This is a genomic window from Erwinia sp. BNK-24-b (assembly GCF_047456155.1).
In the GTDB taxonomy this organism is placed as follows: Bacteria; Pseudomonadota; Gammaproteobacteria; order Enterobacterales; family Enterobacteriaceae; genus Erwinia; species Erwinia phyllosphaerae.
The window spans coordinates 2,979,877-3,037,547 of the sequence record NZ_CP179901.1; the positions used below are offsets into that span (position 1 = coordinate 2,979,877).

Genomic DNA, 57,671 nt, shown 5'->3' on the forward strand with positions numbered 1-57,671 from the left:
ACCTCGTTTCTAAAGGCATCCCTTCTAACAAGATCTCTGCACGTGGCATGGGTGAATCTAACCCAGTTACCGGCAACACCTGTGACAGCGTGAAAGGCCGTAAAGCCCTGATCGAATGTCTGGGTCCAGACCGTCGTGTAGAAATTCAGGTTAAAGGCATCAAAGACGTTGTAACTCAGCCTCAGGGTTAAGTTTGACGCTTTGATAAAAAACCCCGCTTCGGCGGGGTTTTTTGTATGCGATCTTCAGCAATTTGCTCTCTGATGCTGAATGATAAAAACGAGAAGGCTGACGCCTGATGTTGTTTATCCCTTCAACTGGCCGTTAATTTTCCTGAAAACCTGCTTAGTCCGCCTTGCCCAGAATAGCCTGTAAGTCCTGTTTTAATGAGGACATCTGGCTGGCATACTTCTCTTTATGTTCAGCGTCTTCAATCAGCTGCACAATGGTTTCCGACAGCGTACTGTGACGCCGCTGCGCCAGCGCGGCCAGCCTCTGCCAGACCAGATATTCCAGATCGATAGATTTCTTGCGCGTATGCTGATGCTCGGCGTTAAAATGCCGCTTGCGGCGTGCACGAATACTTTGCTTCATGCGGTTTTCAAGCGCCGGATTAATATGTCGGCTAATCCACGTCAGCACTTCTGTCGGTCGATTTTCCATCGCGAGTAGCTCACCAACAGCAACCTGCGCCGCGCTTCGTTCCAGATAACGCGTGATCGCTTCGCCTTCCCGATGTTTTTTCACCAGATAGGCCCACTTCCATCCGCTTTCAAGGTTTTCCAGTTGCTGATATTTCATCGCAATCTCATGCTAAGTCTGTATCTTATTCAGGATAACAGTTTTTTTCACCGAGCCGCACGGAAAACCAGAGCCAACTCGCAAATGCTGTTTATCAGTGCCTGAAATGGATCTGCGCAATGCTTAACAGGCTGAAATCTTGTATAATGCCGCATTACTCATTTCAAAAAAATACGATAACTTTGACCAACAACCAACTTGAATGGCGTGCCCTGCAGCCCGATACCGACAGCGTTCAGCCGCTTTTTTCTGAGCTTCCCGATGACTCCTGTTATTTTGCCGTCGTGCAGTCTCGCCTGTTCAGCACCCTTAGCCTGCTGCTGGAAAGCCCGGCAAAGCTGCCGCTCATGCTGGTGAAAACACCTGAGCACGTGCAGTATCAGTCGCTGCTGCAGGATGTCGTTGCGGGTTTTACCGAAGAAAGCCCCGCGCTTTACGGCGGTCATTATCATATTGAAGGCGCGAAAATCAGCTGGCGTCCCGCCGAGTCAGAGCAGGACAATTTTGCGAGTACGGGCGGCGTTCACTTTGCCGACTGGACAGAAGCAGAGCAGCTGTTCGGTTGTTTTCGTCAGTATCATAATGCGTTCACGCTGGAGCCGGGTCTGGTACATCAGGCCAACGGCGGCACGCTGATCCTTTCACTCCGTGCTCTGCTTGCTCAACCGCTGCTGTGGCTGCGCCTGAAGCAGATTCTGACGACCGGCCAGTTCAGCTGGCATTCGCCTGACGAAGCGCGGCCGCTGCCAGTTTCCGTGCCGCCGATGCCCATGCATTTCCGGCTCATTCTGACCGGCGAGCGCGATGCGCTGGCGGATTTTCAGGAGATGGAACCGGAGCTGGTCTCGCTGGCCTTCTATTCTGAATTTGAAGAAAACATTCAGATTGTCGATGAAGAAGCTTTTAGCCTGTGGATCAAGTGGGCGCGTTCGGTAGCCGCCGATGAAGACATCGTTATCGCGGACAATCTCTGGCCGGTGCTGATGCGCGAAGCGGTACGCTATACCGGCGATCAGGATACGCTGCCGCTTTGCCCCGTCTGGCTTTCTCGCCAGTTCCAGGACGCACTGGCCCACAGCGATGATAACGTTATCTCTGGCGAACATCTTCAGGCCGCGCTGGAAAGTCGGGAATGGCGTGAAGGCTTCCTTGCCGAGCGTATTCGCGATGAAATTCTGCTGGAGCAAATCCTGATTGAAACCGAAGGCGAAATGATTGGTCAGATCAACGCCCTCTCGGTTATTGAGTTTCCGGGACATCCACGCGCCTTTGGTGAACCTTCACGTATCAGCTGCGTCGTACACGTTGGCGACGGCGAGTTCCATGACGTAGAGCGCAAAGCCGAGCTGGGCGGTAATATTCATGCTAAAGGCATGATGATTATGCAGGCCTGGCTGATAGCTGAGCTGGAGCTGGAGCAGCAGCTCCCCTTCTCCGCCTCGGTGGTTTTTGAGCAATCCTATTCCGAAGTGGATGGCGACAGCGCCTCTCTGGCTGAACTTTGCGCCCTGATCAGCGCACTGGCTAATCAGCCGATTACGCAGCAAATAGCGGTAACCGGCTCCGTCGACCAGTTTGGTCGGGTGCAGCCTGTAGGCGGCCTTAACGAGAAAATCGAAGGCTTTTTCCATATTTGTCATCAGCGTACGCTTAACGGTAGCCAGGGCGTGATTATTCCGGCCGCCAACGTTCGCCATCTTTCTCTGCAGCAGGAAGTGGTGGATGCGGTAAAAGAAGGGAAATTCCATATCTGGGCAGTGGAAAGCGTAGAAGAAGCGCTGCCTTTGCTGACAGCAGTCGAGTGGGATAAAGAAGACGCGCCTTGCCTGTTAAGAACGATACAGGAACGCATAGCGCAGATAAACCAGCACGAAGGACGACAACGCCCGTGGCCGCTGCGCTGGCTAAACTGGTTTAACCAGAGCTAATCGGGCTTGCTCAGCTTACAGCTGTAAGCTAACCTTCGTGCTTCATTAAAATAAGGCTTATTGAAAACATGGTAGATAAACGCAAATCCTACACCAAAGAAGATCTGATTGCCTCTGGCCGCAGTGAACTGTTCGGTGCCGAAGGCCCGCCGTTACCGTCAGGAAACATGCTGATGATGGATCGCGTGGTTGAGATGAATGAGGATGGCGGCAAATACGGCAAAGGCTTTGTCGAGGCCGAGCTGGATATCAATCCGGATCTGTGGTTCTTTGGCTGCCACTTTATCGGCGATCCTGTGATGCCTGGCTGTCTGGGTCTGGACGCGATGTGGCAGCTGGTTGGTTTTTACCTGGGCTGGCTGGGCGCGGAAGGCAAAGGCCGTGCGCTGGGCGTGGGCGAGGTTAAATTTACCGGTCAGGTTCTGCCAACGGCGAAAAAAGTTTCTTACCGCATTCACTTTAAGCGCGTGATCAACCGTAAGCTGGTGATGGGCGTGGCTGATGGTGAAGTGCTGGTTGACGGTAACGTTATCTATACGGCTACCGATCTGAAAGTAGGTCTGTTTAAAGACACTACCGCTTTCTAAACATTGAAAACAGAAACCTCCGCCCGGGCGGAGGTTTTTTCCTTTTCTAAAACAGTCCGGATTAAGCGGTAACCGTCCTGTCCTCCATGGCTTGTCGCCAGCCTCCCAACCAGTGAGATTTCGCATCAATCATCTGATAGGGACACATCTCTTTGGGACGCCCGGAAATACCGGCCTGATAACCCCTGGAATGTGCCCGTTCTAGCCGATCTCGTTTCTGTCTCTTCATCATGCCTGCAATCCCCTCTTCAGGTCAGGTGGAATCTGGTGGAAAGAAATCAGTGAGTGCGTACGCAATCACAATTCAGTTCTAACGCCATTCAAAACAGAAATCAATGCGCAAAATTCACGCCAATGTCATAAATTTGTGCGAGCATAGCGGCAACGTATTGCCTGAATTAGCCTTAAAAACGGAATAACCAGCTGTAATTGGTAAAAAAAGCCCCGACCGTACAACATTCTGAATTGCTGTATGCCGGGGCTTAATAAGATTATTAAATTTTCTTAATTACTGCTGATAGCCCGCGCTATCTCCTGCGCTTCCTGTTGCCAGCCTGCCGCCAGCGTCCGGACCAGCGCGTCATAGCCATCTTCTTTTTGCGGCAGCGTGAGCGTAAAGGCGCGCCTGATGACCTTTTCCTGATGCTCAAGCACCCAGTCGCCACTAATGACCGCCTGGCCATCGTAACGTCCCTGGAAACCGGTTACGTTAACGGTCAGCTTGTCCTGCTGCTCGCCCAGCGCCGATGAGGAAACCAGCCAGCCAGGTAGCGCCTCGCTCAGGTTGGCAACCAGCGTTTGCTGAAGCTGCTGGTCAAGCGGACTGGCCCAGAGGTTGTTGGCGGCGATGACGTATTTTACATCGCTGCTCTGGTAAACCAGGCCGTTTCCGGCCAGATAATCCGGCACGGAAACGTGTTGCACAAAAACCGTTGGGCGCATCGCGTCAGCGCTGGTACTGGCCAGCGTGCTTTTCGTCGCCGAAGGCAGCTGGTAGTAGGTCGTTTCCGGCGTGCTGCTACAGGCAGCCAGCGTCAAAGCAAACGCCACGGGTATCCATTTTTTCATTATTTCGCCCTCTTCGGCTGCGGGTCGTGGCCAGGTTTGGCTTCAAACACCAGCGCATTACTCTTGCTGTTCAACGTTTTTAATACCGGCTGAAGCTCGCGCAATACCTGGTTAAGCTGCTGCATATCACCGGTCAGCTTGCTATAGGCCGGTGCGCCAGGCTGGAAGCCTTTCATACTGTTGTTCAGCTCGCGCAGCGTTTTCTGCATATCCGCAGGCAACTCTTTCATCGACTTACTGCCGGTGATTTGGTTGATGTTGTCCAGCGTTTTCTGCAGCTCGCGAATGGTACGCTGGCTCTCTTTCAGCGTGCCGGTCGCCTGATTGATCATCGGGTTCAGCGGTAGCGCGTTGATTTTATCCAGCGTAGCCATCAGCTTCTGCTGGATTTGCGCCAGGCCGCCGCTGGTGGTCGGGATCAGCTCGTAGCCAGCAAAGGAGTCCGGGCCGGTCACCGGTTTGGCATTGCTGTCAAAGTCCAGATCGATATAGAGCGAACCGGTCAACAGGTTAGCCGATTTCAGCGAGGCTCGCAGGCCAGCCTTGATGCCCTCTTTCAGGTGCTGTTCGATATCGAAATCCTTGCCCAGCATGCTGTCAAAGCGATCCGGCTCAATGCGGATCAGCACCGGAATGCGATAGTCATTCCCCAGCTGCTGTGCGATCTTCGTCGATTTGAACGGCACTTCGGCTACCGTACCCAGGCGGATGCCACGGAACTCTACCGGTGCGCCCGGCTGCAGGCCGCGGATGGAATCGCTGAAGAACATCAGGAAATCTTTATGCACGGTATAGAGCGAATCCTGAATGCTGCGCTGATCGTCAAACAGTTTGTATTCCGCTTTGTTAGCCGCTGCCTGTCCCAGATCCCAGCCGTCCGGCACGTCAAAGCTAACGCCGCCGCTGAACAGCGTGGTCAGTGAGCCCATTTCGACGCGCATGCCCGAAGCAGACATATCTACCGCAATGCCGCTGTCTTTCCAGAAACGGACATTAGTAGTGACGAGACGGTCATAAGGCGCCGCGACAAAGAGCTGATAGGTCATCATGCGCTTGTCGGCATCAAAGTGGCTGGTCTCTACCGAACCAACGCGATAGCCGCGAAACAGTACGGGATCGCCGGCATTAAGCTGCCCCGCTTTCGCGCTGTCCAGCGTGACGTGAATGCCTTTGGCATCCGGCGGCGCCAGCGGCGGCGCATCCAGCAGCTTATACTCTTCAGGCTGTTCGCCCTTGCTGCCGGGCTGGAGTTCAATATAGGAACCGGAGAGTAGCGTGCCCAGGCCGGTGACGCCTTCCCGACCGATAGTAGGTTTGACTACCCAGAAAGCGCTGTCGCCTTTCAGCAATTTTTCCATGCCGGTGTTAAGGCGCGCGGTAATTTTTACATGCAGTAAGTCGTCGGTTAATACGGCGCTTTCAACCGTGCCGACATCTACGCTGCGGCTTTTGATGGCCGTTTTCCCGCCTTCAATACCTTCGGCATTGGTGGTAATCAGCGTGACCAGCGGCCCCTGATGGGTAAAGTGATAAACAAGGATCCACGCCCCGATTAGAACGGTAACGATGGGGATTATCCAGACCGGTGACCAACGTTTGATTTTATCAACCGTTGCCACACCATGATTATTTTCCTGCAATGTCTGGCTCCTCTTGAGTTTTGTTACTTACACGATCCCATGTCAAACGCGGGTCGAAAGTCATGGCGGAAAACATAGTTAAAATGACGACCAGCGCAAACAACAGCGCGCCCGTCGCGGGATAGATGTTCATTATCTGCCCCATGCGTACCAGTGCCGAGAGCACGGCGATCACAAAGACGTCAATCATTGACCAGCGCCCGACAAACTCCACCACCTCATAAATTTTATGCATCCGTTCGCTGTCCTGGTGCGGCTTGCTTTTGCCGTTAGCGTCCCAGCACAACCAGCCGATAGCCAACATTTTCAGCGAGGGCACCATGATGCTGGCGACAAAAATAACCATGGCCACCGGATAAGAGCCTTCACTCCACAGCAGAACCACGCCCGCCATTATCGTAGAGGTGATCTTACTTCCCAACGAATCGGTGATCATGATGGGCATCAGATTAGCGGGAATATATAAAAGCAGCGAGGTCAGCAGCAGCGCCATCGTCCATTGCAGGCTATGCCTGCGGCGAACGTGCCCCACCGTGCCGCAGCGCGGACATACCTGTTGCTCAGCCGCCAGCACTGCCGTGCAGCAGCCGCAGGAACGTAAATTTTGCTGCAAACCGCTAACGCCGGCGATCGGTTTTGCCGGTAGCGCGGGTAAAGGCGCGATACGCTCCCACATCCAGCGGCGATCGACGCACTGAAAAGCCCGCAGCTGTAGCAGGCAAAACAGGCACCACGGAATAAAGCTGGTGCCGATACCAATGTCGCCATAGGCCATCAGCTTGACGAAGCTGACCAGTACGCCAGCGAGAAAGATCTCCGCCATGCCCCAGGCTTTAATCTGGAACAGCACGCGCGCCAGCAGCCTTTTTAGCGGTACGGACAGTCTGACAGAGTTGACCAATAACAGAATGATAACCATGCAGAGCGCGGGAACGGTCTGCACAAACAGCATAAACAGCGTCGCCAGGCTGCTGTAATCAACCGACACCATGACCTGCGGAATGCGCATCAGCGTGATTTCGCTGCTCATCCCGGCCACGTGCATATTGACGAACGGGAACAGGTTGGCCAACACCAGCATAAACAGCGCCGCCAGCGCATAGCCGGTTGGCCGCTTGCGCGGCTCGTCCCAGTTCATCACCAGCGTGGTGTTGCAACGCGGGCAGTTAGCTTTACTGCCCGGCGTCAGCGACGGCAACTGTGTCATCAGGTCGCACTGCGGGCAAAGCATCCACTGGTCGGCCTGGTGCGATGAACACATAAATTACCTCGGTATTATTGGTTTTTCAGCGATTCCAGATATTCCCAGCGCTCAAAGGCCACTTCCAGCTCCTGCTCCGCGCTGGCTAAGGCATCCAGAACCGGCTGCGTGACGTCATGAGGCTGGTTAAAGAAGCTGGCATCGGCCACTTTGGCCTGTAGCGAAGCGAGCTGCGCCTCCAGCTGCTCCATCTTTTGCGGCAGCTGTTCCAGCTCACGCTGAAGGTTATAGCTCATTTTAGCGACCGGGCGCTTTGCCGCTTCGTTTTTTACGGTTTCCTGACGTTGTGGCGCGCTCGACGTTTTCGCCGCGCTGCGGGTTTGCTTATAGGCACTCCGCTGCTGCTGCGCATCGTGATAGCCGCCCACAAAGGTGCCGATTTCGCCGTTGCCTTCATAAATCCAGCATTCGGTTACCGTATTGTCGACAAACTGACGATCGTGGCTGACCAGCAGCACGGTGCCCTGGTAGCCATCAATCAGCTCTTCCAGCAGCTCCAGCGTTTCAACATCCAGGTCGTTGGTCGGTTCATCGAGGATCAGCAGGTTGCTTGGCTTCAGGAACAGACGTGCCAGCAGCAGACGGTTGCGCTCGCCGCCGGACAAAGCGCGTACCGGCGTCATCGCGCGTTTAGGATGGAACAGGAAGTCCTGCAGATAGCCCAGCACGTGCCGCGGCTTGCCGTTAACCATGACCTCCTGCTTGCCTTCCGCCAGGTTGTCCATCACCGTGCGATCGGGATCGAGTTCGGTACGGTGCTGGTCAAAATAGGCCACTTCCAGCTTGGTCCCGATATGCACGCGGCCGCTGTCCGGCTTCAGCTGATCCAGCATTAGCTTTAAGAGGGTAGATTTACCGCAGCCGTTCGGGCCAATCAGTGCAATTTTATCGCCGCGCTGTACCTGAGCAGAAAAGTCGTTAACCAGCTGCTTGCCGTCCACGGCGTAGCTGACGTTTTCCAGTTCAAAGACGATTTTGCCGGAGCGGCTCGCCTCTTCAACCTGCATGTTGGCCTTGCCCATCACTTCGCGGCGTTCAGTTCGCTCGCGACGTAACGCTTTTAATGCGCGCACGCGGCCTTCGTTACGGGTACGGCGAGCCTTAATGCCCTGGCGGATCCAGACTTCTTCCTGCGCCAGTTTGCGATCGAACTCGGCATTCTGCATCTCTTCCACGCGCAGCGCTTCTTCTTTACCCAGCAAAAACTGATCGTAGTCGCCCGGCCAGGAAACCAGCTTGCCGCGATCCAGATCGACAATACGCGTTGCCATATTGCGGATAAACGAGCGGTCATGCGAAATAAAGATAATGCTGCCCTGGAACGTCTTCAGGAAGGTTTCCAGCCAGTCAATGGTTTCGATATCCAGGTGGTTGGTCGGTTCGTCCAGCATCAGCACGCGCGGATTACTGACCAGCGCGCGGCCCAGCGCCGCTTTACGCAGCCAGCCGCCGGAAAGCGAGGAAAGGGGTGCATCGCCATCCAGACCAATCTGCTTCAGCACGTCCTGGATACGCGTTTCCAGCTGCCACAGGTTCTGGTGATCCAGAATGCTTTGCAGCCTGCCCATCTCATTAAGATTTTTGTCGCTGGGGTCGGTCATCACCAGATGCGAAATGGCGTGATAGGCCTTCAGGTATTCGGCCTGCTCATCCACGCCTTCGGCAACGAAATCGTAAACTGAGCCTTTTACGTTACGCGGCGGATCCTGCTGCAAACGCGCGATAACCAGATCCTGCTCATAGATGATACGGCCATCGTCAAGCGGCTGCTCGCGGTTGATGATTTTCATCAGCGTTGATTTGCCCGCGCCGTTACGGCCTACCAGGCAGACCCGCTCGTTCTCTTCAATATGAAGCTCAGTGTTATCCAACAGCGGCGCATCGCTGAATGACAGGTAAGCACCATGAATACTGATCAGTGACATAAAACTTATTCCTTACCGGCGTGAGTAATCAGCCAGCAGTTGTGAATTTGACGGTTGCGGGCGAAATCCTGCGACTGGGTTTTTGCGGTAATTTCCTGAGCATTGAGCTGCAGTTCCGCCAGTCCGGCAAGATCCATTTTGAATCCGCGCTTGTTGTTAGAGAACATAATGGTGCCGCCCTTACGCAGCAGCCTTTTCAAATCTTTCATCAGCAGCAGATGATCGCGCTGGACGTCGAAGCTCTCTTCCATACGTTTGGAGTTGGAGAAGGTCGGCGGATCGATAAAGATCAGATCGAACTGCTCGTCAGAATCGCGTAGCCAGCTGAGGCAGTCGGCCTGCATTAAACGGTGCTGGCGTCCGGTCAGGCCGTTCAAACGCAGATTGCGCTCCGCCCATTCCAGATAGGTACGCGACATATCGACGGTCGTGGTGCTTTTAGCGCCACCCAGCCCGGCATGCACGCTGGCGCTACCGGTATAGGCAAACAGGTTAAGGAAGTCTTTTCCTTTACTCATCTGGCCCAGCATTTTGCGCGCGATGCGGTGATCCAGGAACAGGCCGGTATCCAGGTAGTCGGTCAGATTTACCCACAGCTTCGCATTAAATTCGGAAACCTCGAAGAAGTCGCCCTTTTCACCCAGCTTCTGATACTGGCTTTTGCCTTTCTGACGTTCACGGGTTTTCAATACCAGCCGGTTAGCAGGCAGTTCCAGCACGCTCAGCGTGGCCGCGATTACGTCAAACAGACGCTGGCGAGCCTTGCCCGGATCGATAGTTTTCGGCGGCGCATATTCCTGTACTACTACCCATTCACCATAGCGATCGACCGCAACGTTATAGTCCGGCAGATCCGCATCGTACATGCGATAGCATTCAATCCCTTCCTGACGCGCCCATTTTTCCAGCTTCTTCAGGTTCTTACGCAGGCGGTTAGCATAATCTTCCGCAATCTGCGCCACGCCAGTGGTGTTAACCGCCAGCTGATAGTTTTTCTGCACGCAGTCCAGCGGGCCGTTTTTGGCTTTGAACTGGCGCTCGGCGCGCAGCTGCAGACAGCTCAGCAGCTCTGGCGAGGCGCTGAATAGCGACAGGTTCCAGCCGCCGAAATGCTGCTTCATCAGGCGCCCCAGCTGGCTGTGCAGCGCAATCAGCGCCGGTTCACTTTCCAGACGCTCGCCGTACGGCGGGTTGCTTAATACGGTACCGGTTACCTCTTCCAGCGGATTGGTCAGCTTCAGCACGTCCTGCGTGGTAAAGCTGATAACATCGGCCAGGCCCGCACGACGGGCGTTGGCGCGCGCGCGTTCAATAACGCGGCTGTCATTGTCATAGCCGTAGAAGCGCGAGGTCGTTTCCTGCAGCCCGCGACGAGCGCGAACCTGCGCTTCACTGGTGACTTCACGCCACAGCGCCTCGTCAAATTTATTCCAGCCGGTAAAGCCCCAGTGCGTACGATGCAGGCCCGGCGCGCGATCGCTGGCGATCATGGCCGCTTCGATCAGCAGCGTACCCGACCCGCACATAGGATCGACCATCGGCGTTCCTGCCTGCCAGCCGGAGCGCAATACGATTGCCGCCGCCAGGTTTTCCTTCAGCGGAGCCATGCCCGTCTGCTGGCGATAGCCACGCTGGTGCAGCCCTTCGCCGCTCAGGTCTAAGGCGATGCTGGCGGTATCTTTATTCAGCCAGACGTTGACGCGAATATCCGGCTGCTCGCGATCGACATCGGGACGCGGCAGATTTTTACGGGTAAAACTGTCGACGATGGCATCTTTAACCTTTAACGCGCCGTACTGGCTGTTGCGGATCACTTCATTCAGGCCGCTGAAGTGTACGGCAAAGGTTTTATCGCTGCCAAACATGGCTGGCCAGTCGATAGCCTGCACGCCCAGGTAGAGATCCAAATCGCTGTAGACGCCGCATTCGGTCAGCGGCAGCAGGATGCGGGAAGCCAGGCGGCTCCACATCAGGCTTTGATACATCAGACGATCGTCCCCCTGGTAATGTACGCCGCCCTGGACGACCTGGCACTCTTCTGCCCCCATCGCTTCCAGTTCACTTTTTAACAGCTCTTCGAGCCCACGCGCCGTACTGGCAAACAGAGAATTCATAACGTCACTTATCATCTGGAAAATTGCTGCGCATTATAGCTAATCCAGGGCGCATGTCATAAAGTTAGCTTCTTTTCGTCAGCCGCTTTCAGGTCTTTTTTACGCTGACGCCCTCTTTTCTGCCGGAGAGCGCTATGGTCAGTCTGTCTCGTCTGTTTATTCACCCGGTCAAATCGATGCGCGGCACGCAGGTCTCGCACGCCCAGGCGCTGGCGAGCGGGCTGGCGTTTGATCGTTTTTTTATGCTTACGGATAGTGACGGTACCTTTATTACCGCTCGTCAATATCCGGAAATGGTGCTTTTTACGCCAGCGTTAACGCCTGAAGGATTATTTCTTGCTGCGGCTGATGGCAGTAGCGCCACCGTTCGCTTTGCCGATTTTGCCGCCGACCCGGCGCCTACGGAAGTCTGGGGCAACCATTTTACCGCGCTGGTTGCGCCTGCAGAAATTAATGAATGGCTCAGCGGCTTTTTCCCACGGCCGGTACAGCTGCGCTGGGTTGGACCTGACATGACGCGCCGCGTTAAACGGCTGGAGCAGGTGCCGCTGGGTTTTGCCGACGGCTATCCTTATTTGCTGATTAACGAAGCGTCGCTACATGACCTGCGCAGCCGTTGTCCTGCTGGCGTCAGGCTGGAGCAGTTTCGCCCTAACCTGGTGGTCACGGGCGCAACAGCATGGGAAGAAGACAGCTGGTCAAGGGTGAAAATAGGCACGATTTTATTCGACGTCCCTAAACCCTGTAGCCGCTGCATTTTTACCACCGTCAGTCCTGAACGTGGGCGCAAGCATCCGACCGGCGAGCCGCTTACTACTTTGCAAAAGTTCCGTACCGCCGCGGACGGCAGTGGAGATGTGGATTTTGGCCTGAATCTGGTGGCATTGGGCAGCGGTATTGTGCGCGTGGGCGACGAGCTGGAAGTGATTACCCGTCAATCACCACGCCTGTACGGTGCGGGTGAAGTGGCGGAAACCCTTGCGCCAGTCAGCCAGGCCGAAGCGCCGTTGACGATTAGCTGGCAGGGTGAATCTTTTTGCGGCAATAACCAGCAGGTTGTGCTGGAACAGCTGGAGCAGCAGGGATTCCGCATCCCTTACTCCTGTCGTGCCGGGGTTTGCGGCAGCTGCCGCGTCAGGCTGCTATCTGGCCAGGTTCGCGAGCTGAAAAAAGGCGCGCTGCGTAAAGACGGCACGCTATTAAGCTGCAGCTGTATACCGGATGGCGACGTACAGCTGGCTGAGCGCTAAACGGCGCGCGCGAAGGTAAAGTGGTGCTGACTGATAGCCGGCAGCAGGCGATCGTGCATCACTTTAATCGCATCACCCAGCTGCATCGTTTTGCCCGCCAGCTCCAGCTGCGGCTGGGCTAACAGGCAGAGTGCCGCGTTTTCGCCCGCTTCGACCACCAGCAGCGTAGCCTCTTCGCCGGTTTCACTCAGGCGTACCGCCACAAGCTCGCCATCTTTCGGCGTACAGTGGCGAGGGTGCGTGGAAAAATGCCAGCTTTTTGGCATCTGCGGTTTCAGAAAGCGCAGCGCCACCAGCGCGTTCAGCACCAGTTCGCCACGCTGCTGCGGATTTAAATCACAGTCGCGGCAGTTTTCATCAAAATTAACAAACAGGGCGGCATCGTCAACACAGAATTCGGCTGCGGCAAAGGCATCCGGCGTTAACATTTTACGTGGGAAGCGGGAGCGAAACAGCATGCCATCGGCCATATCCAACATCATGCGATCCTGTTCGTCATCGAAATACCAGCGCCAGCTGTCGTCAGGTTTAATCCTCATGAAGTGTCCCGTAATAAGTAGACCTGCTATTAATCGTCCGGGGAATAATGCATCCGGCCAAATCAGGCTGAAAATGGGTAAACAGGAGAAAATATAAACGAGCCAGAGGCGAAAATAAAGCCCCTGGCGCCGTTATAACGGGTTTTTATCAGAGATGGGTAACAATTTCTTTTATCAACGGCGGCCCTTTGTAAATAAAGCCGGAATATATTTGCACCAGCGAGGCGCCCGCCGCTATTTTTTCTTTCGCTGCAACCAGCGAATCGATTCCGCCTACGCCAATAATCGGCAGTCGTCCCTGCAGTTCCTGCGCCAGGCGACGAACGATTTCCGTACTGCGTAGCTGCACGGGACGCCCGCTGAGGCCGCCCGCTTCTTCACTGTGTTTCAGGCCGCTGACCAGCGAGCGGTCCAGCGTCGTATTGGTGGCAATAACGCCGTCAATATTATGACGCACCAGGCTATCGGCAATTTGAATTAGCTCTTCTTCCGCCAGATCTGGCGCAATTTTTACCGCAACCGGGACATATTTATGGTGGCGCGCTTCCAGCTCCTGCTGCTTTTGTTTAATAGCTATCAGAAGATCGTCTAATGCTTCACCGTATTGCAGCGTACGCAAGCCCGGCGTATTCGGAGATGAGATGTTGATCGCAATATAACCCGCATAAGGATAAACTTTATCCATACAGGTCAGATAATCGTCTTTTCCAGTTTCAACAGGCGTATCTTTATTCTTGCCAATATTAATGCCAAGTATGCCATCAAAACGGGATTGCTTAACATTATTGACCAAATGGTCTACGCCAAGATTATTGAAACCCATACGGTTAATAATGCCTTCGGCTTCCCGTATGCGGAACATGCGCGGTTTGTCATTACCCGCCTGCGGGCGCGGCGTCACGGTACCCACTTCGACAAAGCCAAACCCCATCGCGCCAAAAGCATCGATACATTCGCCATTTTTATCCAGCCCTGCCGCAAGGCCCAGCGGATTTTTAAAAACCAGCCCCATACAGTTAACAGGCTTAAAGGGTAAAGTCTGGCGCACCAGGTGGATAAGCGGCGTACCGGTTATGCGGTGCAGCTGCTGAAGAGTAAATTCATGCGCACGTTCAGCATCCAGCTGAAAAAGCGCTTTACGGGCCAGGTTATACATGTTCGCTCCTGAATGATCCAGGCGGATCGGGAAAGGACTGGTTGCCAGAGCAACCCTCAACACTGAGGCGTACGCCTGCTCACCTTTATTATGTAGTTTCCCGTGAGAGACGCATTTTGCCGACGCAGTGACGCTGCAGGCGCGGAGGAAAATGGTAAAGTCCTTTGCGCGGAAAGTAAAACGATTGCGTCCCCTTATCCTCTTCTTTTTTCGCTGTTTCCCATTAGCCTCTGCTCACTTATCCAGAAAATGACTTAAATATGCCGGATAAATCATTTAAGCCTCCTTACGCACTCTGTCAGGATAGTTCCATCAGTTCGGGAAATATTTTAATCAATAACTTTTGGTTATAAGGAGAGATGATGCGCGTTATTACTCTGGCAGGCAGTCCTCGCTATCCTTCGCGGTCAACCGCTTTACTGACCCTTTGCCAGCAGGCACTTGAACAGCGCGGCGTCGAGGTTATCCCCTGGAATCTGCATAATTTTCACCCTGAAGATCTGTTATATGCCCGTTTCGACTCCCCTGCGCTGCTGGCGTTAAAGGAAGATCTTGAAAACGCTGACGGGCTAATTGTGGCGACGCCGGTTTATAAAGCTTCTTTTTCTGGCGCATTAAAGACGCTACTCGATCTTTTACCAGAGCGCGCGCTGGAACATAAGGTTGTTCTACCTCTGGCAACCGGCGGCACCGTGGCGCACATGCTGGCGGTCGATTATGCGCTCAAGCCGGTACTGAACGCCCTGAAAGCGCAGGAAGTGCTGCACGGCGTGTTTGCCGACGACAGCCAGATTAGCCATTACGATCGCCAGCCTGAACTTGCGCCCGTGCTGGCCGAGCGTATCGCAGAATCTGTAGACACTTTTTGGCAAGCATTGACGCGCCGCCATCAGCTGCTGGCCGCTGCGGTATAAGGAAGAATAAATGAGCCTGTTTTTACGTCTTTTTTCCGCGCTGGCTATCAGCGGTGTTCTGGCCGGTAGCGTACTGGCCGAGGAGCCTGCCGCGCCAAAAACGTTTCGTATTGGCTATCAAAAGGGATCGGTCAGTATGGCGCTGGCCCGTTCGCACCAGCTGCTGGAAAAGCGTTTTCCACATACGCAGATTAAATGGATCGAGTTTCCCGCTGGCCCGCAGATGCTGGAAGCGCTAAACGTTAACAGTATCGATTTGGGCAGTACCGGCGATATCCCGCCGATTTTTGCCCAGGCTGCCGGGGCCGATCTGCTTTATGTCGGTTCTGAACCACCAAAACCGCAGTCGGAAGTGATTCTGGTAGCAAAAAATAGCCCGATTAAGAGCGTCGCCGATCTGAAAGGCCATAAGGTGGCTTTCCAGAAAGGCTCAAGTTCACACAATTTACTGCTGCGTGCTTTAACCAAGGCAGGCCTGAAATTTAGCGATATTCAGCCCGCTTATCTGACGCCAGCAGATGCTCGTGCCGCGTTTCAGCAAGGCGATGTCGATGCCTGGGCAATCTGGGATCCCTACTATTCCTCTGCGCTACTCCAGGGCGGAGTCAGGGTGCTTGCCGATGGTAACGGGCTGAATCTGACCGGCTCGTTCTATCTGGCAACGCGACCTTTTGCCGAGGCTAATGGCCCCTTTGTGACTGCTGTCCTGGACACTTTTAGCCAGGCGGATGAACTCACGCGTAGCGATCGCAACCGGAGTATCGAACTGCTTTCACAAACTATTGGCCTGCCGAAGCCGGTAATCGCCAGCTATCTTGATCACCGTCCTCCTACCGTTATCGGCCCGGTCAGCGAAAAAACGGTACAGGCCCAACAGCATACCGCCGATCTTTTTTATGCCAATCATTTAATGCCGGTGAAGGTCGATATCGCCAGTCGTATCTGGCATGACGCTTCCGCAACGCAAGGAGTTTCACCATGAGCCTTTCCGTTTTTTGGTTTCTGCCTACTCACGGCGACGGTCACTACTTAGGCACCACTGAAGGAGCACGTCCGGTCGATCATGGTTATCTGCAGCAAATCGCGCAGGCCGCCGATCGCCTGGGTTTTGGCGGGGTTCTTATCCCTACAGGCCGCTCTTGTGAAGATGCCTGGCTGGTTGCGGCCTCGCTTATCCCGGTAACGCAGCGCCTGCGTTTTCTGGTGGCTTTGCGCCCCGGTGTGATTTCACCTACCCAGGCTGCTCGCCAGGCCGCGACGCTGGATCGCCTGTCAAACGGTCGCACGCTGTTTAATCTTGTTACCGGCGGTGATGCAGAAGAGTTAGCGGGCGATGGCGTGTTCCTCGATCATCGTGAGCGTTATGCGGAATCGGCGGAATTCACCCGCGTCTGGCGTCGAGTGCTGGAAGGCGAAACGGTAGATTATGAAGGCAAGCATGTGCACGTTCGCGGCGCTCGCCTGATGTTTAAACCTGTGCAGCAGCCGCGTCCGCCGCTGTGGTTTGGCGGCTCCTCCGAGCCGGCACAGGATCTGGCCGCCGAACAGGTTGATGTGTATCTGACCTGGGGAGAACCGCCTGCTCAGGTCAAAGAAAAAATAGACCAGGTACGGGCAAAGGCGGCGGCACAGGGGCGCAAGGTAAAATTCGGCATCCGTCTGCACGTTATCGTACGTGAAACCAACGAAGAGGCATGGAAAGCTGCCGAGCGGCTGATTTCGCACCTTGACGACGCCACCATTGCTAAAGCACAGGCCGCGCTGGCCAAAACGGATTCTGTTGGTCAGCACCGTATGGCGGCTTTACACGGTGGTCGTCGCGATAAGCTGGAAATCAGTCCTAACCTGTGGGCTGGCGTAGGCCTGGTCCGTGGCGGCGCGGGTACCGCACTGGTAGGCGATGGCGAAACGGTTGCAGCCAGAATGCAGGAATACGCCGATTTGGGGATAGAGACTTTTATTCTTTCCGGCTATCCGCATCTGGAAGAAGCGTATCGCGTGGGCGAATTACTGTTTCCACACCTTGATTTAAACGTGCCGGAAATTCCTCGTCCAAACGCCATCGTGGCGCATGGTGAAGCCGTAGCTCACGACTTCGCTCCACAAAAAGTTTCGCAAAGCTGAGGTCGCCATGAGTAAAACGCTTAATCGTATCGGGAATCAGCTGATTCCATGGGCGTTGCCGATTGCGCTGGTCGTTGTCTGGCAGATCGCTTCGCAAACGGGCTGGCTTTCTACCCGCATTCTGCCTTCGCCTGAAGCCATCGTGATTACTTTCTGGAAACTCTCCGCCAGCGGCGAGCTCTGGCAGCATCTGGCTATTAGCAGCTGGCGCGCGGCGGTGGGCTTTAGCATTGGCGGATCCATCGGCCTGATTCTGGGACTGATTACCGGCATGTCGCGCCTGGGCGAACGTCTGCTGGATACCTCGGTACAGATGCTGCGCAACGTGCCGCACCTGGCGCTTATCCCGCTGGTGATTTTATGGTTCGGTATTGATGAATCCGCCAAGATATTTCTGGTTGCCCTGGGTACGCTGTTTCCAATTTATCTCAACACCTATCACGGTATCCGCAATATTGACCGTGGTCTGGTGGAGATGGCCCGCAGCTACGGGCTGTCTGGCTGGAGCCTGTTTATCCAGGTGGTGCTGCCCGGCGCGCTGCCTTCCATCATGGTTGGCGTACGTTTTGCGCTGGGACTAATGTGGCTGACGCTGATTGTGGCAGAAACCATTTCTGCCAACTCCGGCATCGGCTATCTGGCCATGAACGCCCGCGAATTTTTACAGACCGATATTGTGGTGGTCGCCATTATTCTTTATGCCCTGCTCGGGAAACTGGCTGACGTCAGCGCGCTGCTACTGGAACGCGTCTGGCTGCGCTGGCATCCGGCTTATCAACTGAAAGAGGAAAACGCATGAGCGAGATAACGTCTTCTCCAGCACGTCTGAATGCCGGGACGCCTCTGGTTATTAATAGCGTCAGCAAGCAGTATCATGGCCGGACCGTGCTGAACAGTATCGATCTGCATATCCCTTCCGGGCAGTTTGTTGCCGTAGTGGGCCGCAGCGGCTGCGGTAAAAGTACGCTGCTTCGCCTGCTGGCCGGGCTGGAAAAAAGCACATCCGGTGAGCTGCTGGCTGGCAGTGCGCCCCTGAGCGAGGCAAAAGACGATACGCGCTTAATGTTTCAGGATGCGCGCCTGCTGCCGTGGAAAAGCATTATTGATAACGTTGGCCTGGGGCTGAAAGGCAAGGCCTGGAAAAGTGCAGCGCTGGAAGCGTTAGAAGCGGTGGGTTTGGCCGATCGCGCCAAAGAATGGCCAGCGGCGCTTTCAGGTGGGCAAAAACAGCGTGTGGCGCTGGCCCGGGCGCTGATTCATCGTCCCGGTCTGCTGCTGCTGGATGAACCTTTAGGCGCGCTGGATGCCCTCACCCGCATTGAGATGCAGGATCTGATTGAATCACTCTGGCAAAAACATCATTTTACCGTATTGCTGGTCACGCATGACGTGAGTGAAGCGGTTGCTATGGCCGATCGCGTACTGCTGATTGAGGAAGGTCAAATCGGCCTGGATTTAACTGTCGATCTGCCACGTCCGCGCCGCAAAGGTTCTGTACGGCTGGCAGAGCTGGAAGCGGAAGTGCTGGACAGAGTAATGAAGCGTTCGCCGGTTGAAGCGGAAAAGCGTTACGCGCAGCGTTAATAAAACACTCTGTCGGTTCAGGTGCTTGCTATAAAAAAATACCGCCCTGTTATAAAGGGCGGTATCAGTCAGGACATTATTATCCCTGTTGCTGCGGCTTATCGGCCTTATTTAGCAGGCCAGTTAGCGGTAACAATATTGGCAATGCTGGCGATTGAAGCGTCATTCTCTGCCGTTACGCCCATTCCCCAAACCTGCGCGGCAATGGCATGCACTAACTGTTCATTAATCTCGCCGCCTTTTGCCAGGGTCCAGGCAAAATAGTTAACGACGTCAGCGACAAAGTCTTTTGAAGTGTTTTGCCATTTGATATCGCCACTGCTTATAGCAGTTTTAATCTGCTGGAGAGTCAGGGCGGACAGTGGCCACTGCTCAAGTGCCTGATGGCCATCAATATCCATTGGCGGGATGTACCATTCGCCTTTGTCTTCACCAACAATTTCATTAGCAGGCGGCGTGACGTCCGGGACTGCCGGGGCTGACTGACCAGACCATCTTTCCGTAAGTACCCTTACCACCGTGTTGACGGCCGATTCATACGCTTCGGTTGGTCGCCCACCGCTGACCGTGTTAACTATTGACTGAATCACATCACTGTCGATTTCACCGCCGCTGACAAGTATTCCATACAGGTGGCTAAGCATGTCCGAAAGCGTGTTTCCCTGAAAAAACCTTCGGCCAATAACGGAAGTGATTTCCCTGTATACGTCGCCATTGGTATCCCATTCGGAGAAGGAAGGCACTTTATCGTCAGCAATGCCTTTATCTTCATCAACGATTTCATCAGCTATGCCTTTGTCTTCGTCAACGATTTCGTCAGCTATGCCTTTGTCTTCGTCAACGATTTCATCAGCTATGCCTTTGTCTTCGTCAACGATTTCGTCAGCTATGCCTTTGTCTTCGTCAACGATTTCATCAGCTATGCCTTTGTCTTCATCAACGATTTCGTCAACTATGCCTTTGTCTTCATCAACGATTTCGTCAACTATGCCTTTGTCTTCATCAACGATTTCGTCAGCTATGCCCTTGTCTTCATCAACGATTTCATTCGCAGGCGGCGTGACGTCCGGGACTGACTGACTCGACCATTTTTCCGTAAGGATTTTTACCACTGTGTTAATGGCCGCCTCATAGGGCTCAGGCTGGCGCCCACCGCTGACATAAGAAACCCATGACTGGATAACATCACTGTCGATTTCACCGCCGCTGACAAGTATTCCGTACAGATGGCTAAGTATGTCCGAAAGCATATTCCCCTGAAAAAATCTCCGGCCAATAACGGAGGTAATTTCCCTGTATACGTCGCCATTGGTATCCCATTCAGAGAAAGAAGGCGCTTTATCTTCCGGTACGGGAGCTTTAGCGAAAATATCCTTACCCGCTGCGATAACGTAACCTTGCTCATTATTGATGTCGGTAACGGCTAGCGCCAGCTCGCTGATGGCAAGGATGCTTCCCGCCTGATTGTCCAGCGAATCAGCCGTGACAGAGATGACTTTAGCTTCAAGCAGACCGTCTTTGTTATCGATTTTTTGGGCCGTAGCAGTAAGTTGCTGTCTGGCAGAGACTTGTGCATGACTGGTATTTAACGTATCGCTGGCCACCAGTGTAATATTTGCCGCCTGGGTTGTGCTGCCGCTCAGATCCAACGTCTGACCCTGCATAGTCAGATTGCCATTTGCCAGGTTTTGACCAGTGGCAATAAGAGCGCCGGTAGTCCTGATATTGATATTACCCGTGCCTCGCATAGGATCTCTGGCACTGATGGTTCCCCTGCTATTCAGCGTTGCGGCTGCTATTTTTACATCACCTTCGGCCTGAATTATTCCGTTGTTAGTGACAGCGCCATCACTGTTTAATTCAATACTGTCACCTGCATATAGCATGTTGTTATTGTTGATATCTTTTGCGGTCATCATCAGTTGAGCACCGCTAATTATCTCACCTGCGTTATCGATACTACCACCAGCAGTAATAAGCAGCTTGCCGTTAGCGCGGATTTGGCCGCCATCAGTATTCACTACATCTCCGGTAACGTTAAGCCTGACATCCCCCATTTCAGCGTAGATTTGTCCGGCCTGGTTATTTATTTCGTTACCGGTGATGTCCAGTGAATCACCCGCCACCAGCGCCCCGCCAGTGTTAGTAATACGGTTTCCTTTCAGCTTAAAGTTATTTCTGCCATGAATACTGCCATATTCATTATCAATATCGCCTGTGGTAACAGCTACTTCTTCCCCGAATAAAATGCCCTGCTTGTTATTTAATTTGCTACTGGCAATGGTAAGCTGCCGCGAAGCCTCTACACGAGCATTGCTGGTGTCCAGCATTCCGTCGCGGGCGATAAGCTTAATGTTATTAGCCTGGGTATTGCCTCCACTCAAATTTACCGTTTTACCCTGCATAGTCAGGTCACCGCCCGCGCTGATATGGCCGGTAGCAATCAGTTTATCTGTAGTGTCGATATTGATATTGCCCGTTTCTTGCCAGCTTTCGCCGGTAGTAATATCGCCACGGCTTTCCAGACTGGCGGCTTTAATGGTTATCCCGCTATTACCATCCTCGAAGCTATAGGTAGAAATATGACCATTGTTGGTGACCGCTCCACTACTGTCGATTTCAATAGCCTTTTCAGAGGATATTATATTCTCATTGTGAACATTTTTTGCGGCCAAAAACAGCGTCTTCCCGCCGTGCATATATCGGGTATTGCGGATATCGCCATTTTCATTCAGCACCGTTAAAGCGTCACCTGCCATAATCTGGCCTGCATTGCTCACCCCTACGCCTTTTTCCGTTCCTACCAGCGTAATTTTCCCGGCATACATACCGCCAAGGCTGGATACGTCCAGAGAAAGCTCAGGTGCTTTACCACTCCCGGCATTATCGAGCCGGGTAATATTTGTATTCGTTGCATCTACATTATTAAGGCCCGTAGTGATTTTCAGATCGTTGGCATACATTTGAGTATTTATTTTGACCGAGCGGGCGATAATATCGGTATAGTCCTGATTGTTACTCCATACAGTCTCTCCCTCAACCACGACCTCGCCGCCTTCAACCCGGTATCCCGTTAATACGCCGTCTTTTATCTGCGCCTGACCAGTGGTTAGCGTGGCGCGGTTAGCGTTAATAAATCCGCAACCGTTGCAGGTAATGCCTGATGGGTTAGCGATTACCACCTGGGCATTTTGACCTGCAACTTCAATCAGGCCATTTAGCTGGCTCGGGTTACTGGAGTTAACTTCATTCAGAATAATTTTAGCCGCTCCCTGTGCCAGTGAAGCATTGCCTGCAACCATGCCACCATTCTGAGTGAAAGCACCGTGCTGAGAGTTATTCAGAATGACACCGTTGCGATCGACATCAAACTGGCTATAAACGTTACGAGATACGCCCCCAGCGCTTGGTGCCTGAATATCGACCTGCGTAGCCATGCCGGGATTGTTAATAATTGTCGGCTGTAGCCCGGCCGCCACGTTGGCGTCGGCGACGATGGCGGCCTGTACCGTCTGCACCGCGCCCGTAGCCAGCAAAACGCCAAAACTGATTGAACTAAGCTTGCAGATGAGTTTTGCGCTACGCTTGCCGGATGAAGATACTGCTGTACCCGCACGCTGAGAACGAGTAAATTCCGCCACCGCAATCAGCATGCCGCGCGCTTTACTGTATATAAGTCGATACAGATTTCTGTTCATTATAATGTCCTTATTGAAAGTTAATGTATTAAACAGGTCGTTAAAACCATCTGGTCTGCTTCTCGCTATTTTCTTTTAAGGAAAAGAAGCAGACTCGATGGATATACCAACGTTTATGACAGGCGTGATGCTACCTGTGCGGCAGACTCACAGCTGCATCACTGGCACTGTTCATTCAGCTATCCGTGCAGTTATTTATTGAAAATAACTGGAAGATTAATTAAGTTGCCGTTTTCCATTAAGAATAAGAAAGCAGTTGCGATTATCTACCCTTAACTTTTCCACCGTTTTTCTTATCCCTGCCTAAATTCGCGGGCACATGACCTTCTTCTGTTGCTGACATATCAAGCGCTCCTGCCATAATTTCTACGCTATTTTAAAACCTGAAAGATTTAATAATTCCATGAAAGCGTAAAGCCAAGCGTGACCGGGCTGGTGGCGAAGGCGTCAGGCTTCGAGAAAGGTACCCCGGCAAACAGATTGTAACTGCCGTTAAAAGCGTTGCCTCTTATTCCCAACTGGCCACCAGCAAGATGGGTGCCAGCTAAGTATTCGCTGCCAGAACCGCTGACTTTGCCGTAATCGAAACCAAAGTAGAGTTCCTGATTGGGTAACGGTGTCCGCCACGCAATATCATTGCGAAGAAACCAACCCTCGCTGGCCATTAACGTTCTTTCACCATCAAAACCGCGCACGGTATAGCGATTTCCGATTGAAATCTGATCCGGTGAAGTTAACGCCGTCTTACTGAATTGCTGAAAATAGGAAGTGTTAAAGCGAAACTGCTGGTTCATCAGCTGGAACGGCGTATTCACCTGCAGGCTTAGCGTGCCGATTCTACCAAGCGCGGTCGCATAGCCAGATCTTTCTTCCGGCGCAGGCTGTGCACCAAACCAGCGGGTGCCGCGCTGATAGCTGACCGCCGCGTCCAGCGTGGTCTGCCCTAAATAATGCCGGTGCTGTAGTCCCAGGCGCCATGCAGAGGTACGCCTTGCCTGTTCGGGTAGCCAGACATCCTGGATATAGTTGCTGGATTCACGCGCCAGAATGTTATAGGTAAAACTGGTTTTGTGACTGCGGCCGCGATGCAAAACGCGGCTGATTTGGACATCCACATTTTTTATCTGACCGCCATAGCGAAAATCCTGATACAGGCCGGAAACTCTTTGCAGGTATTCATAGTGATAGGCAGTAGCGCCAAGCGTCCAGTAACCCAGAGGCACTGAATAATGGACAGTAATATTTTTACTCTGTTGATGATTCTTATTATGTAAATTTTTGGAAGTTGAAAAGTAGAGTAAGTCTCCCAGGGATGAGGGATTATCAACGGAAAGCGAAAGCGCGCCCTGGTAGCGCCCCGTACTGACATTGCCCGCATCGTCCAGCGTTACGCCCAGCCGCCACATTTTTTGCTGTTGCCAGTTAACATTAATGTCGCTCTCTCCCGGTTGTTCACCGGGCTTAATTTTTATCGCGGCCTGCGTGGTTGGTAAACGCTGCAGATTTTCCAGACCTTGCTCAATATCGCGTAAATTAAGCAAGTTGCCGGCATGGGCCGGCAAGGTGTTGTAACGGCGAATATAACGATCGCTTTTTTCATCGAGTTTAACTTTACCGATACGCCCTAATACTAACTTAAGCTTTAGCGTACCGCTTTTAAGGTTCTGCTCCGGTACGATAACGCGCGTGGTAATATAGCCGCGCTCCACTAATCGGTTTTGCAGCGCTCTGACTAACAGATTGATGCCCTCGCCGCCCACGCACTTTCCTGACGCCTGGTTAGCCAGCGTTTGTAACGTTTCTCCCCACGGCAGCTTCCCTTTTCCCTCAATAAAAATTTCTTTGATGAGGAAACATTTTTTCTCCTGGGGAAAAGTGACTTTTCCTGAACTGGAAACAGATGGCAGCAGCCGCACATCCTTTGCCGTTGGGTTCAAGTGCTTTTCCATCGCCTTTTGCCTTTGTTGCTGCTGGGAAATCACCTGTGAACCATTATTCAGAGGGATGCTTTCTGCCGCATAACAGGCCGAAGAGAGCAAACCCGTTGTGTAAATAAGCGTTGAACCCACGCTCATGATAAAACTGAATGACGCACGTAAAAACATAAAAACATCCCTGTTAGTGATATTCAAGCCGCAAGGAATTTAATTTGTGAAATTTATTAAAAATAAACCAACCAGGCAAGGAAATTATTTTAAATTGTGAATGAATTAAGAAAGAATTAGAGCTTTTTGAAAGTTATAGAATTATTACAACCGGGTACACAATAATAACTTAAGCCAGAATAAAACCGATATTCGCCACATAGCACCCAGATAAGTTAAAATATCTATAAAAACATTTATTTTCTGTTAAGTGACAGATGCAAATATATTTATTGAGAATTTAAACCGTCATAAGATTGAATCAGATAGTGATAATAAAAACGTCTTATTGCATTTATTATATTTACATTAATTTTGAATAGAAGCTGTTGCGGTATTCCTGACAATCAAAGATAAATTCTGTTTGTTACTGGAAAATAGACTTATAAAAAAGCAGGCAATTATATCGCCTGCTTTACCCGTTAAAATCACTATCAGGCAGTCAACGCCTTGCTGATTTTTTCATACAGATCGCCCGACAGTTTATCTAAACCTTTCAACTGCTCCAGCGCACTGCGCATCAGCGCCTGACGATCGGTATCGTAACGCTTCAGGCGAATAAGCGGTTCAATCATTCTTGCCGCAACCTGAGGATTACGCGTATTTAAATCCGTCAGAATATCGACGAGGAACTGATAGCCACTGCCGTCACTGGCGTGAAAAGCAGCAGGGTTACCGGAAGCGAAAGCACCAATCAGTGACCGGATTCGGTTAGGATTACTTAGCGTAAACGAGCGATGGCTAAGCAACGCACGCACCCGGCTGAGCACATCCGGTGCCGGACTGGTCGCCTGGAGGGCAAACCATTTATCCATCACCAGTCCATCTTTATGCCAGCGTTCGTCAAATTCAGTGAGTAAGGTCTCATGACACGGTAGCTGCGCAGCAACGGAAGCGGCCATCGCAGCCAGCGAATCGGTCATATTATTCGCCTGGTGGAATTGTGCCGTAATTAACTTATCGGCTAGCTCCACTTCGCCGAAAGCCAGATAATGCAGACAAATATTTCTCAATGCACGTTTGCCAATATCCGCATGATCGACACGATAGTCGTCAATGCGATGGGCATTGTAGACTGCCAGCCATTCATCGGCCAGCTCGGTTGCCAGCGTGCTCACCAGCGAACGACGAACTTCCGCAATCGCTACGGGATCGATAACGTCAAACAGTTCGGCAATCTCATTTTCGCTTGGCAGCGTCAGGATCAGCGCCATCAATGCCGGATCGCTATGCTCTTCCAGCAGCACCGCCCGGAAAGCATCAGCAACATGCAGCGGCAGAGAGAGCGGCTGGCCTTGCTGATAACGAGCCACGTTAAGTTTGATGTGGGTAGCAAGCAGACTTTGCGCCGCGTCCCAGCGGGAGAAATCGTTGCGTGCATGACGCATCAGGAAAGTGAGCTGCGTATCGCTCCAGTTATAATCCAGTTTTACCGGAGCGGAAAACTCGCGCAGCAGCGAGGGGATCGGCTGGTGATAAACATTATCGAATACAAAGCTCTGAAACTCTTCCGTTACGTTCAGCACATGATGCACTGGATGGCCGTTGTGCTGTAGCGGAATGACGTTACCCTCACCGTCATAAAGCTCGATATCCAGTGGAATATGCAGAGGTAGCTTATGCTTCTGATCGGCTGTTGGTGGCGTCATCTGAGTTACGTGCAGCGTATACTGTTCCAGTTCGGCATTGTAGTCATCGCGAACGGACAATACGGGCGTGCCGGACTGGCTATACCAGCGGCGGAACTGAGTAAGATCGATTTTTGAAGCATCTTCCATTGCCTGCACGAAGTCATCGCAGGTAGCCGCGCTGCCGTCATGACGTTCAAAATAGAGCTTCATGCCTTTCTGGAAGTTTTCTTCTCCCAGCAGCGTGTGCAGCATACGAATCACCTCTGAGCCTTTCTCATACACGGTTAGCGTATAGAAGTTATTCATTTCAATAAATTGCTCGGGGCGAATCGGATGCGCCATTGGGCTGGCGTCTTCTGCAAACTGCGCGCCACGCATAATGCGGACGTTGTCGATACGGTTAACGGCACGGGATCCAAGATCGGAGCTGAACTCCTGATCGCGGAAGACCGTCAGGCCCTCTTTCAGGCTAAGCTGGAACCAGTCACGGCAGGTAACGCGGTTGCCCGTCCAGTTATGGAAATATTCGTGGCCGATTACCGCTTCAATGCCCAGGTAATCTTTGTCGGTGGCGGTTTCTGCCTTTGCCAGGACATATTTGGAGTTAAAGACGTTTAGCCCTTTGTTTTCCATCGCGCCCATGTTGAAGAAGTCGACGGCAACGATCATAAAAATATCCAGATCGTATTCAAGGCCGAACCTTTCTTCATCCCACTTCATGCTGTTTTTTAGCGAGGTCATCGCCCAGTCGGCACGATCGAGATTGCCGCGATCGACAAAAATCTCCAGCGCTACGTTGCGGCCTGACCGTGTGATGAAGCTGTCGCGTAAAACATCGAAATCGCCCGCAACCAGCGCAAACAGATAGCAAGGTTTTGGGAAAGGATCCTCCCACTTGACCCAGTGACGGCCATTTTTTGCCACTCCGCCGTCAACGCGGTTGCCGTTTGCCAGCAGATAAGGATAAAGCTTCTCTTCCGCGATAAGGGTAGTGGTAAAGCGTGCCAGCACGTCAGGCCTGTCCAGATACCACGTGATATGACGAAAACCTTCCGCCTCACACTGGGTGCAAAGCGCTTCGCCTGATTTGTAGAGACCTTCCAGCGCGCTGTTTTTATCCGGATGAATATCGTTGACGATTTTCATCGTAAAGGCTTCAGGCAGCTGATACACAATCAGGCTGCCCTCCTCCAGCGCATAATCCGTCCAGGGCTGACCGTCGATTTCCAGTGAAATCAGCGAGAGCTCTTCCCCGTCAAGACGCAGCGACGCATCGGCCTGGCCCAGACGCTTTACGCGGCTGACTGCGGTCACTCGGGTCAGGGCGGCGTCCAGTTCAAACGTCAGATCAATATCGGTAATGGTGTAATCTGGCGCCCGGTAATCATGGCGATTTTTGGCTTGTGGCAGTTGCGTCATAAGTCCTTCTCACGTCGACAATTAGTTAATGCAAGTCTATTCCGCTTAGCAGAATGTTGCCATGTCCATTCGACGCGCCAGGCGGCAATTGCTGTTAAAAAATACATTTTTTTAACAAGCGCACGGATTGCCCTCGACCTGTCCGGTGGAATTATGCTGTGATCGGGTTCAATAAATGAGGATTCAAGTTATACTCCTGCGTCATTTACACTCTTTCAACCAGGGATAACGCTCTTCGCCAGAGGATGCTGAAACGCACCATGACACGACATGCTTCCCCGATACTGACCACACTGCTGGATACGGACGCCTATAAACTGCATATGCAGCAGGCGGTATTCCACCGTTATCAGAATGTCTCCGTGGTGGCTGAGTTTCGCTGCCGGGGCGACGATCTTTTAGGTATTTATGCTGCTGAAATAGCTCAGCAGGTCGCGATGATGCAGTCGTTAGCGCTTAGCGAAGAAGAAAGCCGCTATCTTGCCGGCCTGCCCTTTTTCAAAGCGGATTATCTGCAATGGCTGAAACAGTTCCGCTATGATCCTTCTCAGGTTCGTATACGTAATCATCAGGGAAAACTGGATATTCGTATTGCTGGGCCCTGGCTGGAAGTCATTATGTGGGAGGTACCGCTGCTGGCATTGATCAGTGAAGTGGTACATCGCCATCGCTCACCGCAGGCGACGCCGGCAATTGCCGTCGATCGTTTGCACAGCAAGCTGCGCGAATTTAATACGCTGACGGCCGGGATGGATATGTCCCGCTTTAAGCTTATGGATTTCGGTACGCGTCGCCGTTTTTCCCGCGATGTGCAAATGAGCATCGTCAGCACGCTGAAAACGGATTTCCCATGGCTGGTTGGATCAAGCAACTATGACATCGCACGCCAGCTACAGCTGGCACCGGTAGGCACTCAGGCCCACGAATGGTTTCAGGCACATCAGCAGATCAGTCCTGTGCTGGCCAACAGCCAGCGAGCAGCGCTGCAGGCGTGGCTGGAAGAATATCCGGACCGTTTAGGCATTGCGCTGACTGACTGTATCACTATGGATGCTTTCCTGCGTGACTTCGGCCTGAACTTTGCCAGTAGCTATCAGGGATTGCGGCATGATTCCGGCGATCCTGTTGAATGGGGTGAAAAAGCGATAGCCCATTATGAAAAGCTGGGTATCAATCCTGAAAACAAAACGCTGGTTTTCTCTGACAACCTGGATTTAAACAAAGCGGTGGATCTTTATCGCCATTTTGGCCAGCGAATCGAGGTTATTTTTGGTATCGGCACGCGTTTAACTTGCGATATACCTCAGGTAAGGCCGTTGAATATCGTCATTAAACTGGTTGAGTGTAACGGTAAACCCGTTGCTAAGCTTTCTGATAGTCCGGGTAAAACTATTTGCCAGGATAAAGCTTTTGTACGCGCCCTGCGTAAGGCTTTCGATTTGCCGCTGGTTAAAAAAGCCAGCTAGTCCCCAGCACGAAGGGAAAGAGATAGCGTATCTCTTTCCTGCTTTGTTCTTTACGCCGCCAGCTCTGTAATAAATCTCCCGCATCACAACGAATTCTTCTTGTTTCTCGTCTGTCGGCAAGTAACATAGGATCGCCCCGATTTCGGGTAATTTTAATTCTGATAAAAGAGAGACTTTATTATGAGCGTTGTGCCTGTAGCGGATGTACTGCAAGGCCGGATCGCGGTTGACAGCGAAGTCACCGTTCGCGGCTGGGTACGTACCCGCAGAGATTCAAAAGCCGGTATTTCCTTTATCGCCGTCTACGATGGCTCCTGCTTTAATCCTGTTCAGGCTGTCGTCAATAATTCTCTGAATAATTATCAGGATGAAGTGCTGCGCCTGACTACCGGCTGTTCTGTCGTTGTCACCGGTAAGGTTGTTGAATCACCGGGCGAAGGCCAGAGTTTTGAGATCCAGGCCAGCGCGGTTGAAGTCGTCGGCTGGGTTGACGATCCGGATACTTATCCAATGGCCGCCAAGCGCCACAGTATCGAATATTTGCGTGAGGTTGCTCACCTGCGTCCACGTACTAACCTGATTGGCGCCGTCGCTCGCGTTCGCCATACGCTGGCACAGGCGCTGCACCGTTTCTTTGACGAGCAGGGCTTTTTCTGGGTCTCTACCCCACTGATAACCGCCTCCGATACAGAGGGCGCGGGTGAAATGTTCCGTGTATCCACGCTGGATATGGAAAATCTGCCGCGTACGCCGGAAGGCAAAGTTAATTACGATGAAGATTTCTTTGGCAAAGAAGCTTTCCTGACCGTTTCCGGGCAGCTGAATGGCGAAACTTACGCCAGCGCCATTTCCAAAATCTATACTTTTGGCCCAACTTTCCGTGCTGAAAATTCTAACACCAGTCGCCATCTGGCTGAGTTCTGGATGCTGGAGCCGGAAGTTGCCTTTGCCGATCTCGAAGATAACGCTGCGCTCGCGGAAGCGATGCTGAAATATGTTTTTAAAGCGGTACTGGAAGAGCGCGCGGATGATATGGCTTTCTTTGCCGAGCGCGTAGACAAAGAAGCTATTACACGCCTGCAACAGTTTGTGACTACTGATTTCGCGCAGGTCGATTACACCGATGCCATTGAAATTCTGAAAGCCTGCGGTGAAAAGTTTGAAAACGCGGTTTCGTGGGGCATTGACCTTTCTTCAGAACACGAGCGTTATCTGGCTGAGAAGCACTTTAAAGCCCCTGTGGTAGTAAAAAACTATCCGAAGGACATTAAAGCGTTCTATATGCGTTTGAACGATGACGGAAAAACCGTGGCCGCCATGGACGTGCTGGCACCCGGTATCGGCGAGATCATTGGTGGTTCACAGCGTGAAGAACGTCTGGACGTGCTGGATGCACGCCTTGCCGAAATGGGTCTGAATAAAGAAGATTACTGGTGGTATCGCGACCTGCGTCGTTATGGCACCGTGCCCCATTCCGGATTTGGCTTAGGGTTTGAACGCCTGATTGCCTATGTTACCGGCGTACAAAATGTCAGGGATGTTATTGCCTTCCCAAGAACGCCGCGCAACGCCAGCTTCTGATTTTATGTATTAAATATAAGAAATTCATATATATAACTAAGGCCAGCCTCGCTGGCCTTTTTTTATTTTTGCAAATTATGAGATGGTTCACAAAGTTCCGCTATATTTACATATAGAAACAAAAATTTTCTCTATGAAACACAAATTCGATATTTGTAGCATTTTCGAGGTGGATTAACCGGACTGCCAATGGAAAGATGCGTGCAGACACAGGAAGACACCAAACTCTCATCGTAGTTCTGTAAAGAATTATTGACGGCAGTGGCAGGTGTCCAGATAACTCCAATGAGGGTAATAAATAATGATGAAGCGCAATATTCTGGCACTGGTTATCCCAGCCCTGTTAGCCGCTGGTGCAGCCAATGCAGCAGAAATTTATAACAAAGACGGCAACAAGCTGGACCTCTATGGCAAAGTTGATGGTCTGCACTATTTCTCAGACGACAGCGGCAACGATGGCGACCAGAGCTACGTGCGTTTTGGTTTCAAAGGTGAAACCCAGATCAATGATATGCTGACCGGCTATGGTCAGTGGGAATACAACATCCAGGCTAACAACAGCGAAGGTTCCGACGCGCAAGACGGTAATAAAACCCGTCTGGGCTTCGCCGGTCTGAAATTTGCTGAGTATGGCTCTCTTGATTACGGCCGTAACTACGGCGTAGTTTACGACGCTATCGGCTGGACCGATATGCTGCCTGAATTCGGCGGCTACTCTGGCTACTCCGATAACTTCCTGGTAGGTCGTTCTACCGGCGTAGCTACCTACCGCAACACCAACTTCTTTGGCCTGGTTGACGGCTGGAACTTTGCCGTACAGTATCAGGGCAAAAACGATCGTGACGACATTCGTCGTTCAAACGGTGACGGCTGGGGTGTCTCTACCTCTTATACCTCACCAATTGGCGTAGCTATCGTCGGTGCCTATGCTTCTGGCGATCGTACCGATGCGCAGAACAGCGCTTTCTATGGTCGTGGCGACAAAACCCAGCAGTGGGCTACCGCGCTGAAATATGACGCCAACAACGTCTACCTGGCAGCTTCCTACGGCGAAACCCGTAACGCACAGTTTATTACTAACAATAATATTGTTGATAATGATGACAATGCTGTGAACGGTTTTGCTAACAAAGCGCAGAACTTTGATATCGTAGCGCAATACCAGTTCGACTTCGGTCTGCGTCCTTCTATTGCCTACGAACAGTCTAAAGGCAAGGATATCGAAGGCGTAGGCGACGTTGACCTGTACAAATATGTTGATGTGGGTGCCACCTACTACTTCAACAAAAACATGTCTACCTACGTTGACTACCAGATCAACCTGTTGGATGACGACAACGCTCTGGGTCTGAACACTGATGACGTCGTAGCAGTAGGTCTGGTTTACCAGTTCTAATCCGTTACGCTTGTATTATCGAGCGGGGCTTCGGGCCCCGCTTTTTTATGTCTGCTTTCTCCTGTCAGCACCATAAGCTTTCCAATACCTTCAATACCTTCAATACCTTCAATACCTTCAATACCTTCAATACCTTCAATACCTTCAATACCTTCAATACCTTCAATACCTTCAATACCTTCAATACCTTCAATACCTTCAATACCTCCAATAGCATTTGCTGCGTCCGCATTTCAGGCCAATCATTTTATCCCGTTCATGCAATGACTCCCTGCTCTTTCATCATATTTCGAGCCAGCCCGCAAACCTTGAAAAGCGTCAGAAAAAGTATTGCCGACATGCAGGAAAGGTGAAAAAATCAACACCGTTCAGGAGAAGGAGCTTTTATATGGATATGATTTCCCCACTGGTACTTAACCTTTCAGAAAAGCCAGGCGAAGCAAAGCTGCAGGAAGAAATTTCCCATGGCCGCTTTGTCAGAGTCGAAACCCACATCGACTGGCTCAGGCATGATGTAACCGAAATCAGAAATGAGCTTAAGGATGTTCGTGTTGAGATAAAAGATGTCCGTAGTGAGATAAAAGATGTCCGCGGTGAGATAAAAGATGTCCGCGGTGAAATAAAAGACGTTCGTGACGAGATAAGAGACGTGCGCAAAGATATGCGGTCTGATTTCCGTCTCATGTTCAGCGCGTTAATTATGGTCGCATTAGGTCTTTCCAGCATTATGGCAAAAGGCTTTCACTGGCTATAAGCATTGGCCAGTATTTTGATGCCGCAAAGGTTGATTAAAGCTGACAGCTACCCTTTTCCAGTCAGGCACCTCTGCTTCTTTTGCCTGCGGCATCGTACCCATTTTTTTAACGCAAACGGTTAGCAATTTTTTTCTGCTGGCGTTACCCTGAATAACCACTTCGTTTCGGGTTATAACGGACTTCCACTATGTTTGAACGTATTTCAGCTGCACCTGCAGATCCTATTCTTGGCTTAGCCGATCTTTTCCGCGCAGACGATCGTCCTGATAAAATCAATCTGGGCATCGGCGTTTATAAAGATGAAACCGGTAAAACGCCGGTACTGACCAGCGTGAAAAAAGCCGAACAGTATCTGCTGGAAAACGAAACCACGAAAAATTACCTCAGCATTGACGGCCTGGCTGATTTTGGCCAGTGTACGCAGGCGCTGCTTTTCGGCAACGATAACGCTATCCTGAACGAAAAACGTGCCCGCACGGCCCAGACGCCGGGCGGTACTGGCGCGCTGCGTATTGCCGCTGATTTTATTGCTTCACAGACCAGCGCAAAGCGTATCTGGGTGAGCAACCCAAGCTGGCCAAACCATAAAAATGTCTTTCAGGCAGCGGGTCTGGAAGTCTGTGAATATCAGTATTATGACGCGGCTAATCATGCGCTGGATTTCGACGGCATGCTGAACGCGCTACGTGAAGCCAAAGCGGGCGACGTCGTACTCTTCCATGGTTGCTGTCATAACCCAACCGGCATCGATCCTACCGCTGAGCAGTGGCACAAGCTGGCAGAACTTTCACTGGCCAACGGCTGGTTGCCGCTGTTTGATTTCGCTTACCAGGGCTTTGCTCGCGGTCTGGAAGAAGATGCGGAAGGCCTGCGTATTTTTGCCGCTGGTCACAAAGAACTGATTGTCGCCAGCTCTTACTCAAAGAACTTTGGCCTTTACAACGAGCGCGTCGGTGCTTTCACCCTGGTGGCCAGCACGGCGGACGTCGCGGACGTTGCATTTAGTCAGGTTAAGGCAACTATTCGCGCTAACTACTCCAACCCGCCGGCTCATGGCGCTGCGGTAGTAGCAACGATTCTAAGTAATGACTCGCTGCGTACGCTTTGGGAACAGGAGCTGACCGATATGCGTCAGCGCATCCATCGCATGCGCCAGCTGTTCGTGAATACGCTACAGGAAAAAGGTGCTAAAGGTGATTTCAGCTTTATCATCAACCAAAACGGCATGTTCTCTTTCAGCGGGCTGACTAAAGAACAGGTTATCCGACTGCGCGAAGAGTTTGGCGTTTACGCGGTTAATTCAGGACGTGTGAACGTGGCAGGCATGACGCCGGATAATATGGCTCCGCTGTGTGAAGCCATTGCCGCCGTGTTGTAAAGGCAGGTCTGAAGCAAAGCTAAATAATGTAAAAAAAGCCTGCACCGGGCAGGCTTTTTTATGCAGTCTTTAATGAAAATGAAGATATTGCTACTGAAGAAAAGGGTTAGAAATCCGTTCGCGCCCAAGTGTAGAGATCGGGCCATGGCCTGGCAAAAAAGTTACGTCATCGCCAAGGGGTAAAAGCTTACGCTTAATGGCATCAATCAGATCGGTATGGCTACCCTGAGGGAAATCGGTACGGCCTACGCCACCGCTAAAAATAACGTCGCCGGAAATCAACAGCCGCGAGACCCGATCGAAAAAGACAATATGGCCCGGCGTATGTCCCGGACAGAGTAAGACTTCCAGCGAGATATCGCCGGTGTGTACAACTTCGCCTTCATCCAGCCAGCGATCGGGCGTTAGCGGTGCGCATTCAGGGAAGCCAAACATTTGGCTCTGCGTTGGCAAACCCTCCAGCCAGAAAGCGTCGGCTTTATGCGGCCCGATAACGGGAACGGCATAAAAAGCCGCCAGCTCGGCCGCCGCGCCAACGTGATCCAGATGGCCATGCGTCAGCAGGATCTGCGTGACCGTTACGCCTTTTTCAGTGACCTGCGCCCGTATCTTCTCCGCATCACCACCCGGATCGACAATCGCTGCCTGTAAGGTAGTCGGACACCAAATCAACGAGCAGTTCTGCGAAAAAGCCGTTACCGGAATAATTTCATAATTCATAGGGCTCCATTAATCCCGACACGCCAGGATTTTTACCAGTGCCTTGTCGGCCCGGTATCAATATGCACAAAGTTGCTTCGCGGATAGTATCCTACACCGCCCGCCCTCATGGAAAGCGCAGCTTTGCGAATATTGCTCAGAGCAATTCCTTCAATATGGAAATCCATCGCCTGGCCCTGGGTGTGATAGCTGTGTTTAGCAACACCGCTACCGCGTTCACGTAGTGAATTGTTGGTGGCCAGCGTACGATAGCCAGAAATAAGCTGGACGGGTTTACGCGTATCAAGCAGAGCCTGCAGGCGGTACAGCTGGTCAAAAAGATGGGGGTCGATGCTCTTGATCTGGTTGGCACGATAGTCACGGAAAAAATGGTTCAGGCGTGTTAACTCATCTTTATCGTAGCTTTTGCCATTAAAGAACTCAGTCTTAAGGCTTTCGCCGGTATGTAAATTATTTAGCGTCAGAACGCGGGGACGCGAAGTAGAAAGCGAAGCAAAAGCCTGTCCGGGAAGGAGCGATAAGCCTAATGCCGCGCCGCCCAGAGCCAGTAATTTACGGCGATGTGAGTTGAATTTATCCATTAATCTGTGTTACCCGGCAAGTTTTAAAAACGGTGGAAACATTCACCGTCGGGAACCTTAACCGGGTAAAAATGCGGCGTCAACCAACGAAACGTGACGGGCACGGCAATTCAGGGAGTGATTGTCGTGCCCGTTTTGCAGGACGATCGAACTACAGTTGAGTAAAACCTGAAGAATCAATTACTAGAGCAATAATTGACCAGCCTTTGTCAACACCTGCGCACCGGAGCGGGCAGTCAGGTCATAATTGTAAATATCTGTTCGATACTGCGTCCTGCCATCGTCTGCTACCCAGGCCGTCAGATAATAAAGATTGACCGGAATATGGTGACGGATAGCGACATAACGCGTATCCCCCTGCTTCAGGGTACTGGAAATGCGCGTATCGTTCCATCCTGCATCCTGCAGAAGCAGATTAGCCAGATCCGAAGCTTTATTGACGCGCACACAGCCAGAGCTTAGCGCGCGAATGTCTTTCTGGAACAGATTATGGTTAGGCGTATCGTGCAGATAGATAGCATCTGAACTTGGCATATTAAATTTGTAACGGCCAAGCGAGTTGGTCGCGCCAGGCGCCTGTCGTATCCGGTAAGGGAACGAAGCTGCCGAAATCATCCGCCAGTCAATCATCGAAGGATCGATGACTTCCGCATCGCTGCTCCAGCCGGAAAGCAGCGTATAATTGTGTTTATACAGGTAACCCGGATCTTGCTTAACCTTTGGAACAATATCCTGACGCACCAGGGTGGTAGGCACGTTCCACGGCGGATTCAGCACGACATTATTGAGCGCACTACGCATCAGCGGGGTTTTACGATCTGGTCGCCCAACAATTACTCGGGAAGAAAGGATCTGACTGCCGTTCAAATAGTAAATCAGCGAATAGTTGGCAATATTGACCATGATGCCGTTATGCATGTCATCAGGCAGTAGTCGCAACCGCTGTATGTTCAAAGCCAGCAGTGAAGCGCGTAGCTGAGGCGATACGTTCAGCCATTCGCGAGTGCGTGGACCAATAACGCCATCCGCCTCAAGTCCCTGCCAGCGCTGAAAGCGTTTAACCCCTTCCACCAGCTCTTCTGAATAGACATGGGCAGGGTTGACCGGTGCAGCAGTTTGTACGTGACCCACCAGCTCAGGCGTATTTGGCTGCGGTGCCCGATCGGCAATGGAAGCTGAAGGACTGACTACCGCGTCGCTATTTGCAGCCGAGGCGGAAGACCCGGCTACAGCGTCGCCATTAGCAGCCGTAGAAGATGGCTGCACTGCCGCATCCTCATCCACTACGGACGCAGGCACTGGCGTGGTTGGAACCACATCGTCATCCGGTTTTGGCGTATCGCTGTTAGCCGTCAGCATATTACTGCGCTGTAAAATTTCTCGCAGCGCCGGCACGTCATCACTCAGTTGTCCCGGCCGCAGACTCTGCCTGTCAGTGAGCTGCGGCCAGGCACGGTTATCTGCCAGCAGCGCTTTTAACGCCTGATGCATTCTGACGTACTGCGGATGCTGGGGAGCCAGGGAAGCAACAAAAACGTCCAGCGACCCATGCTCAACCGCCCGCTGCCACTGATTGATCGCAGACATAGCAGGCGTTTCAAGCTTATAGGGCACGTTGCTATAAAGCCACGTCTCCCCTTTAGTGGGTACAGCTGCCACAAACTGTAAGTAGCCCAGCATCGCGTCCGATAACACGACATCTCGTTTCATGCCGCTTACCGAAGGGTCGGTCAACATTTTCACCCATTGCGTGAACTGCGGCTGTACGCCAGAAAGCGCAACCTCTGCCAGCTGTTGCTGAAATTGTTTAACGGCCTGCCGATCCTGCCACATTGGCTGCATATGCCTGGCAGCATAAAGCGAGGTTAGCATTTGCTGATAAAAGGGTTTGTAGCCGCTGGCAAACAGCGACTGTAACTCTGACTGCGCGTGAACAGCCGACGTTGAGGTAGCCGCATGCCTGACGGCGGCATTAGCTGAGCCAACAACCAGTGTCAAAAACAGACCTGCGCTTAATTTTTTTAAATTCGATCCTGTCAGCAACATCCCTTGCCTCCTTTAACGGGTCTGTATGAACGATAGCCCTGATTAACTATTGTTATAAGTATAGAAAAGAAAACGGCATTTGCGTTGAGGTCACAAATGCCGTTGAAGAGAGTAGATCGGCGACCTGATTTTTGCTATATCCGTCGCCGATTATTTTGTGCTATTCCCGTCAGGAAGTCAGCTGCCCGGCGGTCGCTTCCTCAGAGGCGTTCGCGGTCGTGGGTTCTGCCGCAAAACCACGCAGGCCGACAACGTGAACGTGTTCGGTATTATTAATTACCTTACGCACCAGCTTATAGGTAGTACCTTTTTCCGGGCTGATATTTTCCGGTGCCGCAATAATCAGCTGCATTTCAAGACGGTCACAAAGTTCAAACAGCGTGGCAATGGATTTGGCATCCAGACGCGCGGCCTCATCAAGGAACAGCAGGCGGCACGGCGAGATATCTTTACCACGCAGGCGGCGGGATTCTTCTTCCCAACTTTGCACTACCATAACCAGAATCGACATACCTGTACCGATAGCCTCTCCTGTTGAAAGCGCCCCGCTCTCGGCGCGCAGCCAGCCATCGGAACCACGGTTAACCTCAACCTCCATAGAGAGATAGTTACGGTAATCCAGCAGCTCTTCGCCGATAGTTTGCGGCGTGCGCTGTCCCATATCAATCTGCGGATTGAGTCGCTGGTAAAGCTTCGCCAGCGCCTCCGAGAAGGTCAATCGCTGGCTTTTAAAAAGATCCTGATGCTGTTCATGCTGTTCGGAAAGCACGTCCAGCAGCGTAGCGTGCGTCTCCCGTACGTTTACATTCAGGCGCACGCTCTGAACTTGACCGAAGCTGACGTTCTGTAAGCCCTGGTTCAGCTGGCGAATACGGTTTTGCTCGCGCTGAATAGTTTTACGAATGATATTCGCTACGCTGCGGGAACTGATAGCAAGCATCTGTTCACGGGCGGTTAGCTCTTCGCTCAGACGGTTTAGCTCGATTTCCATCTGCTCAATCGCTTCTACCGGATCGTCCGTGCGGATAATATCCTGACGGATACGCTCGCGCAGATGCTGGTAGACGGCAATAAAGAACTCAATCTTCCGTTCTGGCCGTTTTGGATCCTCCGACAGGCGAAGGATATCGCGCAGATGCTCATTATCGGCGACCGCCAGACGTAGCGCACCCAGCGCTTTATCCGACATTGAGCGCAGCTCGTCACCGCCCAGATAGGCAAGCTCACGACGATGCAGTCGACGTTCGACGCCGTTGTCTTTAACCATGCGCAGTACGGCTACCCAGCCAGCTTTCGCGTTAACGACCTGCTCGCGGCTTTGATGATAGTCGCGCTCGACGCGCTTCAGTTTTTTCTGTAGCGCGTCCATCTCGGCTTCACAGAAGGTAAGCTGTTTCTCCAGCTGATTGCGGCGGCTGCGGTTATTGCTCAGCGCGGCATAGAGTTCGTCACGACGAATGCGCGCCCGCTCTTCTGCGCTAGCATCGGCGGCCACGCCAATATCCTGCATCTCCTGGAGCAGTTCCTTCAACATATCGCGCTTGGCATCGTAAGAACTTTTCAATGAGGCCAGCACCTGCGAATACTGCGTCAGCTGCGCCTGATGGCCTCTCAGCTGCTCGCGTGCGCGTGCGCGTTCTGCTTCAGCCTGCTCAAGACGACGGCGTAGTTTTTCATTCAGATCGCTGTTGCCATCAAGCATGCCTGCCGAATCAGCATAGTTAAAGTGCGCGCGGCGCTGTACCACCTCGGTGATAGCAAAAGCCTGCTGGCGAGCATCGCGCTGTACCTGCTGTGCCTGCTGATAGTCCTGTTTGAGCTGCTCGTGCTGCTCCGGATCGCTTTGCAGTACCGCAATCAGCGGCTCCAGTTTTGCCAGATTGGTACCGTGCTGCTGCAGGAAACGTGCAGCTTCCTGAGCTTCATCCAGCCTTTCCAGAATTTCTTCGTAGCGATCCTGCAGCGTTTCGTCCAGCAATAAATTGACGCGCGGCATCAGCCGGTTGAGCTGAGCCACGCCCTCTTTAGCCTGATCAAACTGCTGGCGCTGCTGCTGGTTTTCACTTTCGTGCGCGCTAATAGCGCGTTCCAGTTCGCCACGACGGCCGTTCAGCTGACGAATTTCCGCTTCCGGATCTGCTTCAAAAGCGACGCCGATATGTCCACCGATAAAGCGGCTGAATGCCTGATGCAGGCGCTGCGTTTTCTGCACGTCAAAGGAGAGCGTGGCGTAGCGTTCCGCCAGCGTTTCCCGCTCTGCGCGCAGCAGTTCCAGCTGGTTTTCACGCGCGGCGCGACCAAACAGCGGAACTTTGGGAAAACGGGAATAGCGCCACTGACGATCGCCTGCTTTGACCACGACCGCTTTTTGTAACTCTTCGACGTTAAATACGCTGTCATCGAAAGACTGCGGATCGCCTTCAATCAGGTAAAGATCTTCCGGGCACTCTTCCAGCCCGTCCAGCAGCTCACGCACCAGCGACAGATCGGGTACCACGATAGCGTGGCGTGCCGGGCCATATAGCGCGGAGAAGTACGGTGCGTCTTCAATGGTGACGTCGTCATAAATTTCTGACAGCAAAACCCCGCCAAAACGTTCGGCAAGGTGATTCAGACGCGCGTCTTCAGAGCCGCCAGGCTGGCTCAACCGTTCAATCTGGTTTTCAACGTCACGTTTGCGCGCGGCAACTTCGTCACGTTCAACGGTGGTTTCGCGTTCGCGCTCCAGCAGTTGCTGCATGTGCTCGGTAACCTGCTGGCTGTTTTCCAGCGACTGCCCCGTTTGTTCACGCAGCTGCGTCAGAATTTCCTGCGCGTTCAGCCACTGCGGTGCCTGTCTGGTCAGGCGTGCAATACGTTCACGCACCTGCTCCAGCTCCTGCCGCATCACCATGCGGCGCTCGCCAGCGTCCGCCACGCTTTCGGAGAGCTGCTCAATACGGGCTTCCAGTTCGAACTGTAAGGCTTCCAGCTCTTGTGGTTCATATTGCTGACCGTACCGTTTGCAGAATTCGTTCAGCAAACGTTCGGCCTCCTGCTGCTCGCGCAGACGCTGTTCCATTTCGGACAGGCGCGAACGCAGCGATTGCAGTTGCTCTGCATGGTAGCGCTGATTGCTGGCGTCGCGCAGGAGTTCACGTCCGGTTTGATAAGCTTCGCTGCGGCTCACCGGCCCGGCAATACGCGCAACCAGTTCAAAAGCCTGCTCAAACTGGCTGTGCGCGGCCTGCGCAACGCTCATTTTCTGTTCCAGCTGCAGCAGCTTATCGGTCGCTTCCTGCTCTTTAGCCCGGAACGTTTCCTGCCACTCCTGAGCATTGTCGATATTCAGCTCGCCAAGCCGGCAGATTTCCTGCGCGCGCTGCAGGGCGCCAAGCGCCTGCTGGTATTGAATAGCGCGCGTCTGCTGCACGTCCAGCGCTTGCTGATAGTCGGCCAGCTGGCTCTTCAGCTCGTCCACTTCCAGCTCGGCCGCTTCCGCACGCGCTTCGTTGTCTTCATGGCGTTCGCGCGCTTCGGCAACGACTTCATTTTGCTCTTCAAGCCGATAGGTCAGTTCATCGATATCGCCTTCGTAGCGCTCGATTTTTTCCTGCTGGCGCATGGCTGTCTGCACCAGGTTCAGGTGGTCGCTGGCGCTCTGGTAATCCGTTTCTAAATCGCTTTCCGCCCCGGTGTGCTCTGCCAGCTCGCGCGCCATTTCCACATGGCGATACTGTTCGGCGGCCAGCTGCTTGCGGCTACCAAACAGCTCGCTACGCTGCTGCATTGCGCCGTCAAGATGAATACGCCGCTCATTGGCGTGGCGCATATAGTCGGCAGCAACGTAGCTGGTCGCTTCTGATATCAGGTGCTTAAACAGGTCGCGATCGGATTGCGTAACGCGGATGGCTTCCAGCGTCATACGGTTTTCACGCAGCGCCGCTTCCATATCCTGGAAAGCTTTACGCACGCCGCTGTTTTCCGGCAGCAGATAGTCACGCAGCGAGCGCGTAATAGCGCTGGAGATGCCGCCGTACAGCGAAGCTTCGATCAAACGATAATATTTGCTGCGGTCAGAAGCCGTGCGCAGACGCCGCGCCACTATTCCCAAATCGAACATCAGCGAGTGATATTCGGTGATGGAGTTAAACTGTTTGAACTGTACGCTTTCCATCGCTTCGAACTTCTCTTTCAGTTCGCTAAGCGGCAGAACGCGAGCCTGACGGGCATTGACCGTCTCGGTCAGAATTTCCGTCGGATTAATTGAGGTTGGCAAACCGTGGATGCTAAAAGGTCGGATATCGACTTTGCGATCGCGGCCAGCAACCTGCTGCAAACGTACGCCCACAATCACTCGCTGATGCAGCGAATTGACGACGTCCAGCGCTGCGTAACAAACGCCCGGTTTCAGTTTGCCGTGTAGACCTTTGTCGCGCGAGCCGGACGTTGCGCCCGCTTCCGTGGTATTACGAAAGTGCAACAGCGTAAGATCGGGGATCAGCGCGGTGACAAAAGCAGCCATCGTGGTAGATTTACCGGCACCGTTTCCGCCGGACAGCGTGGTGACCAGCTCGTCAAGATCAAAAGTTCGGGCAAAGAAACCGTTCCAGTTAATCAGCGTCAGGGAGCGAAATTTTCCGCGTTCAATCATTCTTCTTCCTCCGCCTGAGCGGCTTCATGGCTTTCTTCGCTTTCATCTGCTTGTGTAAACATCGCTTCGCCGTCTCTGATCATTCTCAGCTGTGCTTCGCGAGCATCGTCTCCGCTGCGCACGTCTGCCCCAAAGCGGAAAACGGATTCAGTAATGCGAAATTTGCTGCTGTCATGGCCCATAAACCACACCATGCCCAGGCGGCGCAAACGCGTCAGCGAAGCGCGCATTTTTTCCTGAAGCTTCTGGCGATCCAGATCGGAACCGGTTGAGCGCTGGTTAACCAGCTTCAGCAGCTTGCTTTCATCGGCCAGCGCCAGCAGTTCGTCGTAGAGTTCCTGCTGGGTAAAGATGCCTTCATTGGCCAGACGCTCGGGACTGAGGTAGAGATAGCAAAGAATTTTACCTACCATCATATCCAGCTCGGAGAGTACCGAACGCGCAATCAGCGTGCTGGCGCGCGGGCGCAGATAGAAAAAACCTTCCGGCGCGCGGATCAGTTCTACGTTATAACGCAGATAAAACTCTTCCAGATATTCCTGGTAATCCATCAGAAACGCGTGATTATCCAGCTCTTCAATGCCGATATGGCGGCCCGCACGCAGCTGGCTGTCCAGCGCAGGGAAAAGCGGGTTAGCCAGCGCCAGCGCCAGCTTAACCGGCATGACTTGTTCAATATTTATCGATGACATGCGCCTGTACCTTGGCTCCGTAATCATTAATGGCCTGCCACTCTGCGGGCAGACCGGAAAAATCAGCTTCGGCGACGCCTAAACGCACGGCCTGATCGACGACAATTCTTGCCACGTCAAAGTGGCGGGCTCGCGGGTACTGCGCCAGATAGTCACGCATGACCAGGCCCAGGTTGAGCGGTTTTTGTTGGGCTTTATAAATAGCCAGCGCTTCTTCAATCATGGCCGCCAGCTGCTCGCGAATTTCGCTCAGCTCTTCATATTCCAGTTCGGAAGGCAGCTCGCCCGTGACTTCTTCATTACGCAACGCCAGCTCTTCATCACGGACGTCATACAGCCTCTCGGCATTGGCGTAGGTTAATGCCCAGGGTTTATCAAAATAGGTTTGCAAAGATTGACGCAGGCGCTGCGCGAAGACGCGATTTTTATCCATATCGATGGCGGTACGAATAAATTTGTGCACGTGGCGGTCGTAACCAATCCACAGGTCGATGGCCTGCTGGCCCCAGCTGATAATACGGTCCAGCTTGTTTTGCAGGTCGAACACCAGCTTGTCGATAAAGCCAAGATCCGGACTGCCCAGCGTGGCATCCTGAATGCGTAACAGGTTCGCCTGCAGCTTATCGCCCGCCGCTTCCAGCGTATCCTGAAGCTCACGTAGCGTGCCGGACGTTTCGTTCAACAGCATTTCGCAGCTGGAGATAGCGGCGCGCCAGTCTTTATTCAGCAGCTGGGCGATATCATCTTTTACCGCCTGCTGCTGCTCATCCATGATGCGCTGGGTGATATCAATGCTGTCAAAGATTTCCGCCACGGAATATTTAAGCGGCGCAAAAACGTTGCGGTGCCAGTGAAAATCATCGCCATCTTCCTCTGCCGCATCCGCCGCACGCTTGAGCTCGCCAGCCACGATAGAGAGCTGCATGGAAAGCCGCAGCGTGGAAAATTCCCGCTGGCGAATGTAATAGTCGGTAATGCCGATAGCGAGCGGCGTCAGGCGATAGATAGCGTGGCCTTCTGCGTGCTCGCTGGTAAAGCGGTTAAGCAGACGCTGTCGCACCATATCGTTAATCGCGTTATTCGCGCGGACGCTGACGGTTTCGCTGGTCTGTTCAAATCCTTCGCTGACGTGACGAAAGGCGTCTGTGAGTTCGCCTTCGCTCATCTCACCGTCCATGCGCTCGCCGTTAAGCGTGGCAATTGCCAGTAAAAAAGCCAGACGTTCGGTAGGCAGCGAGACGGAAAAATCGTTTTTTCGCGCCCATGCAACCAGCTCCGGTACTGTCTGGGAAAATTCACTCATGCTTGGTCCTTTATGGGCTTTTGCGCTGTTACGTGGATATAGCGACCCAAACTTAAAAATGGTTCCTGGCGGCAAAAACGCTTTTCCAGCGCCAGAACTTCTTCAAATCTTTCCGTTTGCTTCTGTTTATCACGCATATAGTCATGAAAAACGCGCACGCCGGTCTTATTGCCGACGATAAAGCCGGCTTGCTCCAGCCAGCGATAAACCTGCTCCGGTTCACGCGGATAGTCTGGCGACAGGGTCTTACGCTTTCTTTTGCGCAGATCGGCCTGCATATAGCCGAAATTACCCAGTACCAGCGTCTGCATCATCAGCCCGTTGACGTTGTAGAACATCAGCGAGAGCACGCCGCCTGGCGCAAGGGCATCGTACAAAGCGGCCAGTACCGCTTCCGGCTCCGCAACCCATTCCAGCACAGCGTGAAACAATACCAGATCGACCGGCCGATCCAAATGCTGGCCTGCTTGCTGCGCGCTGATTTGTTTAAACTGCATGTTGCTGCTCACGCCTTTTTCTTCGGCATGAAGACGCGCCCGCTGCAGCATTTCTTCAGATAAATCGCAGAGTAAAACCTGATGCCCCAGGCTGGCAAGCCCGCAGCTGGTTTGCCCTTCGCCGCCGCCTGCATCCAGCACTTTTAACGGTCTTTGCGGCAGCATGGCTAAAATTTCGTCAAGCTCCTGCCAGACGATGGCCTGGCGGATACGGCCTTTGGTTGTGCCGTAGATATTTTGCGAAAATTTTTCCGCGATATCGTCAAAGTTGCGATCCTGCATAAGCGGGCTCCGGGCTGGGCAAAAGGTGAATCCGGCGGCTATTTTGGCATACACTGAGGGAGAATGAACCTTTCCGTCACTGCTTCGCTTTCGGGTGGCGTTTTTTCGGACAAAAGGAAGCGTTTTCCATGTTTTTTACGCTTAAAAAAGCGATTGGTGGTCTGTTAATGCCCTTGCCGCTGCTGTTGTTACTGATGGCGGTTGCCCTTTTCCTGCTCTGGTTCAGCCGCTGGCAAAAAATCGGGAAAATTATACTCTCTTCTGCCTGGCTGATTTTGTTGCTGATCAGTCTTCAGCCGGTTGCCGATAGCCTGCTGGCGCCGCTCGAAAAAGAGTTTCCTACGTGGCGGAAAGCGCAAAAGGTGAATTATGTGGTGGTGCTGGGAGGCGGTTACACCTGGAATCCGCAATGGGCGCCGGGTTCGAATATGATTAACAATAGTTTGCCCAGGCTGGTGGAAGGGATCCGCTTATGGCGGGCTAATCCGGGCGCGAAAATGATTTTTACCGGTGCGGCTGCGCAAGGAAATCCTGTCAGCTCGGCGGAAGTGACGGCCAGGGTGGCAGAGACGCTGGGCGTGCCGGGCAGCGAAATTATCACCCTGGATAAGCCGCGAGATACGAGCCAGGAAGCGGTCGAGGTCGCTAAAGTGGTTGGCTCTGCCCCTTTCTTGCTGGTCACGTCCGCTTCACATCTGCCGCGCGCGATGCTGTTTTTCCAGCAGCAGGGGTTGCATCCGTTGCCCGCTCCGGCTAACCAGCTGGCTATTACCTCGCCGCTTAATCCCTGGGAGAAAGCGCTGCCTTCTTCACTCTGGCTTGGCCACAGTGAACGCGCTATTTATGAAACTTTAGGCCGCATCTGGCAACGGATAAACTCGCCTTCAGTCGAGCCAGGGCTGCAGTGAACGCATCGCCAGGTCGAAGCGTTCCCGACTGAACTGGCCGGAATGGATTAACCGGTCAATTTCGTCCCAGAGCATGTAGAGCCAGCGCCTTGCGATAAAGCCTTCCGCCACGGGCGCGCGCTGTAGATAGTGAAACAGCAGCGCCTCGGGCTGGCCTTCCTCACACAGCCTGAATAACTCATATTCACGCGGTGCCCACAATATCGTGCCCGGATTGACCATTGAAAGCAGCTGGTCGCTCCAGGCTTCCTTCATCATGCTTTGCAGCGAAAGGTTGCCGTGCACCAGCACGCAGGGATCGTCAAAATCGGTGAAAAAAGAGCACAGGCTTTGCCGGCAGCGGAAAAGGAAACGGTGATCTTCCATCGACAGGCGTTCCGGGCGCATATAGCCCAGCGTGGACCATAAGATCTCTACTCGCTGCTTGTACCATGCGGGCCAGTTGTTTTCCTGGGTACTGTCTACCGTGCCAACGAGGCCGTGACTATCAATGCGGTGCCAGGCCAGCAGCGCGGCGACAATCTGATCCTGTAGCTGTAGCCAGCGCTCAGGCGTACGCGTTGGCGCTTCTACCGATACGCCGCCCATTCTTTCCATCAGCAACACTTCGTGTTGAGGCGTTTGCTGACTAACCATCATGCCGTAGACCGTTGGCATACGCACCGTACTTTCCCGGCCCAGCATCGACAATTTGTAGGCTTCCTGGGAGGCAATACCCCGGGCGGTGTAATATTTTGCCACCAGCGGCAACGAATGACCTTTGCCGTCATATAACGAGTAAAGGCTGGCATAGGGTTGCTGGCTAATACATTCAAGACGGCTTAACGTTTCGCCAAGTACCGTGGAAAGCTCGGAAAGAAGTTGTTTCATCTGCTGCTCCTGGTTGCGGGCCATTGTTAAACCTGGTGTAAGAAGCAGAGAAAAAGGGCCGCGGCCGGCCCTGAAAAGTTACTGCATAGCTGCCCGGACAAGTTCCAGGTCTTCCGGCGTATCGACGCCAGCACCCGGAATAGCCTGCGCGACGTCGACGTGAATTTTTTCGCCGTACCACAGCACGCGCAGCTGCTCCAGTAGCTCAATTTGCTCCAGCGGGCTGGTTTCCCAGCTGACATAACGGCGGATAAAGCCCGCGCGGTAGCCATAAATACCGATATGGCGCAAAAAGTTGTCGCCAACGGTTTCCTTTGAGCGAGCAAAACGTTCACGATCCCACGGAATAGTGGCGCGAGAGAAGTAGAGCGCATAGCCCTGGGCATCTCTGACCACTTTTACCGCGTTAGGATTAAACGCCTCTTCTGCTGACGTGACCGGCACGGCCAGCGTCGCCATCCCGGCACTGCTTTTCGCCAGATTATCAGCGACCTGACGAATGATAACCGGTGGGATCATCGGTTCATCACCCTGCACATTTACAATGAGTGCATCGTCAGCAAACTGATATTTTTCAATAACTTCAGCCAGCCTTTCCGTACCGGACTGATGGTCGGACCGGGTCATACAGACTTCTCCGCCAGCGGCTTCTACCGCACGCGCGACGTCATCATTGTCCGTTGCTACAATCACACGTTCCGCACCGGATTCGCGAGCTCGCTCCATGACGTGAACAATCATCGGCTTGCCGTGAATATCGATTAGCGGCTTTCCCGGCAGCCGTGTGGAAGCATAACGTGCCGGAATAATCGCGATAAAACTCATGGATGAGTCTCTTCCAGCGACAGCGAACGCGCTTCGGTTTCTAACAGCACGGGGATGCCGTCACGTACCGGATAAGCCAGACCATCAGGCTTACAGATAAGCTCCTGCTGATCTTTATTGTAATACAGCTTGCCGTGACAAACCGGACAAGCGACGATTTCGAGTAAACGATGATCCATGGTATCTCCCTGGTGGATCCGGTCAGACAGAGCGTTAGAATATCATAGCTCTTCCATGAGCGGTTAACCTCCCCGGACGCTTTATATTGTCCATTCCAGCGGCATGTCGCTGGCTTCGCGCGGCAGATGAGATAAAAGAACTGTTTCGGCTCCCTGCCAGCGAGCAAAACGCGTAATGGCCTGGCGCAAATCGTTCAGTAGCGAAGCATTTATCTTTACTCCCGCTTCCAGCCACAGCTGCTTTACCAGTAGTCTTTTTTCTTTACGTAGCATTTTGGCATCAACACGGCCTTTCAGCGCGCCGCGATGCAAAATCGGTAACACAAAATAGCCATACTGGCGCTTTGCTTCTGGCGTATAGCATTCCAGCCGATAGTTAAAATCAAACAGCTCCAGCGCACGCTTGCGATCCCATACAACCGGATCAAAAGGTGAAAGCAGCGTTGTGCAGGTAGCTTCAGGGTCAGTTTGCAGTATCGGTAGCTGTGAACAATGCAGATAGCATAGCCCCAGCGTTTCAACTTCTACCGGCACCACCTCACCGCTACTCAGCCATTCGCCCAGCGCTTCTTTTACCGGCGCGCGCTTAAGCCGATAATAATCAGCAAGCCAGGCCGGGCGAAATATGCCCAGGCTGCGCGCGCTGTTACGCAACATTTGCATGACGGCGTCGTTTTCGCTGAGTGCGTGAACAGCATCATCCCACTCGGGAAGCACGCGCTGACGCAAATCGTAAACGCGCTGAAAGTTACGGCGCTCAACAACCATCAGCTCGCCAGAGGTAAACAAGTTTTCCAGGTGACGTTTGTGCGGCTTCCACGACCACCAGCCGGACTTTTGTCCTTCAGGCGCGGCAAAGTCGGCCGATCTGACTGGCCCGTGCTTTTCAATATGGGCCAGAAGCTGTGTAATTTCCTGCTGCCATGTGTTCACCCACTGCTGATTATATTTCCAGCCCATATTTTCTGGCGAAAGCATGCGATGGCGCAGCAAAGGATAGTCTTCGGATGGAATGAAGCAGGCTTCGTGCGCCCAGTACTCAAAAAGCTTGCCGGTCGATAAGGCCTCTTCCAGCCAGCTCTGCGGATAGTCGCCAAGGCGGCTAAAAAGTACCAGATAAGGACTGCGAGCCACTACATTGATGGTGTCAATCTGCAACAAAGACATTTGCCGCACAGCATTAACGAGGTCGCTAAACTGCGCCTTACGTCGAGGCGGCTGCAGCAGGCCCTGTGCAGCCAGATGAACATTCCGCGCTTGCGGCAGAGAAAGAGAATAAGAAGACATAATGCACCTGTCTGGTAAGGTGCATTCAGTTTAGCGATTTAATGATTTTTCGGTGACTTAAGGGACACAATACGCTCCAGTAACTCATTGCCCTGAGTCACTGGCAGTTCGGCATCAACCGGCAAATACCACCAGTTTGCTGCGGCAAAACCGCGCGCCTTCACCGCATCTTTTTCAGTCATTAACAGAATCTGATCTTCATCGACCAGTGATGCCAGCTGCCCGGCGCTGTAGTCCTGATGATCGGCAAAGGGAACCTCTTTAACCGGCACAATACCCTGCTGGCGAAGCGTAGCGAAAAAACGAGGCGGATGACCGATACCGGCCATTGCGACCACGTTTACCAGAGAGGTTAAAGGCAAAGTCTGGCGAGTCAGCAGATTGACCGCGAAACCCGGTGCCAGCTGCATAGGTATTTCACCTGCATGCGCGTTGCCGCCATTGGTAATCACGGCATCCACGCTTTGCAACCGTGAAGCCCGTTCGCGCATTGGGCCTGCCGGCAACCACCAGCCATTGCCAAAACGACGCTGGCCATCAACCACCACGATTTCAAAATCCCTCGCCAGCGCATAATGCTGCAGGCCATCGTCGGTAATAATGATGTCAATATCGTTCTGGCTCAGCAATGCCTGCACGGCCTCTTTGCGCCGGGGAGAAACGGCGACCGCCGCGCCGGTTCGCTGATAAATCAGTACCGGTTCATCCCCTGCTTCGCGCGTGGTTGTCTGCTCATTAAGCCTTAACGGATAGGTTTCAGCTTTACCGCCGTAGCCTCGGGAGACCACGCCAGGGCGTAAACCACGCTGCTGCAGCGCCTGCACCAGCCAGATAACCACCGGCGTTTTACCGTTGCCGCCCGCGGTCAGATTACCCACAACGACTACAGGCACAGGCGCTTGCCAGGCTTTACGCCAGCCCCAAACGTAGCTATAGCGCAGCAGCTGGCTGATTAATCCGTACAGCCAGCTGAGCGGCAGCAGCAGTCGCCATAGCGCTGACCGGCCGCTCCAGAGGCGTTCAATCATTACCAAACTGCATTTTGTGCAGCTGAGCGTAGGCGCCTTTATGCGCCAGCAGCTCGGCATGACTGCCGCGCTCTACGATATGCCCATCTTCCACCACCACAATTTCATCGGCTTTTTCAATAGTGGAAAGACGGTGAGCGATCACCAGCGAGGTACGGTTTTTCTGCAGCTCGTCCAGCGCTGACTGAATGGCCCGCTCTGATTCGGTATCCAGCGCAGACGTTGCCTCATCAAGAATAAGGATTGGGCAGTCTCGCAGCAGCGCGCGTGCAATCGCAATGCGCTGGCGCTGTCCGCCCGAGAGCAGCACGCCGTTTTCACCGATGACCGTATCCAGCCCGTTATCCATTTTGTTAATGAAATCCATCGCGTGCGCCATGGTCGCCGCTTTTTCGATATCTTCACGGCTGTATTGCTCGTTGCGCGCATAGGCAATGTTATTGGCCACGGTATCGTTAAAGAGATGAACATTTTGCGAAACCAGCGCGACCTGATTACGTAACGAACTGAGCGTGTATTCACGTAAATCATGCCCATCCATCAGGATTTCGCCCTGCTGAATGTCGTAAAAACGCGTCATCAGGCTGGCAATGGTTGATTTCCCCGAGCCAGAACGTCCTACCAGCGCCACCGTTCTCCCTGCCGGGATAGACAAATTGATGTTATGCAGCGCCGGCGTTTCACGCCCGGGGTAGGTGAAGGTCACGTTACGGAACTCAACATCACCGCGAACGCGTTCGATTACCCGGGTACCGGTATCCGTTTCCTGCTCGCTATCCAGAATGGAAAACAGCGTCTGACAGGCCGCCATACCGCGCTGGAACTGCGCGTTGACGTTGGTCAGGGATTTCAGCGGTCGCATAAGCGCGATCATTGATGAAAACACCACGGTAATAGTACCGGCGGTTAAGGTCGCCATCACGCTTGGGAAACTCGCGGCATAAAGGACAAAAGCCAGCGCCAGCGAAGCGATCAGCTGGATAACAGGATCGGAGACGGAGGAAGCGGAAACCAGCTTCATGCCCTGCTGCCGCATGCGGTTACTGACGACGTCAAACCGCTGGCTCTCAATTTTCTGACCGCCAAAAATCAGGACTTCTTTATGGCCCTTTAGCATCTGCTCAGCACTGGTGGTCACCTGCCCCATAGTGTTCTGCATGTTTTTACTGATGCTACGGAAGCGTTTTGACACGGTGCGAATAGCGAAAGAAACCACCGGTGCCAGTAAAATCAGGATGACCGACAGCTGCCAGCTGTAGTAAAACATCATGATAAACAGACCGATAATTGATGCACCTTCACGCACCACGGTGACCAGCGCGCTGGAAGAGGATGAGGCCACCTGCTCCGAATCATAGGTGATTCGCGACAGCAGTGTGCCGGTAGATTGCTGATCGAAGAAGGCGACCGGCATGCCCATCATATGGCTAAACAGACGGCGGCGCATCGACATCACCACGTTGCCAGAAACCCATGAAATACAGTAGCTGGAGATGTAGCTGGAGACGCCACGTACCAACATTAATCCGATTACGGCCAGCGGCATCCAGACCAGTACGGAAGAATCTGCTTTGCCGAAACCGTCATCCAGCAGCGGTTTTAGCAAGGACATCATCAGCACATCACCTGCTGCGTTGACGATAAGAGCGACAGAAGAGACTGCCAGTCCCGTTTTAAATGGTTTGATCATCGGCCAGAGGCGTCGGAATGTCTGCCAGGTGGAGAGATCTTTGTCCTGATGCATTAGTTAACCAGCTTCTAATTGAAATAGCCGCTCATTCTACCTGGAATAACGGGTTACGCCAAACCACTGATGGTACCAGCGGGGCATTATTTGCGCTCTGTAGGTTAAAACACGCCAGTTTTCTCTATAAAATTCAAGGGCTATTTGTCCATCGGCGGCGGTGTCGTACCAGCGATAATGGTTTTCCTGATAGCGTGTGATAATACGTTTAGCAGGCAATTTCCATGCGTTATAGCGCGTGGCGGAGGCCAACGCGACGCTACCTGCGACTTTTCTGAGCAGCGGCGGCGAAGAGGATGTGCCGCTACCATGATGGGGTACCTGAATGATATCGGCTCGCAATCTATCACCATAAAAACTGACCAGTTTCAGCTCGGCTGGCGTTTCAATATCGCCCGTCAGCAAGATTTTCCTCTTACCATCGGAGACCAGAATGACGCAGGATTGGTTATTGCCGCTGGGTATCGTCATCTTTTGCGGCCACAGGACTTTAAACGTCAGGCTTTGCCAGCGCCAGCTGAGGTTTTTCTGACAAGGCAGATGTCCGGGCAGGTTTAATCCGCTACGGATGGTCGCCGCAGGAAAATTAGCGCGCAGGCTGTTAAGGCCACCGATATGATCGAGATGGCCATGGCTTAAAATAATCTGCTGTACGGTCAGCCTTTGCCAGCGTAGCCAGGGCACTATCTGACTGAGCGCGGCATCACCACTGCCCCACCTGTTGCCCGTATCGTAAATGACCGCTTTACCACGTTGTGAAATGACTATGCTTAGCCCGTGTCCAATATCCAGCATGTCCAGGCGCCATTCAGGTTCTTTAATATTTAGCCGCCAGCACAACAAAGCCAGACAGAAACTAACCACGGTCAGAGGTGAACTATGCCACCAGTGAAAACGGCAAACTGCCATCATCAGCAAGCAGAACAGGCTCAGCCATAAAACCTGTTCGCTTACGCCAATCCAGCCTTTTGGCAATAAAAATAGCGGTTTGAATACCAGTGCAAGCGAGCAGTCTGCCAGCCACCATAAAAACTGGCTCAGCGGCGCGCAAGGAAGCAGCAGGATTGCGCCAAGCAGTAGCGGGACCGTTAATAAAGTCACTAACGGTACTGCCCACAAATTTGCCAGCAATGCGCTTACGCTGATGCCGTGGAAAATGAAGATCTGTAGCGGCATTAACAGGACAAAAAGACCGAGCTGCAGGTGAAGCAGCCGTAATAACAGCCATTTCTTTTCTTTTGAAAAGCGGCCAGCCAGAGGAAACCAGTGATACCAGAGCAGCAGGCTTGCCACTGCCGTTGCGGATAACCACAGGCTGTCTGATAGCACGCTTAGCGGATCGAAAAAGAGAATTGTGCCAATAGCAATGTTTAGTACCTGTCCGCTGGTGCAGTTTTTGCCCGTCAGGCGAAGCAGGCTCCAGATCGTTAAGGCAAGTATCGCCCTTACAGCTGGCGGACTCCCACCGGATAGCCAGCTATAGATTAACGCCAGTACCAGACCACATCCCAGAGGAAAGCGATAGCCTATCCAGTGGCTGCGGAAAAATAGCTGGATTATCCTCGCCAGCAGCCAGCCTGAGCTGGCGGCCAGGCCAATGTGCATTCCCGATATGGCCATCAGATGCGCCGTACCGGTTTCGCGCAGTACGGTTTTTATCTCACTGCTGAGCGTAGTTCGGTCACCAAAAGCCAGCGCGAGCAGCACTGACTGCCAGGGCAATGTCTGAAGGTGTTTCTGGCTTCGCTGAATAATGCTTTCCCGCCAGCTACAGTTAAGATCGACAGGATTTAACGCCAGCGCTTTCCCCGTTAGCGGTGTGCTGTTAGCCAGCGCAAAACGTTGAGCATCAAAGCCGCCCTGGTTAAGCCGGGCATGCACCGGCCTCAGGCGAAGCGTCATTTGCCAGCGCTGCCCGGCGCAAAACGCCTGGTTTATCTCAGGCGAATTGATTAACGCATAAACGGGTGGAAAAAGCCTTTTTTCCCCCACGCTGACAATCCGCACCTTGATTTTTTGTGACTGAGGCAGTAACTGCTTAATCCTGACAGTAGCGTTCACCGGCCCGGCAGAGAGGAACGTTGTTTGCTGCAAAAGACGTTGAGCAGGCATCAGAGCCCAGAGAAAAAGTATAAGAAAAATAGCGGCCTCTTTGCCTTTTTTAACAGCAATTAAAAACCCGGCCAGCACTACAGGCACCCAGTTATAGCGCGCCTCCGGCAAATAAGGTAACCAGATTAGCGGCAGCGTTGCGGTAATCATCCCTGCTGCCAGTCGGCTCAGGCTGTAAGCCATCAGCATCTCTCCTTTGTAGCGACAACGAAGAGTATGCAAGGCTTGGGTAAATGAATCAGCCAGCACTTTTCTCTTTCAGAAGAGATAGCGCAAAGAGAAGGAGTGAATTACAGCGGGTTGCAGTATTTATGCGAGAGAAGTTCAGATAGTTAAAAACAGCAGTCAAAACGCTTCAGTTAGCCTGTTTTTAAAGCAAAAAAGAACGACACCGAAGTGTCGTTTTATTGCAGTGTAATGCGGAAGCTTTAGCCGTAAATATTTGCGCGATCGCGTAATTCTTTACCGGGCTTGAAGTGCGGAACGTATTTACCTTCCAGCTCAACTTTATCACCCGTTTTAGGGTTGCGTCCGGTACGAGGTGCGCGGTAGTGCAAAGAAAAACTGCCGAAGCCCCGGATTTCGATGCGTTCACCCTGCGCCAGCGTAGTGGCCATGTGTTCAAGCATCTCTTTTACCGCATCCTCAACGACTTTCGCCGGAATATGAGAGTGCTGGCCAGCAAGTCTTTCAATCAGTTCTGACTTGGTCATAAATCCTCCGGTTAATCCCTGTGGGAAAAAGCTCTGACAGTAACGGCTTCAGGACAGCAGAGCTGCCCTGATGCAAGCGCAATTACTCGCCTTTAGCTGCTTTGAACGCTTCAGCCATAGCGTTAGAGAAGTTGCCTTCTTCCTGTTTGGTGTTAACAGTGTTGATGGCTTCTTTCTCGTCAGCCTGGTCTTTTGCACGAACAGACAGGCTAACAACGCGGTTTTTACGGTCAACGCCGGTGAACTTGGCTTCAACATCGTCGCCAACGTTCAGAACCAGAGTTGCGTCTTCTACGCGGTCGATAGATGCTTCAGAAGCACGCAGGTAACCTTCAACGCCGTCAGCCAGTTCAACTGTAGCACCTTTAGCGTCAACTGCAGTTACTTTACCGTTAACAATGGCACCTTTCTTGTTCAGAGAGATGTAGTTGTTGAACGGATCTTCTGCCAGCTGCTTAACGCCCAGGGAGATACGCTCGCGCTCTGCGTCAACCTGCAGAACCACGGCTGCGATTTCGTCGCCTTTCTTGTATTCACGAACTGCTTCTTCTCCGGTAGCGTTCCAGGAGATGTCAGACAGGTGAACCAGGCCGTCGATACCGCCGTCCAGGCCGATGAAGATACCGAAGTCAGTGATTGACTTGATTTTACCTTCAACGCGGTCGCCCTTGTTGTGGGTTTCTGCAAACTGCTGCCATGGGTTAGATTTGCACTGCTTCAGACCCAGGGAGATACGACGACGTTCTTCGTCGATGTCCAGAACCATAACTTCAACAACATCGCCAACGTTAACAACTTTAGACGGATGAATGTTTTTGTTGGTCCAGTCCATTTCTGACACGTGTACCAGGCCTTCAACGCCTTCTTCGATTTCAACGAAGCAGCCGTAGTCGGTCAGGTTGGTCACGCGGCCAGTCAGACGAGTACCTTCCGGGTAACGCTTAGCGATAGCGACCCATGGATCTTCGCCCAGCTGTTTCAGGCCCAGAGAAACGCGGGTACGCTCGCGGTCGAATTTCAGCACTTTAACAGTGATTTCGTCGCCCACGTTGACAATTTCGCTTGGATGCTTAACGCGTTTCCATGCCATGTCAGTGATGTGCAGCAGGCCGTCAACGCCGCCCAGATCAACGAATGCACCGTAGTCAGTCAGGTTCTTAACGATACCTTTAACTTCCATGCCTTCCTGCAGGTTTTCCAGCAGCTGATCGCGCTCTGCGCTGTTTTCGGATTCGATAACCGCACGACGTGAAACCACCACGTTGTTACGTTTCTGATCCAGCTTGATTACTTTGAACTCAAGCTCTTTGCCTTCCAGGTGCAGCGTGTCGCGCACCGGACGCACATCTACCAGTGAACCTGGCAGGAACGCACGAATACCGTTCAGCTCAACTGTGAAGCCACCTTTCACTTTGCCGTTGATAACACCGGTAACAGTTTCAGCATCTTCGTAAGCTTTTTCCAGCGTGATCCATGCTTCGTGACGCTTAGCTTTCTCACGGGACAGCAGGGTTTCACCGAAGCCGTCTTCTACTGCGTCCAGAGCAACGTCAACTTCGTCGCCTACCTGGATTTCCAGTTCGCCGGCTGCGTTCTTGAACTGCTCTGCAGGAATTGCAGATTCAGATTTCAGACCCGCATCAACCAGAACTACGTCTTTGTCGATAGAGACAACAACGCCACGAACGATGGAACCCGGGCGGGTTTCGATTGTTTTTAAGGATTCTTCAAATAGTTGAGCAAAAGATTCAGTCATATTGATAATCTTCAGGATTCTTCAATTTAACGTCCATCTGACTTCCTGCCGGATGGGGTTGTTTCACATGCCCCATGACGTCCATATCAAAGGGTTAAAAAAATCAGTTATCGCGAGGCTTACGGCAGTGACAGCTTTTCTCTGGCATAATTTAAAGCTTTTTCAATCACTTGCTCAATTGACATACTGGTTGAATCCAGTACCAGCGCATCTTCTGCTGGCTTTAACGGTGCAATCGCACGGTTACGGTCACGCTCATCGCGCTCTTTTATCTCGGATAAAAGGCGTTCAAAGTTAACACTAAAGCCTTTCTCCTGCAACTGTAGCATACGACGATGGGCTCGCTCTTCAGAGCTGGCGTCCAGGAAAATTTTCACGGCGGCATCCGGAAACACGACGGTTCCCATATCGCGGCCATCCGCTATTAGCCCTGGCGCCTCGCGAAATCCGCGCTGGCGACGCAGTAACGCTTCCCGCACTCGAGGGAAAGCGGCAACTTTTGAAGCCGTATTGCTGACGTCCTGAGTACGAATTTCGCTGGAGACGTTTTCACCCTCAAGGATCACTTCCATCTCGCCGTCTTTTGAAACAAAGCGAACATCAAGATGCGCGGCGATCGGAACCAGCGCTTCTTCAGAGGTGATATCTACATGATGATGCAATGCGGCCAGCGCCAGCACGCGATAAATAGCGCCTGAATCCAGTAGATGCCAGTTAAGCGCTTCAGCCATGGCTTTGCACAAGGTTCCCTTACCGGCACCGCCTGGACCATCAATAGTGATCACCTGGGCTATAGGCGTCATGTCGTTCTCCTGTCGGTGGAATGCCTGTCTAACCTGCTCAGGCAAATTTCGACGCATATTATACGCGGCTAAAGCCCCGATCGTTACCCCTTAAGCATAGACGTGCTGAAATTAATCGACAGGCGAATGAGGATTAAACAAAAAAACAGATCTTCAGAGCGTGAGATAGCTCGCATCCCGCTGCACCAGAATGCAGCGGGATGGCTAACTTATGCGGGCTGGCTAAGACGAGCAAGCTGCTCGAAATAGTCAGGGAAAGTCTTGGCGGTGCATTTTGGATCGAGGATAGTAACAGGCGTATCAGACAGCGCCACCAGCGAGAAACACATTGCC

At 52.6% G+C, this 57,671-nt stretch carries 44 protein-coding genes and 1 pseudogene (2 of these 45 only partly in view); 15 read left to right on the plus strand and 30 right to left on the minus strand.

Annotated elements, in window-relative coordinates; genetic code table 11:
* On the plus strand, positions 1 to 191 hold the end of the coding sequence (gene ompA / locus ACMGGR_RS13595) for a porin OmpA (RefSeq protein ID WP_414147104.1). It extends 874 nt beyond the left edge of the window; the window shows 191 of its 1,065 coding nt (coding positions 875–1,065); its start codon lies beyond the left edge, outside the window; its stop codon occupies positions 189 to 191.
* Between the two features lie 154 nt (positions 192 to 345).
* Here ompA and matP read toward each other — a convergent pair whose 3' ends face one another.
* On the minus strand, positions 346 to 801 hold the full coding sequence (gene matP, locus ACMGGR_RS13600) for a macrodomain Ter protein MatP (protein ID WP_246760576.1): 456 nt from the start codon (positions 799 to 801) through the stop codon (positions 346 to 348).
* A gap of 146 nt (positions 802 to 947) precedes the next feature.
* Here matP and ACMGGR_RS13605 point away from each other — a divergent pair, with 146 nt between their 5' ends.
* Both ACMGGR_RS13605 and fabA read left to right on the plus strand, forming a co-directional pair.
* Positions 948 to 2,729 carry an AAA family ATPase gene (locus ACMGGR_RS13605; RefSeq protein ID WP_246760575.1) on the plus strand — a complete coding sequence of 594 codons (1,782 nt, stop codon included), beginning with the start codon at positions 948 to 950 and terminating at the stop codon, positions 2,727 to 2,729.
* Positions 2,730 to 2,797: 68 nt separating this feature from the next.
* Positions 2,798 to 3,316, plus strand: coding sequence for a bifunctional 3-hydroxydecanoyl-ACP dehydratase/trans-2-decenoyl-ACP isomerase (fabA, locus tag ACMGGR_RS13610; protein ID WP_414147105.1), 519 nt, complete (start codon positions 2,798 to 2,800; stop codon positions 3,314 to 3,316).
* 61 nt (positions 3,317 to 3,377) lie between these two features.
* Here fabA and rmf read toward each other — a convergent pair whose 3' ends face one another.
* From rmf to rlmKL, 6 genes are all read right to left on the minus strand, one after another.
* Positions 3,378 to 3,545, minus strand: a complete 168-nt coding sequence (gene rmf / locus ACMGGR_RS13615; protein ID WP_246760603.1) for a ribosome modulation factor — start codon at positions 3,543 to 3,545, stop codon at positions 3,378 to 3,380.
* Between the two features lie 275 nt (positions 3,546 to 3,820).
* Positions 3,821 to 4,384, minus strand: coding sequence for a membrane integrity-associated transporter subunit PqiC (gene pqiC / locus ACMGGR_RS13620; protein WP_246760573.1), 564 nt, complete (start codon positions 4,382 to 4,384; stop codon positions 3,821 to 3,823).
* Positions 4,384 to 6,024: an intermembrane transport protein PqiB gene (gene pqiB, locus ACMGGR_RS13625; RefSeq protein WP_414147106.1), complete on the minus strand. Its 1,641-nt coding sequence runs from the start codon at positions 6,022 to 6,024 to the stop codon at positions 4,384 to 4,386. Before pqiB ends, pqiC begins: the two co-directional genes overlap by 1 nt.
* Positions 6,011 to 7,285, minus strand: coding sequence for a membrane integrity-associated transporter subunit PqiA (gene pqiA / locus ACMGGR_RS13630; protein ID WP_246760571.1), 1,275 nt, complete (start codon positions 7,283 to 7,285; stop codon positions 6,011 to 6,013). Before pqiA ends, pqiB begins: the two co-directional genes overlap by 14 nt.
* A 14-nt stretch (positions 7,286 to 7,299) precedes the next feature.
* On the minus strand, positions 7,300 to 9,210 hold the full coding sequence (locus ACMGGR_RS13635) for an ABC transporter ATP-binding protein (RefSeq protein WP_414147107.1): 1,911 nt from the start codon (positions 9,208 to 9,210) through the stop codon (positions 7,300 to 7,302).
* A gap of 5 nt (positions 9,211 to 9,215) precedes the next feature.
* Positions 9,216 to 11,324, minus strand: coding sequence for a bifunctional 23S rRNA (guanine(2069)-N(7))-methyltransferase RlmK/23S rRNA (guanine(2445)-N(2))-methyltransferase RlmL (rlmKL, locus tag ACMGGR_RS13640; RefSeq protein ID WP_414148964.1), 2,109 nt, complete (start codon positions 11,322 to 11,324; stop codon positions 9,216 to 9,218).
* A 134-nt stretch (positions 11,325 to 11,458) separates the two neighbouring features.
* Here rlmKL and ACMGGR_RS13645 point away from each other — a divergent pair, with 134 nt between their 5' ends.
* The gene (locus ACMGGR_RS13645; RefSeq protein WP_246760569.1) at positions 11,459 to 12,574 is read left to right on the plus strand and encodes a YcbX family protein; all 1,116 of its coding nucleotides are present in this window, start codon (positions 11,459 to 11,461) and stop codon (positions 12,572 to 12,574) included.
* On the opposite strand, the gene ACMGGR_RS13650 is transcribed toward ACMGGR_RS13645, so the two are convergent.
* Positions 12,571 to 13,113 carry a cell division protein ZapC gene (locus ACMGGR_RS13650; RefSeq protein WP_246760568.1) on the minus strand — a complete coding sequence of 181 codons (543 nt, stop codon included), beginning with the start codon at positions 13,111 to 13,113 and terminating at the stop codon, positions 12,571 to 12,573. The genes ACMGGR_RS13645 and ACMGGR_RS13650 overlap by 4 nt on opposite strands.
* Before the next feature lie 148 nt (positions 13,114 to 13,261).
* Positions 13,262 to 14,269 carry a quinone-dependent dihydroorotate dehydrogenase gene (gene pyrD, locus ACMGGR_RS13655; RefSeq protein WP_246760567.1) on the minus strand — a complete coding sequence of 336 codons (1,008 nt, stop codon included), beginning with the start codon at positions 14,267 to 14,269 and terminating at the stop codon, positions 13,262 to 13,264.
* A 362-nt stretch (positions 14,270 to 14,631) separates the two neighbouring features.
* On the opposite strand from pyrD, the gene ssuE reads away from it, so the two are divergent.
* The 5 genes from ssuE to ssuB are packed head-to-tail and all read left to right on the plus strand — an operon-like array spanning position 14,632 to position 18,891.
* Positions 14,632 to 15,183, plus strand: a complete 552-nt coding sequence (gene ssuE, locus ACMGGR_RS13660) for an NADPH-dependent FMN reductase (protein ID WP_246760566.1) — start codon at positions 14,632 to 14,634, stop codon at positions 15,181 to 15,183.
* Positions 15,184 to 15,193: 10 nt separating this feature from the next.
* Positions 15,194 to 16,165, plus strand: coding sequence for a sulfonate ABC transporter substrate-binding protein (locus ACMGGR_RS13665; RefSeq protein WP_414147108.1), 972 nt, complete (start codon positions 15,194 to 15,196; stop codon positions 16,163 to 16,165).
* Positions 16,162 to 17,307: an FMNH2-dependent alkanesulfonate monooxygenase gene (gene ssuD / locus ACMGGR_RS13670; protein ID WP_414147109.1), complete on the plus strand. Its 1,146-nt coding sequence runs from the start codon at positions 16,162 to 16,164 to the stop codon at positions 17,305 to 17,307. Before ACMGGR_RS13665 ends, ssuD begins: the two co-directional genes overlap by 4 nt.
* 7 nt (positions 17,308 to 17,314) lie before the next feature.
* Positions 17,315 to 18,106 carry an aliphatic sulfonate ABC transporter permease SsuC gene (ssuC, locus tag ACMGGR_RS13675; RefSeq protein ID WP_246760563.1) on the plus strand — a complete coding sequence of 264 codons (792 nt, stop codon included), beginning with the start codon at positions 17,315 to 17,317 and terminating at the stop codon, positions 18,104 to 18,106.
* A complete protein-coding gene (ssuB, locus tag ACMGGR_RS13680; RefSeq protein WP_246760562.1) occupies positions 18,103 to 18,891 on the plus strand; it encodes an aliphatic sulfonates ABC transporter ATP-binding protein in 789 nt (262 codons plus the stop codon). Before ssuC ends, ssuB begins: the two co-directional genes overlap by 4 nt.
* Before the next feature lie 107 nt (positions 18,892 to 18,998).
* Here the strand turns inward: ssuB and ACMGGR_RS13685 are convergent, their stop codons facing one another.
* The 3 genes from ACMGGR_RS13685 to pepN all read right to left on the minus strand — a co-directional run bounded on the left by ACMGGR_RS13685 (position 18,999) and on the right by pepN (position 27,783).
* Positions 18,999 to 22,589: a filamentous hemagglutinin N-terminal domain-containing protein gene (locus ACMGGR_RS13685; RefSeq protein ID WP_414147110.1), complete on the minus strand. Its 3,591-nt coding sequence runs from the start codon at positions 22,587 to 22,589 to the stop codon at positions 18,999 to 19,001.
* A gap of 392 nt (positions 22,590 to 22,981) precedes the next feature.
* Positions 22,982 to 24,694 (minus strand): ShlB/FhaC/HecB family hemolysin secretion/activation protein, encoded by a 1,713-nt coding sequence (locus ACMGGR_RS13690; protein WP_414147111.1) that lies wholly within the window; start codon positions 24,692 to 24,694, stop codon positions 22,982 to 22,984.
* A 473-nt stretch (positions 24,695 to 25,167) separates the two neighbouring features.
* Positions 25,168 to 27,783, minus strand: coding sequence for an aminopeptidase N (gene pepN / locus ACMGGR_RS13695; protein ID WP_414147112.1), 2,616 nt, complete (start codon positions 27,781 to 27,783; stop codon positions 25,168 to 25,170).
* 260 nt (positions 27,784 to 28,043) lie between these two features.
* Between pepN and pncB the strand changes: the two genes are divergently transcribed.
* From pncB to ACMGGR_RS13720, 5 genes are all read left to right on the plus strand, one after another.
* Positions 28,044 to 29,249, plus strand: a complete 1,206-nt coding sequence (gene pncB, locus ACMGGR_RS13700) for a nicotinate phosphoribosyltransferase (RefSeq protein ID WP_246760558.1) — start codon at positions 28,044 to 28,046, stop codon at positions 29,247 to 29,249.
* A gap of 180 nt (positions 29,250 to 29,429) precedes the next feature.
* Positions 29,430 to 30,830 carry an asparagine--tRNA ligase gene (gene asnS / locus ACMGGR_RS13705; protein WP_414147113.1) on the plus strand — a complete coding sequence of 467 codons (1,401 nt, stop codon included), beginning with the start codon at positions 29,430 to 29,432 and terminating at the stop codon, positions 30,828 to 30,830.
* A 301-nt stretch (positions 30,831 to 31,131) separates the two neighbouring features.
* The gene (gene ompF, locus ACMGGR_RS13710) at positions 31,132 to 32,226 is read left to right on the plus strand and encodes a porin OmpF (RefSeq protein ID WP_281434629.1); all 1,095 of its coding nucleotides are present in this window, start codon (positions 31,132 to 31,134) and stop codon (positions 32,224 to 32,226) included.
* 388 nt (positions 32,227 to 32,614) lie between these two features.
* Positions 32,615 to 32,980, plus strand: a complete 366-nt coding sequence (locus tag ACMGGR_RS13715; RefSeq protein ID WP_414147114.1) for a hypothetical protein — start codon at positions 32,615 to 32,617, stop codon at positions 32,978 to 32,980.
* Between the two features lie 188 nt (positions 32,981 to 33,168).
* On the plus strand, positions 33,169 to 34,359 hold the full coding sequence (locus ACMGGR_RS13720; RefSeq protein ID WP_246760555.1) for an amino acid aminotransferase: 1,191 nt from the start codon (positions 33,169 to 33,171) through the stop codon (positions 34,357 to 34,359).
* A gap of 90 nt (positions 34,360 to 34,449) precedes the next feature.
* Here the strand turns inward: ACMGGR_RS13720 and ACMGGR_RS13725 are convergent, their stop codons facing one another.
* The 7 genes from ACMGGR_RS13725 to cmoM form a co-directional block, all read right to left on the minus strand.
* The gene (locus tag ACMGGR_RS13725; protein ID WP_246760554.1) at positions 34,450 to 35,079 is read right to left on the minus strand and encodes an MBL fold metallo-hydrolase; all 630 of its coding nucleotides are present in this window, start codon (positions 35,077 to 35,079) and stop codon (positions 34,450 to 34,452) included.
* A gap of 32 nt (positions 35,080 to 35,111) precedes the next feature.
* Complete coding sequence (locus tag ACMGGR_RS13730) at positions 35,112 to 35,660, minus strand: YcbK family protein (RefSeq protein ID WP_246760553.1); 549 nt, start codon at positions 35,658 to 35,660, stop codon at positions 35,112 to 35,114.
* A gap of 183 nt (positions 35,661 to 35,843) precedes the next feature.
* Complete coding sequence (ldtD, locus tag ACMGGR_RS13735) at positions 35,844 to 37,706, minus strand: L,D-transpeptidase (protein WP_414147115.1); 1,863 nt, start codon at positions 37,704 to 37,706, stop codon at positions 35,844 to 35,846.
* 169 nt (positions 37,707 to 37,875) lie between these two features.
* Positions 37,876 to 42,339, minus strand: a complete 4,464-nt coding sequence (mukB, locus tag ACMGGR_RS13740) for a chromosome partition protein MukB (protein WP_414147116.1) — start codon at positions 42,337 to 42,339, stop codon at positions 37,876 to 37,878.
* Complete coding sequence (gene mukE / locus ACMGGR_RS13745) at positions 42,336 to 43,031, minus strand: chromosome partition protein MukE (protein WP_246760550.1); 696 nt, start codon at positions 43,029 to 43,031, stop codon at positions 42,336 to 42,338. The genes mukB and mukE overlap by 4 nt, the downstream gene beginning before the upstream one ends.
* A complete protein-coding gene (gene mukF / locus ACMGGR_RS13750) occupies positions 43,012 to 44,334 on the minus strand; it encodes a chromosome partition protein MukF (protein WP_246760549.1) in 1,323 nt (440 codons plus the stop codon). The genes mukE and mukF overlap by 20 nt, the downstream gene beginning before the upstream one ends.
* Positions 44,331 to 45,113: a tRNA uridine 5-oxyacetic acid(34) methyltransferase CmoM gene (cmoM, locus tag ACMGGR_RS13755; protein ID WP_414147117.1), complete on the minus strand. Its 783-nt coding sequence runs from the start codon at positions 45,111 to 45,113 to the stop codon at positions 44,331 to 44,333. The genes mukF and cmoM overlap by 4 nt, the downstream gene beginning before the upstream one ends.
* A gap of 128 nt (positions 45,114 to 45,241) precedes the next feature.
* On the opposite strand from cmoM, the gene elyC reads away from it, so the two are divergent.
* Positions 45,242 to 46,021: an envelope biogenesis factor ElyC gene (gene elyC / locus ACMGGR_RS13760; RefSeq protein WP_414147118.1), complete on the plus strand. Its 780-nt coding sequence runs from the start codon at positions 45,242 to 45,244 to the stop codon at positions 46,019 to 46,021.
* Here the strand turns inward: elyC and ACMGGR_RS13765 are convergent.
* The 11 genes and pseudogenes from ACMGGR_RS13765 to aroA all read right to left on the minus strand — a co-directional run.
* The gene (locus tag ACMGGR_RS13765; RefSeq protein ID WP_246760546.1) at positions 45,998 to 46,891 is read right to left on the minus strand and encodes a YcbJ family phosphotransferase; all 894 of its coding nucleotides are present in this window, start codon (positions 46,889 to 46,891) and stop codon (positions 45,998 to 46,000) included. The genes elyC and ACMGGR_RS13765 overlap by 24 nt on opposite strands.
* 78 nt (positions 46,892 to 46,969) lie before the next feature.
* Positions 46,970 to 47,716 (minus strand): 3-deoxy-manno-octulosonate cytidylyltransferase, encoded by a 747-nt coding sequence (kdsB, locus tag ACMGGR_RS13770; RefSeq protein ID WP_414147119.1) that lies wholly within the window; start codon positions 47,714 to 47,716, stop codon positions 46,970 to 46,972.
* Positions 47,713 to 47,895, minus strand: coding sequence for a Trm112 family protein (locus ACMGGR_RS13775; RefSeq protein WP_246760544.1), 183 nt, complete (start codon positions 47,893 to 47,895; stop codon positions 47,713 to 47,715). The genes kdsB and ACMGGR_RS13775 overlap by 4 nt, the downstream gene beginning before the upstream one ends.
* An 81-nt stretch (positions 47,896 to 47,976) precedes the next feature.
* A complete protein-coding gene (locus ACMGGR_RS13780) occupies positions 47,977 to 49,182 on the minus strand; it encodes a winged helix-turn-helix domain-containing protein (RefSeq protein ID WP_414147120.1) in 1,206 nt (401 codons plus the stop codon).
* 38 nt (positions 49,183 to 49,220) lie between these two features.
* Positions 49,221 to 50,210 (minus strand): tetraacyldisaccharide 4'-kinase, encoded by a 990-nt coding sequence (gene lpxK / locus ACMGGR_RS13785; RefSeq protein WP_414147121.1) that lies wholly within the window; start codon positions 50,208 to 50,210, stop codon positions 49,221 to 49,223.
* The gene (gene msbA, locus ACMGGR_RS13790) at positions 50,203 to 51,954 is read right to left on the minus strand and encodes a lipid A ABC transporter ATP-binding protein/permease MsbA (RefSeq protein WP_414147122.1); all 1,752 of its coding nucleotides are present in this window, start codon (positions 51,952 to 51,954) and stop codon (positions 50,203 to 50,205) included. Before msbA ends, lpxK begins: the two co-directional genes overlap by 8 nt.
* 36 nt (positions 51,955 to 51,990) lie before the next feature.
* Positions 51,991 to 54,249: a ComEC family protein gene (locus ACMGGR_RS13795; RefSeq protein WP_414147123.1), complete on the minus strand. Its 2,259-nt coding sequence runs from the start codon at positions 54,247 to 54,249 to the stop codon at positions 51,991 to 51,993.
* Between the two features lie 245 nt (positions 54,250 to 54,494).
* Positions 54,495 to 54,800 (minus strand): annotated as a pseudogene (ihfB, locus tag ACMGGR_RS13800) (integration host factor subunit beta); the annotation flags it as partial.
* A 61-nt stretch (positions 54,801 to 54,861) separates the two neighbouring features.
* A complete protein-coding gene (gene rpsA / locus ACMGGR_RS13805; protein ID WP_125288723.1) occupies positions 54,862 to 56,535 on the minus strand; it encodes a 30S ribosomal protein S1 in 1,674 nt (557 codons plus the stop codon).
* 119 nt (positions 56,536 to 56,654) lie between these two features.
* Positions 56,655 to 57,338 (minus strand): (d)CMP kinase, encoded by a 684-nt coding sequence (cmk, locus tag ACMGGR_RS13810; protein WP_246760539.1) that lies wholly within the window; start codon positions 57,336 to 57,338, stop codon positions 56,655 to 56,657.
* Positions 57,339 to 57,547: 209 nt separating this feature from the next.
* Positions 57,548 to 57,671 carry the 3' portion of a 3-phosphoshikimate 1-carboxyvinyltransferase gene (gene aroA, locus ACMGGR_RS13815; RefSeq protein ID WP_414147124.1) on the minus strand. It continues 1,163 nt past the right edge of the window, so only the last 124 of its 1,287 coding nucleotides appear in the window; the start codon falls outside the window, past its right edge — the gene reads right to left on this strand; the stop codon is at positions 57,548 to 57,550.

Bases quoted from the DNA above. Each gene is read 5' to 3' on its own strand.
- ACMGGR_RS13665 (WP_414147108.1), top strand. From the start codon at position 15,194: ATGAGCCTGTTTTTACGTCTTTTTTCCGCGCTGGCTATCAGCGGTGTT.
- ACMGGR_RS13605 (WP_246760575.1), top strand. From the start codon at position 948: ATGCCGCATTACTCATTTCAAAAAAATACGATAACTTTGACCAACAAC.
- ldtD (WP_414147115.1), bottom strand. From the start codon at position 37,706: ATGTTGCTGACAGGATCGAATTTAAAAAAATTAAGCGCAGGTCTGTTT.
- mukB (WP_414147116.1), bottom strand. From the start codon at position 42,339: ATGATTGAACGCGGAAAATTTCGCTCCCTGACGCTGATTAACTGGAAC.
- ACMGGR_RS13650 (WP_246760568.1), bottom strand. From the start codon at position 13,113: ATGAGGATTAAACCTGACGACAGCTGGCGCTGGTATTTCGATGACGAA.
- elyC (WP_414147118.1), top strand. From the start codon at position 45,242: ATGTTTTTTACGCTTAAAAAAGCGATTGGTGGTCTGTTAATGCCCTTG.
- pqiC (WP_246760573.1), bottom strand. From the start codon at position 4,384: ATGAAAAAATGGATACCCGTGGCGTTTGCTTTGACGCTGGCTGCCTGT.
- cmk (WP_246760539.1), bottom strand. From the start codon at position 57,338: ATGACGCCTATAGCCCAGGTGATCACTATTGATGGTCCAGGCGGTGCC.
- ACMGGR_RS13685 (WP_414147110.1), bottom strand. From the start codon at position 22,589: ATGAACAGAAATCTGTATCGACTTATATACAGTAAAGCGCGCGGCATG.
- pqiA (WP_246760571.1), bottom strand. From the start codon at position 7,285: ATGTGTTCATCGCACCAGGCCGACCAGTGGATGCTTTGCCCGCAGTGC.
- mukE (WP_246760550.1), bottom strand. From the start codon at position 43,031: ATGTCATCGATAAATATTGAACAAGTCATGCCGGTTAAGCTGGCGCTG.
- matP (WP_246760576.1), bottom strand. From the start codon at position 801: ATGAAATATCAGCAACTGGAAAACCTTGAAAGCGGATGGAAGTGGGCC.
- mukF (WP_246760549.1), bottom strand. From the start codon at position 44,334: ATGAGTGAATTTTCCCAGACAGTACCGGAGCTGGTTGCATGGGCGCGA.
- ACMGGR_RS13715 (WP_414147114.1), top strand. From the start codon at position 32,615: ATGGATATGATTTCCCCACTGGTACTTAACCTTTCAGAAAAGCCAGGC.
- msbA (WP_414147122.1), bottom strand. From the start codon at position 51,954: ATGCATCAGGACAAAGATCTCTCCACCTGGCAGACATTCCGACGCCTC.
- ACMGGR_RS13775 (WP_246760544.1), bottom strand. From the start codon at position 47,895: ATGGATCATCGTTTACTCGAAATCGTCGCTTGTCCGGTTTGTCACGGC.
- pncB (WP_246760558.1), top strand. From the start codon at position 28,044: ATGACACGACATGCTTCCCCGATACTGACCACACTGCTGGATACGGAC.
- asnS (WP_414147113.1), top strand. From the start codon at position 29,430: ATGAGCGTTGTGCCTGTAGCGGATGTACTGCAAGGCCGGATCGCGGTT.
- lpxK (WP_414147121.1), bottom strand. From the start codon at position 50,210: ATGATTGAACGCCTCTGGAGCGGCCGGTCAGCGCTATGGCGACTGCTG.
- ssuC (WP_246760563.1), top strand. From the start codon at position 17,315: ATGAGTAAAACGCTTAATCGTATCGGGAATCAGCTGATTCCATGGGCG.
- ACMGGR_RS13635 (WP_414147107.1), bottom strand. From the start codon at position 9,210: ATGTCACTGATCAGTATTCATGGTGCTTACCTGTCATTCAGCGATGCG.
- kdsB (WP_414147119.1), bottom strand. From the start codon at position 47,716: ATGAGTTTTATCGCGATTATTCCGGCACGTTATGCTTCCACACGGCTG.
- rlmKL (WP_414148964.1), bottom strand. From the start codon at position 11,324: ATGAATTCTCTGTTTGCCAGTACGGCGCGTGGGCTCGAAGAGCTGTTA.
- ACMGGR_RS13795 (WP_414147123.1), bottom strand. From the start codon at position 54,249: ATGGCTTACAGCCTGAGCCGACTGGCAGCAGGGATGATTACCGCAACG.
- ACMGGR_RS13730 (WP_246760553.1), bottom strand. From the start codon at position 35,660: ATGGATAAATTCAACTCACATCGCCGTAAATTACTGGCTCTGGGCGGC.
- ssuE (WP_246760566.1), top strand. From the start codon at position 14,632: ATGCGCGTTATTACTCTGGCAGGCAGTCCTCGCTATCCTTCGCGGTCA.
- ACMGGR_RS13720 (WP_246760555.1), top strand. From the start codon at position 33,169: ATGTTTGAACGTATTTCAGCTGCACCTGCAGATCCTATTCTTGGCTTA.
- ACMGGR_RS13780 (WP_414147120.1), bottom strand. From the start codon at position 49,182: ATGTCTTCTTATTCTCTTTCTCTGCCGCAAGCGCGGAATGTTCATCTG.
- rpsA (WP_125288723.1), bottom strand. From the start codon at position 56,535: ATGACTGAATCTTTTGCTCAACTATTTGAAGAATCCTTAAAAACAATC.
- ssuB (WP_246760562.1), top strand. From the start codon at position 18,103: ATGAGCGAGATAACGTCTTCTCCAGCACGTCTGAATGCCGGGACGCCT.
- ACMGGR_RS13725 (WP_246760554.1), bottom strand. From the start codon at position 35,079: ATGAATTATGAAATTATTCCGGTAACGGCTTTTTCGCAGAACTGCTCG.
- pyrD (WP_246760567.1), bottom strand. From the start codon at position 14,269: ATGTATAACCTGGCCCGTAAAGCGCTTTTTCAGCTGGATGCTGAACGT.
- ACMGGR_RS13765 (WP_246760546.1), bottom strand. From the start codon at position 46,891: ATGAAACAACTTCTTTCCGAGCTTTCCACGGTACTTGGCGAAACGTTA.
- ACMGGR_RS13645 (WP_246760569.1), top strand. From the start codon at position 11,459: ATGGTCAGTCTGTCTCGTCTGTTTATTCACCCGGTCAAATCGATGCGC.
- ACMGGR_RS13690 (WP_414147111.1), bottom strand. From the start codon at position 24,694: ATGTTTTTACGTGCGTCATTCAGTTTTATCATGAGCGTGGGTTCAACG.
- rmf (WP_246760603.1), bottom strand. From the start codon at position 3,545: ATGAAGAGACAGAAACGAGATCGGCTAGAACGGGCACATTCCAGGGGT.
- ompF (WP_281434629.1), top strand. From the start codon at position 31,132: ATGATGAAGCGCAATATTCTGGCACTGGTTATCCCAGCCCTGTTAGCC.
- pepN (WP_414147112.1), bottom strand. From the start codon at position 27,783: ATGACGCAACTGCCACAAGCCAAAAATCGCCATGATTACCGGGCGCCA.
- ssuD (WP_414147109.1), top strand. From the start codon at position 16,162: ATGAGCCTTTCCGTTTTTTGGTTTCTGCCTACTCACGGCGACGGTCAC.
- fabA (WP_414147105.1), top strand. From the start codon at position 2,798: ATGGTAGATAAACGCAAATCCTACACCAAAGAAGATCTGATTGCCTCT.
- cmoM (WP_414147117.1), bottom strand. From the start codon at position 45,113: ATGCAGGATCGCAACTTTGACGATATCGCGGAAAAATTTTCGCAAAAT.